This is a genomic window from Halpernia humi, from assembly GCF_900108025.1.
GTDB lineage: Bacteria > Bacteroidota > Bacteroidia > Flavobacteriales > Weeksellaceae > Halpernia > Halpernia humi.
The window spans coordinates 230,687-288,357 of sequence record NZ_FNUS01000003.1 but is presented as its reverse complement, the minus strand read 5'-3'; the positions used below and the strand labels follow the sequence as shown (position 1 = coordinate 288,357).

Sequence of the window (57,671 nt, the reverse complement as noted above, 5' to 3'; positions counted from 1 at the left end):
TAAAATTTCGTTCATCAGTTTGCTCACTTCTTCCGCTTTCCAAGGATTATCGATGATATATTTTGCAAAACGGTTGGTGATTTTTTGAATTATTTTATCAGAAAGTTGCATATCATCCACGTTCACATATTTGTGCTTGCGGTGAATTTGATGCATTTCATAATCCTCGATTTTTTTCAGTGACGCTTTAAATGAATGGATATTTGGGGCGAGTTTTCGCTTTTTCTCCCATTCTAAAAAATCTTTGGTCATCAGTTTTATAATTTCTTCTGCTTTCGGAATTTCCTTTTTACGCTGCGACATTGTTTGCTGGATCTGCGCTGCTAAATGATCGACGTTTACCAAACTCACATTTTTATTTTCCGTAATATTTTTTTCTACATTATTTGGTATGGATAAATCAATCACCAAAGTTTCTTTTCCGTTTGGGAAATGGGTTTTATTGATGATTGGTTTTTGTGCGCCAGTGGCCACAATTAGTATATCGGTTTGGTGTAATTCTTCTTCGAAATCTGCAAACGCTATGTGAGGAATTTGATATTTTTCCGCAATTTTTTCTGCTAATTCCGAACTTCGATTGGCAATTTTAATGCGCGGTTTGTATACGTGTTTTACTAAATTTTCTACGGTATTTTGCCCAATTTCACCCACACCTAAAAGCAAAATGTTTTTCTCTGAAAGTTGGCTTTGATGGTTTAAAATATAATGAACCGCCGCGTATGACATTGATGCCGCACCATTTGAAATACCCGTCTCGTTTTTTATTTTTTTAGAAATTTGAATGGCGCAATTAATGGCTCGTTCTAGATAAGGATTAGCGTTGGTTTTTTCTTTTTTAAACCGGTGATAGGCATTTTTTATCTGCCCAATTATCTCAAAATCTCCTAATATTTGACTTTCTAAGCCAGAAGCCACGCGAAATAAATGTTGAAGTGCTTCTTCTCTTTTGAGAATCGTTACAAAAGACATAAAGTCTGGCAAACTAACATTTATAGATTTGCAATAAAGTTCTGCAATTAATAAATAATTTGGAGTTGTTGTATAGATTTCGGTTCTGTTACAAGTAGAAACCACAAATGCATCACCAAGATTTTGCGCATGGATGTCGGCCACAAATACTTTGATATGGTCATCAAAAAAAGCAAATTTACTGCGGGTTTCCGCATCTGCTTTTTCATAACTTATGCTTAAAACGGCAAAGTTGCTAGTTTGATGAATTTGTGATTTTGAATCCATAAGAAATGCAAATTTAAGATTTTTATTCTTAATTAAATAAGAATCTATTAATGAAGCTTATGATTAAAATCAATATTCTCTTTGTTTAATTTACTCATTTTCAGATGTAAACCGATTGGTTTGATGTCGAAAAAATCGCTTGCTGCTGTGAAACCATTTTTTAAATAAAAATTTACAACTTTTTCTCTGGCATTTAACCAAATTACCTCTGCTTCATTTTTTAAATAATTTGAAGCAAATTGCAACAATTGGCTACCTATATTTTTGGCTTGATGAGATTGCGAAACCGCCATTCCGCGGAATTGCCAGATTTTTTCTTCGGTTTTCATGGCTGTTAAAATTCCGCCTAAAGTTTCATTTTCAAACCAGCCAAAATGGAGTGTTTTTTCATCATCGTCGCCTTTATAAATGTATTGATAATTGGGGATGTTTTCACCCAAAACAGATTTTCTAAGCGGATGAGTTTCTTCAGTTGAAATTAATTTTATCATTTAAAAATAATAAATTGATTAATAATGAGTTAGAACTTCAAAGATAATTAAGAATTTAATAAAAATTTAACCAAATTTCTTTTAATTTCAATTTTTAGAATGGTTCTAAATTTATATCTTTGTAAACTTAAATATACAAGAAAAAAATGGGATTATTTGATATGTTTACGCAAGAGATTGCGATAGACTTAGGCACTGCAAATACTTTAATAATTCACAATAATAAAATTGTGATCGATCAACCGTCGATAGTTGCTATCGAGCGCTCAACGGGAAAACCAATTGCAGTGGGAGAACAGGCAAAACATATGCAAGGTAAAACCCACGAAGATATTAGGACAGTGAGGCCGTTGAAGGATGGTGTAATCGCAGATTTCCATGCTTCTGAGCACATGATAAAGGAATTTATTAAAAAAATCCCTGGCATAAAAGGCAAATTATTTCAGCCTGCTTTACGTATTGTAATTTGTATTCCATCGGGAATTACTGAGGTTGAAAAACGTGCCGTTCGAGATTCTGCACAAAAAGTGAACGCCAAAGAAGTGCGATTAATTTATGAACCAATGGCAGCGGCAATCGGTGTGGGAATCGACGTTCAAAAGCCTGAAGGAAATATGATTATAGATATCGGCGGCGGAACTACAGAAATTGCGGTGGTTGCTCTTGGCGGTATTGTGTGCGATAAATCTGTAAAAATTGCGGGTGACGTTTTCACAAATGATATTGCTTATTACTTGAGAACGCACCACAATTTATACATAGGTGAAAGAACAGCGGAACGTGTAAAAATTGAAGTGGGTTCTGCAGTTGAAGAATTGGACATGCCTGTTGAAGACATCCCTGTGCAAGGGCGAGATCTAATTACGGGTAAGCCAAAAGAGATTATGGTAAATTATAAAGAAATTGCTAAAGCATTAGACAAATCAATTATCAGAATTGAAGATGCGGTGATGGAAACTTTATCGTTAACGCCTCCAGAATTATCTGCGGATATTTACAAAACTGGTATTTATCTTGCTGGTGGTGGCGCTCTTTTGCGTGGCTTGAGCGATAGATTGCACAAAAAAACTGGTCTTCCTGTTTTTGTAGCGGAAGATCCTTTGAGAGCGGTAGTTCGTGGAACGGGAATCGCTTTGAAAAATATGGATAAATTTAATTTCCTAATCAAATAATTAAATTCACTTTTTAGTTTTATCGGATGGCATTTTTGATGAGATTATTTTCGAAAAACGCAACATTCGTTTTTTTTATTTTCTTACAAATCATCGCATTGGTGTTAATGTTTACCAGAAATTCTATGCAGCAATCTTACATTGCGGCGCAAACGGCTGCGGTTAACTCTTGGGTTTCTGGCAATATAGACAAAGGAACATCTTATTTAAAATTAAACCAAGTAAACCAAGATCTTGTAAAACAGAATAAAATGCTGATGGAAGAGGTTTACGGAAAATCGGATAGCAAAACTCCAAATTTTGGAAAGGTGATAGACTCAGCGAAAGGCCACCAAATCTACACTTTCGTTGATGGCGATGTGGTTTTTAATAGTATCAATAGAAGAGATAATTATTTCACAATAAACAGAGGGAAAAACCAAGGTGTTTTCCCGAAAATGGGAGTGATTGCACCAAATGGAATTGCAGGAATTGTGATTAACACCACAGATAATTACGCATTAGTACAATCGGTATTAAGTGTTCACAAAATACGATTGAGCGCGTCGCTAAAAAATTCTGGCTACTTCGGAACTTTATCTTGGCAAGGAGAAGATTCTAGAACGATGCATCTTTCTGATGTGCCGAAATATGTACCCTTGCAAGTTGGTGACACCATCATAACAGACGGAAAATCTGCTATTTTTCCGGAAGGGATAATGATAGGGCGAATTGCAGGATATGAAGTGGATAGCAAAACCGGTTTCTGGGATATTTCTGTTGAACTTTCTGAAAAAATGGGAAAATTGAATAAAATTTTTGTCGTGAAAAATTTGAAAAAAATGGAAGTTCAGAAAATTACAGATACTTTAAATGCCGTAATGAAGAAAGATGATTAGCAGAAATATTTTTACAGACGTTTTATTAATTGCATTGCTTACTTCAGTGCAAGTTTTTTTGTTAAATAGAATTCCACTATTTGATAAATATATTCCTGTTTTATATCCTGTTTTTGTGATGTTTTATCCGTTTTATAGAAATAAATTCGTTTTTTTAGGCCTAAGTTTTCTATTAGGTTTAAGTGTGGATATCGTTCTTGGAACTTGGGGCATCAATGCATTTGCAACAGTAACAATTGCTTACTTCAGAACTTTAATTTTTCGAACAACCACTGAAACTTCCACAGATTTCTTTTCATTTTTGTCTTTAAACTGGTCACAATTTTTATTTTTTATTTTCATAAGTATTTTTATACATCAACTTTTGGTGCAATACTTAGAATTTTTTAAATTAAGCCGATTGTTGGATGTGTTTATAAATGTACTTGCGACGAGTGTAGTTTCCTTTGTTTTTATATTGGTTTATGCTGTTGCATTCAGAATAAAACAAAAAGTGTGAAGTCACAATATTTTAAAGTATCAATTGCGCTTAGCATTATTGCATTAATATTTATTGCAAGGCTCGCTTATTTGCAATTATTCACCGATCGATATGCCTTGAATGCAGCCAACACTTCCATTAAGAAAGAATACATCATTCCTCAACGCGGCGTAATTTTCGATAGAAATGGGAAAATTTTAGTGGGAAATCAGCCCTCCTACGAAATTTCTTTCACTGCTGCATTAATGAAACCAGATTTTGACACGATTGGATTTTGCAAATTGGTTAATATTACAAAACCTACTTTCATCCGAGCCATTACAGCTTTAAAAAAAGAAAAATATTATTCTAAATTAACGCCGGTTACTTTTATTAAAAATATTAGCCGGGAAGAAATTGCTAGAATACAAGAAATTATTTTTAAATATCCCGCATTTAATATTGTTTCCAGACCGCAGCGCCAATATGAAGTTTCTACCTCTGGCAATCTTTTGGGGTTTACAAATCAAGTAAATGATCGTTACATAAAAAGAGACTCCACTTATTATTTGCCAGGAGACATCGCAGGAATGAGCGGTATTGAAAAATCTTATGAAAAACAATTACGCGGAAAAAAAGGAATCAATTATATTCAAAAAGATATTCGTTTAAGAAATGTGGGGCCTTATAAAGAAGGAAAATTAGATGTTCCTGTAGAAACGGGGAAAGATTTAACATTAGCTATTGATTACGATTTACAAAAACTAGCTGAAGAAATGCTAGTTAATAAATTTGGCGCCATCGTAGCAATTGACCCCAAAACAGGTGAAATTTTAACTTTAGCAACAGGGCCAGATATTGATCCAAACCTCTTTGTTGGGCCAGAAAAAACAAGAAATTTATATAAACTACAAACCGACACGGCCTACAATAGGCTTCCTACGTTTGATCGATCCACGCAAGGCGCTTATCCGCCAGGATCTACTTTTAAATTATTAACGGCGCTCGCAGGAATGCAAATGGGCGTGATGACTCCCGACACAGTTTTCCCTTGTGGTCGTGGTTTTAATTATAAAGGCGTTAGAATAAAAAGTCATGGTGGTGCGGTATCATTAATTCCGGCAATTCAGGTTTCTAGCAACTGTTATTTTTCTTATGCTTATTTGGCAATTTTAAATAAATACCCCGGAAATCCGAGTAAAAGTATTGATGAGTGGGCAAAAATAATGCACAGTTTCGGTTTGGGAGATTATATGAATAACGATTTAGCCACGGGCAATAAAGGCTTAATTCCTGATAGTAAATTTTACGAAAAAAGATACGGTAAAAATTGGAAACCAATAAAAGCCGTTTTTAATGGAATGGGACAAGGCGATATTTTATTAACGCCACTTCAAATAGCAAATTTTACGGCGGCAATTGCCAATAAAGGCTATTATTATACGCCTCACATCGTGAAATATATTGATGGAAAACCAAACCCGGATCCAAGATTTAAAGTAAAACACCAAACTTTAGTCGATAAAAAATATTTTGATGCCGTTCTTAAAGGAATGGAGGCAGTAATGCTTCATGGAACCGGCGCTGGATTAAAATCATCGGAATTCACGCAATTGGCAAAAACCGGAACCGCGCAAGTTCCACAAGGGAAAGACAACTCAATTTTTACTTTAATTGCACCGGCGGAAAATCCTAAAATTGTAGTTTCTGCTGTGATGGATCATGCAGGATTTGGAGCAACTTGGGCAGGACCCGCATCTACTTTGATTGCAGAAAAATATTTAACAGGGACTATAAAACGAGATTATCTTTACAAAAAAATGATCAACGCCAGTTTTATGCCAGAATATAAGCGACAATGGATTGATCATCTTAAAAAAATTGGCAAATATGTGCCGCCAAAACCAGATTCTATACAACTTAAAAGAAAACAAGACAGCCTTAAAATAATTTTAGAAAAAAAATTGAAAAAAGGACTTGCTAAAAAAAGTGATTCTACAAAATCTAAAACCAAAGTAAAGTGAAAACAGAGGGTATAGATAAATTAGGATTGGGACTTTATGTGCTGCTGTGTCTTTTCGCCATCGCAAATATTTATAGTGTGGAACCTAAAAGTGGAGAAAAGCAACTCATGTGGTTTGGCATTTCTGTTTTTGTTGGGATTGTGATATTTATAATGCGCGCCAAATTTTTCGAAAACTTATCTGCTGTGTTTTATGTTTTAGGCGTTCTACTTTTAGTAGGGCTTTTTCCGTTCGGTAGTGAAGTTTTAGGACAAAAAAACTGGTATAAATTTGGCCCAATAAGTTTACAGCCAGTTGAATTTGTGAAATTAGCCATCACATTAATGTTGGCAAATTATATTTCTGGGCCAGATTTCGATATTAAAAAATCCAAATCTTTGTGGACGGCTTTAATAATAATTGGCATACCAGGTGTTTTGGTTTTAGCAATCCCAGATGTAGGATCGCTTCTTGTTTTTTTAGCCTTTATAATTGCACTGTATAGAGAAGGTTTAAGCGGCTGGTTTTTTGGCGTGATTGCTATTATTGCCGTTATTTTTTTAGTTGGTTTGGCGGTAAATCCTCTTTTTTTAGTAATCCCTATTTTGCTGATTAGCGGGTTTGTTTTATTTGTAAACAGCAGAAGAATTAATTGGAATGTGATAAGTACTTCCGTTATAATTTTGTGCATTGCTGCGATGTGCGGTCTGGCTTACGGAGCACCAAAAATTTTAGAAAAAATGCCAAAACACCAAAGAGAACGCATTGAAGTTTTGTACAAAGGCGAAAAGGCCTTTCGGGACACTTCTGGCTATAATCTTTTGTATTCTAAAACCGCCATAGGTTCTGGTGGATTTTTTGGGAAAGGCTACAGAGAAGGTTCGGTAACGCAAGGTAAATTTGTGCCTGAGCAAAGCACCGACTATATTTTTTGCACTGTAGGTGAAGAATGGGGCTTTTTCGGCAGCATGATGCTCATTTTAGTATATTGCTTATTTATAGGCAGAATTTACTATTTAGCAGAAAATCAAAAATCAACTTTTAATCGGGTTTTCGGCTATTGTTTTGCTTCAATTTTGCTCATGCACTTTGCCATTAATCTCGGGATGGTAATGGGGCTTTTCCCGACGGTAGGAATTCCTTTGCCGTTTTTCAGTTATGGTGGTAGTTCGCTTTTGGCTTTTTCTGTCATGACATTTATCTTTTTTAAATTAAATTACGCCGATCGGAATAGTTTGGTTTAGCGCTTTTTGGTTTAAAATACTTATATCGCTTTGTAAAGGTCTGCTTTCAGTTCTCTCTTAAATTTATTGAAACTTAATTGCAATTTTTTTGATAAATGCCTCAATAAGTTTATATAAATTATCGATATTAACGCTTTAATTTTAATTTAGAAAAATTCCTGAAATAGATTCCTCAAGAAAGTCTTTGCAATGAAGTAAGCAAATTTGCATTAACGTGATAAATTGCCTGAAAAACCATCATTTTCTAAAATAAACACGAATTTTCCTACCATTTCCTTTCAGTTTTTTTACTTTTGTCTAAAACAAGATAAAAAATGCATCAAAAAAAATTAGGAGAATGGTCGGCCACTGCGATTTGCGGGAATGATATTACCTCTTCTTGCCTCTACGTTTCTGCCCTCACAATAGTTGCCGCAGGACAATACGCATGGTTGGCTTTACTATTTGTGGCAGCCATTTTATTTCTATTTAGAAAAATCTATGGCGAAGTTGTAGGTGCACTTCCATTAAATGGTGGTGCTTATAACGTACTTCTAAATAGTTCTACAAAAAGCAATGCGGCGCTTGCAGCCTGCCTCACCATCCTGTCTTATATGGCAACAGCGGTAATTTCCGCCAGTACAGCGATGCATTATTTGCACGAAATTATTCCTGCAATTAATGTCAACATTGCTACGTTTTGTCTTTTATTATTTTTTCTTGGTTTAACGGTTTTAGGAATTACTGAAAGTTCAATTGTAGCTCTAGTAATTTTTGTATTTCACTTGAGTGTCATGTTATTACTCATTATTTTTTGCATCATTTTTATAGCAAACAATGGATTTTCAATATTGGTTGAAAATTTTTCGCTTCCTGTACGCGGAGGAAGTATAGGCACGGCATTATTTTTCGGGTTTGCTGCAGCGATGCTTGGTATTTCGGGTTTTGAAAGTTCTGCCAACTTCGTTGAAGAGCAAAAACACGGCGTTTTCCCAAAAACTTTAAGAAATATGTGGATTGCGGTTTCTGTTTTAAATCCACTAATTGCCTTTCTCGCTATTTGCATAATGCCAATGAGCGCGGTTGATTCTAAAGTAGATTATTTTTTAAGTTTTATGGGCACTTTAACAGGCGGAAAATGGTTGGCTTTGATTATTTCCATTAATGCTGTTACCGTTTTAAGCGGTGCTGTTTTAACCTCATTTGTGGGAGTAAATGGTTTAATTAAAAGGATGACTTTAGATAGAATTTTACCCCAGTTTTTCTTGAAAGAAAATAAAAGAGGAAGCACATATAGAATTTTGGGGCTCTTCTTTGCGCTTTGTATCTCGGTTTTGGTAGTAACTAAAGGAGAAATTTTACCACTGGCCGCGGTTTATACCTTATCATTTTTAACAGTAATGGCATTTTTTGCACTCGGGAATTTATTATTAAAAATCCGGCGTGCTCGTTTGCCTCGCCCTGAAACTGCGCCAACTGCACTTGTTGTTTTAGCACTTTTTGGCGTCATTATAGCGCTTTATGGTAATATAAAAGCAAATCCCGCCTATCTAGTTACTTTTTTACAATATTTCATACCTGCCATCTTAATTATTTCTGCAATGCTAGCTAGAAATGATATAATGGTGGTTATGGTAAAAACAATGCAATCTATCACTAAAAGTTTTCGAAAAATAGCGGTTACATCGCGCAAAAGCCTTCACAAATCTATGCATAATCTACGCAGCCAAGAATTTGTTTTTTTCTCTAAAGGTGATGATATTGCAACTTTAAATAAAGTAATGATTTACATTAGCCAAAACGAAGTAACCAATAAAGTAAAAATTGTAAGTGTTTTGAAAAATCACCAGCAGCCGAGTGAAAAGTTTCTTTCGGATTTTGATACTTTAGATCGCGCTTATCCTGAAATGGATATGGAATATATAATAATTGAAGGAAGTTTTACACCTGATTTGGTAGAAAAACTAAGCAACGAATGGAATATTCCTAAAAACTTTATGTTTATTTCTTCACCAGGCGAGAAATTCAGTTATCGCGTTGAAGAGTTGGGAGGTGTAAGATTGATATTGTAAAGGAATTTTCTTGTAAATTTTGAACCGCTTTCTTTTAGGAAGCGGTTTTTTAATATTGTTTGATTTTGCTTGATATTGTTCTATGTTGTTTGATAATAAACTACCGATATAATTTTGTCATTAAAATTACTTTAAAAGATTGAACTCCTAAGGAGTTCCTTTTCAATATTATTCATTTTTTCTACACAGATATTGCTCCTACGGAGCATTTTTATTTTTCGGAAAATTCTAAGATAAAATGGTATGAAACTATCACTTAGAAGAATAAATCAAATTTTGAATACCAAAATTTTGAATTTTTGTGCATAAAAAAAGCCACCTCCATGGCGACTTTAATTATATCAATTATAAAATATTTATCTACTAATTTTTGGCTACATCACTTTCTCCAAAAGCTTTGGTGATGATACGTTTAGCAAACCTAAATTTTGGCGTCCAATAACTGTCATTAAATAAAGAAGATATCATCACGCCTCTAGAAGTTGCGGCGTGTATAAATTTTACCTCTCCATCTGGCGTTACATCTTCCACAATCCCAACATGCGAAATTCTGCCATGTTTTCCGTGAGAAAAGAAAACCAAATCTCCTTTTTGTAAATTTTCTTTAGAAACAGTTTCTCCTTCTGTTGCTTGTGAAGCGGCTACTCTTGGAAGGTTTAAACCTGTGGCGGCACCAAAAACTGAAAGTACGAACGCGGAACAATCTATGCCATTTCTGGTCATTCCACCATATCTGTAGGGCGTTCCTAGATAAGATTCAGCTTCACTTAAAATACCATCAATTGTATTAGAATGTTTGATTGCTTTTGCAATTTCTTCATTCTTAAGAGCGTTATTTACTCTTGCAACCATCGCTGCAGGATTTTCTTTAAAACTGCTGATGAGTTCTTTTTTATCTTTTTCTAATTTTTGAGCGTCTATTGTGGCGAGATTGGCACTCGCTTTGTATTGTGCGGGGTAGAGTTTCGGAGCAGAAACCACGTAATTGGATACACAAGACTGCAAAGAAATAGTTGTAATGGCAATAGCCATATAAAACAAAATTCTTCTCTTCATATATTAATTAAGTGTATTAAAGGTATTTTTCTTTTTCGAACTTTACAAAAATAGGGAATAGCGAAAAAGAGAGTGCTAAAATAGTTTTGCACATTCACTATTTTAACATATTTTAACATTATTGGCCAGAATGTTAATGAATTTAAACGCCTCAGCCGCCTATTTACCGAGTTTTTAGTCTTTTTTAATTGTGAAACGTTAACATTTAGAAGGGTGTTTTTCCTGTATGCTGAACCAATTGCTCTAATATTTTTCACTTTCGGCATTTGATGATAAAAAAATACTCCCAAAATTGGAAGTATTTTTTTACATATTTCTACAAAAAATTATCTTGTGAAAAGCATTTCTCTGTATTTTGTTAATGGCCAAAGTTCATCATCCACCATCATTTCTAAATCATCTGCTGGTTTTCTTACTTTCTCGAACAATGTTTTCACATTATCGCAAAAATAGGTCGCGCGCTTTTGTCCATCTTCAATTCCGTGGGCAGTTTCTCTTGCTGCAAGCAATTCTTCAACGGCTAGTTTTATTGCAGACACATTTTCAGAAATGTTAGCAATTAAACTCATTTGCTCTTTTGCTAATTTTTTGAATTCTTTATCATCAAAAATATCTTTTAAACCTTTAACATTTTCGATTAAACGGTTTTGGTAATTTAAAGCACATGGAATGATATGATTTCTTGCAATATCTCCCAATACTCGCGCTTCAATATCAATAGTGGTAGAATATTTTTCTAATTTTATTTCATTTCTGGCCTCTACTTCCCGATGTGTGAAAACTTCTAATTCTTCGTATAAATCAACGAATTTTTTGTCCATTTCACGCTCCAACGCTTCTGGAGTTGTTTTTAGGTTGCTTAAGCCTCGTTTTTTTGCTTCATTCGCCCAATCTTCTGAATAGCCATCGCCTTCAAACATGATGTTTTTAGATTGTTTAATATATTCTCTCAAAACGTTAAAAATAGCTTCGTCTTTTTTCAATCCCTTTTCTACTAAAGCATCTACTTCGGCTTTAAAATCACGTAATTGTTTAGCAACAATAGAGTTCATAATCGTCATGGTTTCTGCACAGTTTGCAGAAGAACCTACAGCACGAATTTCAAATTTGTTTCCTGTAAAAGCAAACGGTGAGGTTCTGTTTCTATCTGTATTATCTAATAGAATTTCAGGGATTTTGCCAACAACATTTAGTTTTAAATCTGTTTTTTCATCGGGAGATAATTTTCCTTTGGTTACTTTCTCTAATTCTGATAAAACAGAATACAATTGAGAGCCAATAAATACTGAAATAATTGCAGGCGGCGCTTCATTTGCACCCAATCTGTGGTCGTTATTAGCAGAAGCAATTCCTGCTCTTAATAAATCTGAATATTCATTAACGGCTTTTATCGTATTGATAAAGAAAGTTAAAAATTGCAGGTTTTTCTTTGGATTTTTTCCTGGGCTTAAAAGATTTTCGCCTGTATCTGTGCCGAGAGACCAGTTATTGTGCTTTCCGCTTCCATTTACACCCGCGAAAGGCTTCTCGTGAAGAAGTGCATTAAAATGGTGTTTGTGAGCAATTCTCACCATCACATCCATCACTAAAGAATTGTGATCTACTGCCACATTTGCTTCTTCAAACATTGGTGCCATTTCAAACTGATTTGGCGCCACTTCATTATGGCGAGTAGTAACCGGAATACCGAGTTTCATACATTCAATTTCCAAATCTTTCATAAAATTCATGACTCTAGTTGGGATTGAACCAAAATAGTGATCATCTAATTGCTGTCCTTTTGCAGGAGCGTGGCCCAATAAAGTTTTTCCTGTTAAAACCAAATCTGGTCTAGATTTGTACAAAGCAGAATCAATCAAAAAATATTCTTGTTCCCAACCCAAAGTTGGAACTACTTTAGATACATTCTTATCAAAATATTGCATCACATCTGTTGCTGCTTTATCAACCGCGTGAAGGGAACGCAATAAAGGTGCTTTATAATCTAAAGTTTCACCAGTATAAGAAATAAAAATGGAAGGAATACAAAGTGTAGTGCCCATTATAAAAGCGGGTGATGTAGGATCCCAAGCGGTGTAACCTCTTGCTTCAAAAGTATTTCTAATGCCTCCATTTGGGAAAGATGATGCATCTGGCTCTTGCTGAATTAATAAATTTCCAGAAAATCTTTCTATTGCTTTTCCACCTTCAATTGGTGTAAAAAAGGAATCGTGCTTTTCTGCGGTTGAGCCTGTTAGCGGCTGAAACCAGTGCGTATAATGCGTTACACCTTTTGCCATTGCCCAATCTTTCATCGCCACCGCCACTTGATCTGCTACTGGACGTTGAATTTTACTGCCTTTTTTTATAGCATCCATTATTGAGTTGAAGGCTTCCTTTGTTAAATATTCTCGCATGGTGTCTTCTGAAAAAACATTGCTGCAATATAATTCTGAAAGTTTGGCCGGCACGGTAACTGCGTTTTCACTTCTAAAATTTTTAAATGAAAGTGTTTCTAATGCTTTGAATCTTAATGTTGACATCTTATAAATTTTTTTTACAAATTTAGATTATTTTTTAAAATAAATTGTATCCCACCCTACTTTTTTTAGGGGTAATAATGATTTTTCTATCTTTTTTAAGCAAATTTATAGGTTTTTTAACAGTTTATTTTGTACTAATTCATAGAAACATTCGCTTTCTATGATTTTAATTAAATAAAAAAATCTTTTTCTATTCCTTATCTTTGCGTGAAATTTTATTTATGGCAAAATCCAGAGCAAGAGAAACGACAGAATCTATCGAGCGTTTATATGTAACATTAAGACACTTATTTTATCGCGGTTTCTACAAACCCAGCGGTGTTTCAGGCGAAAGTTTAAGAAGTTTATTGCTAAACATTAACCCAGAAATCTACGGAACCATGGGCGTTTCAAACAAAATAGAACTCGATGGTTTAATGTACGTTTTAGACCGCCTTCCAGAAGGTATTGAAGAAACAGCTTTTGTGCATTTAACTTCAGATGAAGGTTTTGATAAGGGCAGTTTTGAACCAATTGTTCCTAAAAAAAGACGTAGAAATTGTTATAGAATTGATGAGCACCAGATGAACATTGAGGTTCTGCTCGGTCGTTCTGAAATTTATGATATTCTTACGCACCTTACCTTTTTATATATTGAAGCAGATAAAATCAGAAATCTTGGATTTTTGATGGACAAAGGCGGAAAACCAATCCGAACTTGGCGTATTATTGAAGAAGTGGCCTTGGGCGAAAAGAAATTTAGCCGAAAAGAAAAAGAAGTGGCACTCATTCATCTTTCTTCTTTACTAGGAAGAACTTTTGATGAAACTTTAAATGCTTATAACTCCTTTGGCGACGATCAAAATCCTGACAGGTTATTTAAAATTATCTACCATTTAGGTAAAGGCAGTTTAGACGACATTCTAGAAAAACGAGAGCGCGAAATTCATTTTAGCGCCATTTTGCGGGAAAGAGTTGGGCACCATTACTTCGGAGAAAAATGGGCAAACAATGTGAAAGAAATTTTGGCCCAAAATAATTTGCATAATAGACCGCTCCACATTATTTCGGCCAACATGCATTCTGTGAAAAATATGCTTTTTGCAAATGATGCTCTTGGTAAAAAACATAAAGGCGAAGTAGATTATAAACTGTACGAGGAAATCAGCAATAAAAAAGCACTTCAAGATAAAATATTAGACTATTCTTTGCAACAAGGTTTAATTTATATTGATGACCAAAGCGGAAGTAATATTGATGTGCAGATTATAGATTTAAGCAAAATTGATTTAAAAAACTCTCCTTTCGCACACACAAAATTCTCTGGCGATGATGTCGTTTTGGTTTTTGATTACGCTTTTGGCGAACAGGCTTTTGAAGTGATGGACGAACTTTTGCGCCCTTTCGATTTCAATAATGAAATCCACACCATGAAGGTGAAATCCATCAACATTATGGGAAAGGCCGGGATTTTAACTGGCGGGAAAGGCGATATAATGATTCCTACTTCGCATATTTTTGAAGGAACAGCCGATAATTACATCTTTGATAATATTTTAAAACTTGAAGATTTCATAGATGAAGATTTAAAAGCATTTGAAGGGCCGATGATCACCGTTTTGGGAACTTCACTTCAAAATAAAGATATTCTTACTTATTTTATGACCACTTCTTGGAAGGCAATTGGTTTAGAAATGGAAGGCGCACATTATCAGAAAGCGATACAAGTAGCGAGCAAAATTAGGAAACATATCTCTGAAGATTTATCTGTTTCTTACGCTTATTATGCGTCGGATAATCCTTTGGAAACAGGCTCTACACTTTCTTCAGGCGGTTTGGGATTAACAGGTGTGAAACCGACTTATCTTATAACACTTAGAATTTTGGAGCACATTTTTAAAGCGAAAACAAAAGAAGCGGTATAATTTAAATTTAAACTTTTTAAAGCCAATCAATACCAAAATTTTGACTGGCTTTTTCTATTAAAATTATTTTATCTAAAATTCTTATCTTTCCATTTCAAAACTATTTAAATATGACAAAATCCTTTTTCCTAATTCTACTATTTATTTGTGGATTATTTTCAGCGCAGCAAAACGCTTACTATCAGCAACACGCCAAGTATAAAATGGATATTGATGTAGATGCTGCAAACTATACTTACCAAGGAAAACAGTCTATAGAATACACCAATAATTCGCCGGATGAATTAAATGTGGTTTATTTTAATCTTTTTTGGAATGCTTTTAAACCCGGTTCTATGATGGATCAGCGCGTGCAAAATCGCGGTAAAACTGGCGATTCTCGGTTGAATGTGGATGGTGTTTCCCGTTTGGCTTCAATTCCAAAAGACCAAGAAGGTGCGCAAAACATCCATTGGATAAAGCAAAATGGTAAACTTTTGAAATATGAAATTCAAGAAACCATTATGAAGGTTTATTTAAATGAAAGTATCAAACCCAATTCGTCCACCAAATTTACGATGGAATGGGACGCCAATGTTCCGATGCAAATACGAAGAAGCGGCAGAAACAACCGCGAAGGAATTGATATGACCATGACGCAATGGTACCCGAAAATTTCTGAATACGATTACGATGGATGGGCAACTTTCGATTATGTTGGAAGAGAATTTCACGCACCTTTTGCTGATTTTGATGTCAATATTAAAATTGATAAAAACTACGTTATCGGCGCTGGTGGAACTTTAGAAAATCCTTCAGATGTAAAAGGTTACACAAGTTCCCCAACCATTAAAGCAGATAAAAATAATAAAGTAAACTGGCATTGGACGGCAAAAGATATTTTAGATTTCGCTTGGGCTGCTGACCCCGATTATACAGTGGATTCCTTTGCCGTTTTAAATGGCCCAAAAGTCTATTTGGTCTATCAAAAATCCGATAAAACAGCCGCTTGGGAAGAATCCATTCCTTACATTAAAAAATATTACCAATTGATGAACGCAGCGTTTGGCGACTACGTATATCCCACTTATTCTTTTATACAAGGCGGCGATGGCGGAATGGAATATGGTCGATGCACGATGATTCTGGGTGAAGCAAAATCTGTTCAAAGTTTGTGTGGCTTGATGTTTCACGAAGGTTCTCACTCTTGGTTTCAGCAGATGTTGGCAACCAATGAAGCGATGCGGCCATGGATGGACGAAGGCTTTACAAGCTACGCCGAAGATTATATTATGTACCAATTATTTCCACCTACAACGCCAGAAGCAAATCCTTTCATTAATTCTATAAATGCCTACATCAGATGGACAAAATCTGGTTTGGAAGAACCCGCAGTTTGGCTCGGCGACCATCACGATAACGGAACGGCTTATACTTTTGCCACATACGTAAAAGGCGAGACTTTTTTAGTGGAACTCGGTTACATAATGGGCGAAGAAAATTTGCAAAAAACCATGAAAGAATATTACAAGCAATGGCACTTGAAACACCCCACCGACCGAGATTTCATCCATATTGCGCAAAATATTTCTGGTATGGATTTAAAATGGTTTCACCATTATTGGATCAATACTACAAAAACGATTGATTACGGCATTACAAACGTGCAGTATGATGCCACTTCAACTACCATTACATTAACCAACAACGGGCAAGTTCCAATGCCGATAGATTTTGGTGTAATGTTGAAGGATAAATCTGTAATTAATTATCAAATCCCTTTAAATTTAACGCGCGTCTTTAAGACAAAAGACATTAATGGGACGTTCACAAGTTTGCCATATTGGCCGTGGACACAGAAAGAATATACATTTACAATTCCTTATTCTAAAGACCAATTATCTGTTTTGGGTATTGATTTTTCTCAAAGAATGGCAGATGTAAACCCGGCAGATAATTTTGTAGAAGTGAAATAATTTTTGTTAAACTAAATGGCACAAGGCTAATATTGGTCTAATTTTTCTTTAATTTTTTATATAATTAAATGAATACTATCGTAATAAATATTGGAAACACAAATATCCGCTTCGGACTGTTTAATGGAGATAACTGCGAAATAAGTTGGGTTATAAATACAAAACCATACCGTTCACAAGATGAATTGTATATTCAGTTTTTAAATATTTATCAAGCCTACAATGTTAATGTTGAAAGCATAGAAAAAGTGATTATTGGTTCTGTAGTGCCACAATTAACTTACGATATTTCTCGTGCTATTTCTAGAATTCATGGTGAAAAAGCGATAATTGTAGATAGAAATACGCCATCGGAAGTAGAAGCAAAATCCAAACAAATGGGAACCGATATTTATGCGAATCTCGTTGCCGCGCATCATCTTTATTCAAACAGAAAAAAAATAATTTTTGATTTTGGGACCGCACTTACGGCGAGTTGTGTAGATGAAAAAGGCGAAACATTAGGTGTTATTATTGCACCAGGAATTATTACGGCGCTAAATTCTTTAATTCACGACACAGCCCAATTGCCAGAAATAGAGTTAATTAAGCCAAAATCAGTTTTAGGTTTAGACACCGTTTCATGTATGCAAAGTGGAATGGTTTATGGCTATTTGGGCATGGTAGAAGGTTTTGTTGACAGAATAAACAAAGAAGTTGAAGACGATTGTTTTGTAATTGCAACGGGCGGTGTTTCCCACGTTTATAAACCTTTAACCGAAAAAATTCAGATTGCAGATAGATTGCACACTTTGAAGGGTTTGTATTTTTTGGGAAAGGATTTGTGATAAAATTCTTTATTTCCATTCATTAATTATCTCCGCTTTTTTTTGAAAATTAGACGAATAAGAATTAAATCTCGCCTTTACCAGCATTTTTCTACCAACTGCATTTTGGGTATAAAATAATTTTGCATTGCCCACTTTCTGCTGCCATTGGTTTAAAAAATATTCTGCTGTTTTTTTATTTTTTGCTAAAATATCAGGTAAAGGATTGTAATCTTGCTTCATGAGAAAAAATAAAAATTTTTCTTCTCTGACAATCAAATAGCGCGGCTTTTCAATTGGCGAAACAATTTCCTTTAAAGCATTTAAAAAAATACCATTTTCCTGCGTTGAAGCATTTTTTAAACAGCAAATCACGATACCATCTTTATCAGATTTACTCTCTACAACAATGTTTTTATTTTTTTTAATGCTGCCTTCAAACTGAAGACTTTCCAACAAAACCGTTCCTATTTTTAGAAAATCTTTACTGATGTTTTTATACCGTAAAAATATTTTAAAAGTTTTAAAAGTATAACCTCCAAAAATAAATAAACCTACAAATCCAAATAAACTTACAAAAGTTCCTAATTCATACAAAGAATGTATATTCTTGAGCCGGCTCAAAATGGACACCAAAGATTGACCGCCAAAACCCAAAACACCCGAAATCAAAGTTAAAACCGTTCTTTGCAATGTTTTATCGTAATAGAATTTTTTAGTTCTCATAAAAGACTCTCTTTCAGGAAAAGGAATTTTTATTTCCTCAATTAAACCGCTTCCTTTACTGATTGCAAAGTCCCATTTTTTACAAAGAAATTTTCGCTCTGAAGCAATTTTAAAAGTAGATAAATTGGTTCTTTGAATGTCACTATAATTAAATAAATTCATCTTCGGTTTAATCCTCTCAAATGAATTCTGAATGTGCGGCGATTTTGAATAATCAATACCAACAAAACTTTTGAAGCGCCTTTTCATCACTTTAAAATCTTCACCAAAATTTTCATCCACTGGATTCAAACATACCAAATGCCAAATGTTTGAAGTTTTTTCAGGATTTCCAAATTCGCTTCTGATCGCTCTGCCACGCATTTGGTTGGAAAGCACAAATGAACCAATGAAACTCGCTAGGATTAAAGAATTGATGCATGGCGCATCCCATCCTTCACCAAGCAAACTTTTTGTGCCAATAATAATTTCAATTTTTCCTTCACTAAAAATGTCGGTAATAAGAGAAACGATTTTATTATTTAAGATTTTATCTTGTTGAAACTGGAAATAATTTTCATCAAAACTAAGAAGAAAGATTTCCGGAACGTTGATATTGTAATTCTTTATTTTATCTAAAAACAATTTTTTGCATTCAATCGGTAAAATAATGACCGATCCTGTGAGAACTGCAATTTTCTTTTTTTTAAAATTTTTCCTACGAATTTTTTCAAAGATGGACATAACGCCAATTCTCATTAATTCGATATCATTTTCGGATGAAATACTCAAATATTCTTTTCGGATATAATCTGTGAGAATAACCATTCGCAAATTATTTCCTAAATTATTATATTCGAAATCAACAATTTCCGAGATAGAATTCAGTTTACTAATACTGTTAATTAGTTGACTGTTTATGTTTTCGTTACGTCCGAAACTAATGCTGTTGTTTTCTACAAGACCATTTCTGATTAATTTATTATACAGGTTTTCTTTGTACTCTTTTAAATCAAAAAAATATTTTCCGCCTTCAAATAAAATAAAATTCAGAAGCGTTTCTGCCCAATCTCTATTAAACGGTGGAATAATTTTTGTTTCTGTGCCAATTATTTCAAAATGCTTTTTAGAAATCTTAATTTTATGCTCGTTTAAAAAAATAAGAACGGAAGAATAAAAACCAATGTTTTCATAAATATCGCTTTCAAATTTTACAGGATCTAAAAAAAACGGCAGTTTCTTTAATTCCTGAACTAAAATCTGATCGTTTTTAATTTCCAGGAAAATTTTGTCAGATTTTTCTTTTTGTGTTTCGATGGCATCAAACTCTTCTGAACTCGGGAAACTGTAATGTACAAAATCTTGATGTGGACATAAATTTTTTTCCAAAACCAGATCCGGAACATATATTTCCGCATCAATTGGCCAATTTAAAGCAATATAATTTTTCCATTCTGCGTACTCTACGTCGTATGGTGGTGTTGCAGTTAAAGCAATTATTTTACAACTTAACTTTTCTTTAATTTTCATTAATGACTTCCACCACTCTCTTTTCAAATGATGTGCTTCATCAAAGACCAGGCATTGAATATTTTTCGTTTTAATTTTGTTTAAAATTTCTTTAAAATCTTCATCCGATTTAGTCGCTGAATTAAAAGACTGATACGTGACCACCGTTAAAAACTGAGGATTTTTAATATCGTTTGAGATCCAAGCCGGTACAATATCTGTGTTTAAAAAAAGTTTACAGAAACGACTAATCCATTGGGTTTTTATGGAAATAGTTGGTACAAAAATTAACGTTGGTTTGTTAATTTTCAGCATCACTTCCAAACCTAAGACTGTTTTTCCTGAACCTGGAGGCGCAATAATATGGAAGTGATCATTTTTAAGATGAAAATCCAGTCCTTCTAAAAGTTCTTTTTGGTATTTTCGCCAGGAAAATTTAAAGTGTATATTTTCTGGAAATTGATTCACAACTATCTTTTACCCTTAAAAAAATCCTTCACAATCTGCGAACAGTCATTTTCTAAAATTCCTGTTACTATTTCAGTCTTCGGGTGAAGTGATAAATTTTTATTGATAAAGCCGCGTTGTTCATCTCGCGCGCCGATTACAACTTTGGAAATCTGTGACCAATTTAAAGCACCGCAACACATGACGCAAGGTTCTAAAGTGACGTAAAGCGTACAATTTATCAAATATTTCCCGCCCAAAAAATTAGCGGCAGATGTGATGGCTTGCATTTCTGCGTGCGCTGTGACATCGTTTAAAGTTTCTGTGAGATTATGGGATTTTGCAATAATGCGGTTTTGGGACACAATGACGCAGCCAATCGGCACCTCATCTTTTTCTAAGGCTTCTTGTGCTTGTTGCAAAGCGATTTTCATAAAATACTCGTCGGTAAACATTGAATGTAGTTGAGAAATTAAAATAAAAAAAGGTTCAGTACAAAACTAAACCTTTTAATTAATATGTTTTGATGTTTAAAATCGGTATCCAATTCCAAGTATTCCTTTTCCTGTTACTTTATCGTAATTTCCTTCACCAAATCTACGTGCAACGCCACCGCTTACTTCGAAGATAATATTTTTGCGCGCCACCCATTTACCACCAAAACCGATACCAGCGCCAATAGTAGTATTATTTTTCTTATTATAGGAATAATCGTAAAATCCATTTTGATTAGTAAATATAATATTATCCGTGTCATAAGTAGTTGTGATTGGTACAAATGCTTCGACAAAAAATCCGGCAGCGTATTTTTTACCAAAATACATTCGGTAATAGGGCGATATCTGTGATTTTAAATTACTATTATCTTCATTATCGCTGAAAAGAAATACGCCATTTATCCCGATTCCGGAATCTTTATTTAATAGTCTTTCATAAGAAACATTCAGCGCGGGTCCTGCAATTAGTTCGATTGGGCTGAGCATGATGTCATTTTGGCGTGTTGAAGTTGAGTTTTCAGATTCCTGCGCTGAAAGAAATAAGGTGCTAATGATTGATAGCGAGAGGAAAACTTTTTTCATATTATTTTTAATTTTCTCAAAGATATATTTTTATTTCGAGTTATTTATGGGTAAAAATTAAGTTTTACTTAATTAATGTGTAAAGCATTAGTGAATTTACTGGTGAAATTTTGGAAGAAAAAATACTGGTGAAATATAGCCCCGATTGTAGTGAAAATCCTTTTATTTTTTGCAAAAAATAAAAGATTGTAACGGAAAGCGGGTAGAGTTTTCGAAAATAAAAAATATCGTCATGCTCCCAAAAAAAATCCCGCCCAAATGAATGGACGGGAATTTGTGATTTTTGAGAATACCTTATGCTTCTGCGTTTTCTGCCGCAGCCTCTCCACCTTCTGGCGTTGTGTTTTCTGCGCCTTCTTCTCCTTCAGTTTCTTCTTCATCATCTAAATCTGCACCTTTAATTGCAGTTCTTGCCATTCTTACGGCTGCAACTACGGCATTGTCTGGATGCATAAATGTGAAATTATCAGTTTTGATGTCTCCCACATAAAGTTTCATACCGATTCTTAAAGCGGTGATATCAACCACGATTTCATCTGGAAGATTTCCTGGAAGCGCTTTCACTTTCAGTTTACGGAATGGGTTTCTAAGAACACCACCGGCAACAACACCTCTTGAGCGACCTGTAAGTCTTACTGGAACTTCCATCATCACTGGTTTGTCATCACTTAATTGATAGAAATCTGCGTGAAGAATTTTATCTGTTAAAGGGTGAAATTGAATGTCTTGCAAAACTGCAGGAATTGTTTGCCCATCTACCTCTAAAGATACCGTGTGTGCTTCCGGAGTGTAAACTAAATCTTTAAAAGATTTCTCTTCTGTAGAAAAGTTTAGTGTTTCTTTACCTCCATAAACAACACAAGGAACTAATTCAGCATCACGTAAAGCTTTTGTCGACTTTTTGCCCACGTTTTCTCTTTTTGTACCTTGAATTGTAATTGATTTCATATAAAATATTTATTATTTTTTATCGGTTATATGTTATCGCCACCCTTTAACTGTGCTTATTTACTATGTTTGTAAACGGCGATTTCATTATATAATTTTAAAAATTTTTCTGCTTATATACTACCTAATGCACTGATAATGAATTAAATAATAAACTTATCGCTGATAGATTTGTGCTCGTGCACCATCTTCATAACATCAGCAAATAATGGGGCGCAAGATAGCACTTTTATTTTACTTGACAAATGATTTTTTATTGGAATTGAGTCAGTTACAATAACTTCTAAAAGTCTAGAGTTTTCTATATTTTCGTAAGCATTGCCGGAGAGTACGGGATGTGTTGCCATTGCTCTAACTGATTTTGCGCCTTTTTCCATGATGATTTCTGCAGCTTTACAAAGCGTTCCTGCTGTATCAATCATATCATCGATCAAAATTACATTTCTATCTTTTACCTCACCAATGAGAAACATATCTTCTATGGCGTTGGCTTTTTTTCGCTCTTTATAGGCAATTACAACTTCAGCGCCGAGATGCCCAGCATAATTTTTTGCTCTTTTAGCACCGCCCATATCGGGAGAAGCAATGGTAAGATCTAGTATATTATTTTTTAAAATATAGTCGATAAAAATAGTGGAGGCATAAAGGTGATCTACCGGAATTTCAAAAAACCCTTGTATCTGATCTGCATGCAAATCCATAGTCATTACTCGGGTTGCTCCAGCAGCAGTAAGAAGATTAGCAACTAGTTTTGCCCCAATTGGTGCTCTTGGCTGGTCTTTTCTATCTTGCCTTGCAAGGCCAAAATAGGGTAAGACTACCGTAACATTTTTCGCAGATGCTCTTTTTGCGGCATCAATCATTAGTAATAATTCTAACAAATTGTCTGCCGGTGGGAAGGTGGAGCCTATTAAAAAAACCCTTCCGCCGCGCACGGATTCGTCTAATATTGGTTCAAACTCTCCGTCTGAAAAAGTTTGGAAATTAATTTTTCCTAAACTTTGGCCATAATATTCTGCAATTTTATTGGAAAGAACAACGCTGGTTCTTGTAGAAAATAAATAACTGGCTTGGTGATTTTCGCTCATCTTGGTAGTATTGATTTCTTACTGGTGCAAATTTAAAAAAATAAAACCACCTGAAATCATTCAAGTGGTTTTATATTTATTTAATTTTAAATTAATGTTATGGGAATTTTACGCCAGAGTATTTATTAATATCTACCATTGGCAAAGTTGAGCCATATTTTGCATTAATTTGTTTCAAAAATTCATTTGCGATTAAGCCATAACCTCTTCCTGTAAGGTGAACGCCGTCTAAAGAAAAAGTTCCTCCTGTTACAAATGTCGGTGTATATTTTACTCCATTAAACATTATACCAGAAGCTCCTGCTAATTCAATCATTTTTGCGTTAGCATCCACAAAGGCTAAATTATTTGCATCTGCCGCTGCTTTAATAGTAGCATTAAAAGTTGCGGTTGCAGCTAATACCGCATCTACTTCGCTATCTGTTCCTGTTCCAAATTTTCCTCTTAAAACATGTTTATCTTCTAACGGAAAAGTAACTCCGTATTTATCAAAAGGAGCAACTGCATAAGGTGATGCAGGTTTAGACCCAATTACAGAACTTGTTGTTAACGGGATCAAATCGGCTTTTGTTGCGTGTCTAGCTTGTCCGAAAAGCAAACCTATTAATCCTGCTTGTTGCGCGGGAACACCTTGCGAAACTAATGCGCCTGTAATTTGCGCAGATAGATTTGTTAAACTTTCGTCCTTCAAAAGCAATGGGTTATTGGTTAATTTTAATAAATTCACTCTATCTCCTTGTCCGTAGGCTGTTAGTATTTGCTTTAGAGGTCCAAAAAGTTGTGTGTTTAAAGCAGTTACACTTGCTTGGTCTAAAGGAACCGGGTTGTAAGGCACCGTAGTAAAAAATGGCAAAGATGTTACATTTGGTATGTTTGCAACAACGCCTTTTGCACCTTGTGAAGTTAATGTTGAAACTAATGCACCGTATGCTTGATTAAAGGTTGCAGTTGGTGTGATTGGATCTGAATCATCACCGCCAGAAGTGGCATATCCCAAAACATCATTATTACCAATCCAAAGTGAGAAAAAAGTCGGTTTTTGAGACATCACATCGCCTATCACAGAAGCAGTTGTTGAAGATGAAAACCGCACAAAATAAGGGTTTGCCGTTCCTGTTGCTAAATTTGCAGCACTTCCATAGCCAGGAAATAATAAATGGAAGGATTTTGCACCAGGAACACCCATGTTTTGGTAGGGTCCACCAGATGTAACATTATCTAAAGCAGCGCCTGGTGCTGTAGGGACAGGTGCTAACGAACCATTTACTACGCTTAAAACCAATTTCCCAGAAAAACCGGGAAGGTTACTAAAACCACCAGAATTATTTGGCATTAAAGGCTGCTTAAAATCTCCGCCACCTGCAAGTTTCATTTGCCCAGCAATCATTGATGGAAAAGATTCGTTTTGCCCATCTATGTACAAAGCACCATTGCTATATCCGGAAGTAAGTGAGTTTCCGACCGCTACATATTTACTAAAATCTGCGTTACCTTTAGACACAACCACTTGGCTTACATCGGTATCAAAGTCTGTTTTACAACTTACCGTAAACAATAATGCCGAAACAGCTAAAGTTGAAATTAATATCTTTTTCATAATTATTTAAAAATTAAAATGCGTTATAATGAAGTCCTAAACCAAAGTAATAAGCTTTTGCTTTCGCCTGACCTATTAAATTATAATACGTGTTATTTACTTTTCTACTTTCTGGGAAGGCAATTCCTCCAGCTAAATCCACACCAAAACTTTTGCTAACATTTAGGCCAAGACCTGCTGTAAAAACACTAGAATTAAATGACGGTGTTTCTGCCTGAAAGTTTTTATCCGAATATGGAGATTCATCATAATAGTAACCTGCTCTTAGGGCAATCATATCTGAAACTTGGTACTGCGTTCCGAATCTAAATGTTTTGGTATTATGGAAATTTTTTGGACTTACTAAAACCGTCGGGTCATTTGGTTGATTTCCAATAGGTGCGTTTGCAAAATCTAAGGTCAACTTATTGTATCTGTCCCAACCAGAGTAATTAAAATCTGCAGAAACTAACCATTTTGGTGTTACTTTATAAGTTGCACCAAGTGTGAATTCGTCCACAAGTGGTAACGTTGCTGTGAAACTATCTTGCCCAGCCGCACTTAATCCTAAATTAGAATAGAGCGCAGGAGAAATATCAAAACTTACAACACCTTCTTTCGCTTTTACATCAACAGGTGAGCGGTATGCAACACTGATGTCCCATTTGGTATCAGGCTGAAAATAAAAGCCAAATCCATAACCACTGCCTTTCGCTTTGCTGTCATTTAAATTTAATGTACCGCCAATTTGCGTCGCTGCTTTATCCCAATCTACGCTTCCTTTTGCATAAATATAACTTGCTCCAAAAGAAGCCCAAGGGGCCAATTTCACAGAAACCATCGGTTGAAAATAATATGCTTTTAGTTCTAATTTCTGCACAATTTCTCTTCCTGCCCAATCATTTGGCCATTCTATTGTGCTACCAAAAGGCGTTGAAAAACTAAATCCTAGTGAAACATTTGGTAAAACTTTATAGGCAACTGCCGCATAAACTGGAGTTCCGATGGGACTCTGTGTTTTGTAAGACTCCAAAGTTGCTAAACTTTGAAAGGTTACTGTAGACTTTGCACCAAAGCCACCCGCTGCAATACTTAATTTTGCTGGGATAAAAGACATCCCCGCAGGATTGAAAAATGCAACACTTGCATCTTCTGCGTGTGCGCTTGTGTGCGCCATTGCTAACTGTCTTACGCCCTGTAGAGAAACTCTGAAGCCTCCCGCATAAGCCATAAAGCTAGACAATAAAACTGTAGAAATTAAGAATTTTTTCATAAACATCATATATTAAGACTCAAATATAAAATTTATTTGATTACCAATGTTAACATTTCTTAATATTTTTTAAACAACATTTAACACAAAGATCTTGTTTAATTAAATGTTTTTATTAACCTTCTGTTTTATATGCAGTTAAATACTAAAAATCACATAATATCTAATCTGTTTAATGTTAAACAAAATAATGCATACCATAACAAAAGCCAACTTTATCCTATTTTTAAGAATTAAACCTGCCAATAAATAGATAAAAAAGGCACAAAAATAACTTTTAAACAGTTTAATTTAAAATTATACTAAATTTGCAGTTAACATAAAAACAAAACATATGAGTTGTGGATGCAAAACATCCGGCGATTCTTCCCATTCATGCGGTACAAAAAGCGCAAATGGATGTGATAGTGTAGATACTTGCGGTAATAGTTATAAATTAAGTGTTTTTGATTGGCTCTCAGACATTCAATCGCCTTCTAAATCCCAAAATGATTGGGTAGAAGTAAGGTTTAAGAATGAAAGAAAGTGTTTTTTTAAAAATGCTAATGGTTTACCGCTGCATATAGGAAGCATTGTTACAGTAGAATCTAGCCCGGGTCACGATATAGGCGTAGTGAGCCTAACAGGAGAATTGGTGAATATCCAAATGAAGAAAAAACACCATCCTGAAAACGAGGTTTTAAAAGTTTACCGTTTAGCCACGCAAAAGGATATAGAAGTTTGGCAAGGTTTGCGAGAGAAAGAAGAAGATATAAAAATACAAGCTAGAAAAATCGCCTACTCTTTACAGTTAGAAATGAAAATTTCTGATGTAGAATTTCAAGGCGATGGCGCAAAACTTACCTTTTATTATACGGCGGATAACCGCGTGGATTTTCGACAATTAATAAAAGAATTTGCCAGTACTTTCCGTACAAAAATTGATATGAAGCAGATTGGTTACCGCCAAGAAGCGGCTAAAATTGGCGGTATTGGTTCTTGCGGCCGCGAATTGTGCTGTTCTACTTGGTTAACGGATTTCCGTTCTGTAAACACAAATGCAGCGCGGTACCAGCAATTGAGCATCAATCCTCAAAAATTAGCCGGACAGTGTGGGAAACTCAAATGCTGTCTTAATTACGAATTAGATTCTTACCTCGATACATTAAGCCACTTTCCATCGTCTAACACAACTTTAGATACCGAAAACGGCAAAGCATTTTGCATCAAAATAGATGTATTTAAAAGAAAAATGTGGTTTGCCTATGCCGACAAAGCGATGGCATGGTATGATTTGCATATAGACGACGTAAAAGAATTAATTGCGATGAATAAAAAAGGCCTAAAAGCGACGCCTTTAGAAGAAATTCGCGTTACAGAAATTGAAGAAAAAGCAGTAGATCTGATACAAGAAAACAACCTTGATCGCTTCAATAACAAAAAAAAATCATCACGAAATAAAAACAACCGCAGTAAAACAAACCACCAACATAAAGCCGCAGTTACTGCAAATGCAAAAACTGCATCGAACAACAACAATGTAAAAACTGCGCAGAATTCTAAGCCTACAAATAATAATCCGCAGAAAAAAAAGTTTAAGAAAAAATACCCGCCAAAACCGAATAATAATGCTTAAAAATGGGAGTTTCGTTTTTTTGATTTTAATACTTTTTTCTTGTTCTAAAGAGAATAGCCAAACGTATATAACGAATATAAATGGCAGTTGGAACAAAAAACAAACACAAAAAATTCAATTTAAAATTGATGATGCGCAAAATCCGAAAAATATTATATTTGTTGTAAGAAATAACGATGATTATCCTTACAGTAATCTACGTTTAATCGTTAATTTCGAGTCACCGAACAAGAAGAGTGTTACCGATACGCTGAATTATATTTTAGCGAAACCAAACGGAGAATGGCTCGGAACTGGCTTCGGCGAAACGAAAGAAATATTATTTCAATACAAAATGAATTATAAATTACCGGAAAATGGTTTATATAAAATAAGTGTAAAACAAGCGATGAGAAAAGACATTCTGCCCGGGATAGAAGATTTAGGTTTAAAAATAGAACAGGCAAAGCCATAAAATAATGGAAAAAACATCAGGTACACATAAAAAGCCAAATACAACATTTCCTTTACCGCCAAAAAAGAATAAAAACACCGGTTATAAAAAATGGGTGAAATTCATTTGGGTTTCGCTTATCGCAATAGTTCTAGGGGTTTTCGCTTTGTTTTTTGCAGTTTCACAAGGGTTTTTGGGTGAAATGCCTAATGTGCAAGAACTAGAAAACCCAGACATTTATGTCGCCTCACAAATTTGGTCTGCAGATGGCGTAATGTTGGGGAAATTTGAAAAAGAAAAAACACAACCCGTTACATATAAAGATTTACCGCCATTTTTAATTTATGCCTTGCAGGCCAAAGAAGATGAGCGCTTCAGAGAGCATTCTGGTATTGATTTAAAATCCTTCGCGCGCGCCATTTTTTTCGGAGGTAAACGTGGTGGTGGTTCTACAATCACACAGCAGTTGGCTAAATTATTAATCACCAAAAAAGCCTCACAAAATAAAATCGAAAGAATCTTTCAAAAATTAAAAGAATGGTCAGTTGCAGTTAGTTTAGAAAGAATTTATACCAAAGATGAAATTATCACTTTATACTTTAATAAATTTGATTTTCTCTTCAATGCAAACGGTATCGAAATGGCGTCGCGCGTTTATTTTAATAAAAAAACCAGCCAACTGACGCTTCCAGAAGCAGCAATGTTCGTCGCAATGCTTGAAAACCCTCGCCAAAATAACCCATACAGACATCCAGAAGCCGCAAAAAAAAGAAGAGACGTTGTTCTAAAACAAATGCTTGATACTGGATATCTAGACCAAGCCACTTACGAAAAGGCCATTTTAGAACCAATAAAAGTTGACTTTCACCCTATAAAATCTGTAGATCAAGGCTACTCTGCCTATTACAAATATTATCTGCGAAAAGAAATTGATGGCTATTTAAAAGATTATGAGAAAAAAACCGGTAAAGAATTAAATTTATACAAAGACGGCCTCAAAATATACGTAACGCTTGATTCTAAAATGCAAAAATATGCAGAAGAAGCGATAAAAGAACACCTTACAGATCTGCAGAAAAGATTTGATAATGAACAGCGCGGCAGAAAATTAGCGCCATTCTATTATTTAAATCAGAAACAAATCGATGCTTTAATGTTGCAAGCGATAAAAAGAACAGGCAGATACCGACAACTTAAAGCAGCAAACGTGCCCGAAGATTCTATAATGCTCGATTTCAAAACACCAACAAAAATGTCAAGATTTACATGGAATGGTGATGAAGAAGTAGAAATGACACCTTATGATTCTATTAAATACAGCAAGTCAATTGCGCAAGCCGGATTAATGTCTATGGAGCCCGCAACTGGCGATATAAAAGCATGGGTCGGCGGAATAGATTGGCAACATTACCAGTACGACCACGTGATACAAGGAAAAAGACAAGTAGGATCTACCTTTAAACCTTTTGTTTACGCTGCTGCAATCATTAATTTAGGAAAAACACCTTGTTCGATAGTTTCAAACGCGCCTTTCACGAAAGGAGGAAAAACTTGGTCAGAAAGAGGGCCGGCTTCTATGACGTATAAAGAAGCTTTAGCAAGATCACAAAACCCACCTGCAGTAAGAACTATGGATGAAGTGGGCGTAGATAATGTCATAAAATTAGCACGAGATATGGGCGTTACGAGCGACATGCAGAGAAATTTAACCACTGCATTGGGTTCATCCGACATTACGATTTACGAAATGCTTGGCGCTTATAACACATTCGCTCACTATGGAACATATATAAAACCGGAAATGATTTGGCGCATAGATGATTCTAATGGCCGGGTGATAAAAGAAGTAAGACCAGTAGAAAAAGAAGTAATGAACGAACTCTACGCCTATTCTATGATAGATATGATGAAAGGCGTAGCAGAATTTGGAACGGGAGCAGGAGAACTAGGCAGACGCGGCGTTCCAAAAAGCATAGAAATTGCCGCAAAAACAGGAACCACACAAAATAATTCTGATGGTTGGTTTATAGGTATGACGCCCAAATTAGCAACGGGCGTTTGGGTAGGCTGGGAAGACAGAGCAACCCATTTCTACGGAACTGGTGAAGGACAAGGTGCAAAAATGGCCCTCCCAATTTGGGCGATATTTATGAAAAAAGTTTGGGCCGATAAATCCCTCAATGTTTCACCTGATGATAAATTTCTAAAGCCTACAAGTTGGACTGGTAATTGCGACGATCTTCGAGGATTAACTGGTGGATATGGGGATGAAGGAGGCCTCCAAACTTTAGATGAAATTAAAAACCCAACGCCTGCGCCAGAAAAGAAAGCACCTCCTAAAAAAGAAGATAACGTCAATGAGAAAATCAATTCTTCCGATGATGTCGATTTTAACAAATAATCTTTAATTAAAAGTCTTTCATTTCTGAAAGACTTTTTTGTGTAATTATCCCGAAATTTGCTTAAATTATTCCAATGAACACATCTAAAATTTCCTCTCCCTTCTTAAAAAAATTTATAGGCGATTTTTCTGAAAATTTGCAACAAAGACAAACGCCAGGCGTTTTATTTTGCACGGTAAAACCTGCAGAATTTGAACATCCAGAATTAATTGATTTTAATGAAAAGTTAAGTGAAGAAATTGGTTTGGGCCATTTTGAAGCAAAAGATTTAGATTTTCTAGCAGGGAAAAACCTACCTGAAAACATTGAAACTTACGCCACCGCTTACGCCGGACATCAATTTGGAAACTGGGCAGGGCAATTAGGCGACGGGAGAGCCATTTATTTAGGAGAAATTTTAAATCAATTTAATAAAAAAACCGAACTTCAATACAAAGGCGCAGGCGCAACGCCATACTCCAGAACCGCCGATGGACGCGCCGTCTTGCGCTCCTCCGTGCGAGAATATTTGATGAGTGAGGCCATACATTTTTTAGGAATAAAAACAACGCGCGCATTAAGTTTAGTAAAAACCGGCGAAAATGTACTACGAGATGAAATGTACAACGGAAATCCGCAATATGAAAACGGCGCAGTTATTATTAGAACCGCAGAATCTTTTCTACGTTTTGGCCATTTCGAATTATTGTCTGCAAGAAAAGAATTTGATGTTTTACAGAATTTGGCAGATTTTACAATCGAGAATTATTTCCCCGAAATTGATAAAAATAAACACGAAAAATACGCACTATGGTTTCAAAACATTTCTGAAAAAACTGCCGATTTAATGGTAGAATGGTTTCGCGTAGGATTTGTTCACGGCGTGATGAACACGGATAATATGTCAATTTTAGGATCAACAATAGATTACGGCCCATTTTCTTTTTTAGACGAATATGATTTGAGTTTCACCCCAAATACCACAGATTTACCCGGCCGAAGATATGCATTCGGAAACCAAGGCAAAATCGCACAATGGAACCTTTGGCAACTCGCAAATGCACTTTTTCCCCTAATTAAAGATGAAAAGATCTTACAAGAAATCCTCAACAATTTCGGAAATTATTTTTGGCAAAAACACGATAAAATGCTCGCCAATAAATTTGGATTTGATGAAGTTTTAAGTGAAGATTTAGAGTTTTTCACGCAATGGCAAAGTATGATGCAAGATTTTAAAATAGATTACACGTTGTTTTTCAACAGGTTAGAGGAAGTTTCGGAAGACACGCAATTTGATTATTTTGATGATGCTTTCTATGAAATTTTGAATGGAGAATCCGCGCAAAAATTCAATCAGTTTCTAAAAGTTTACAGAGAAAGATTAACGAAAAATAAAATTTCGCGCGAAGAATCAAAAGCATTGATGGCGAAAAACAATCCAAAATTTGTACTTCGAAATTATTTGCTTTTTGAATGCATTTCGGAACTAAATGAGGGAAAAACCGATTTGTTTGATCAATTGAAAATGGCCCTAGAACAGCCCTACAAAGAAATCTACCCAGAATTTTCTGTTAAAAGACCTTCGAAATTTGATGATGTTATTGGCTGCACAAGTTTATCTTGCAGTTCTTAATTTTTTTAAAAACATAGGTTTAATTAAAAAAACTGTCACAAAAGTTTTAAAAGTTATCTATTTTCAAGTTTGATACGTGGAATTTTTTTGTTGCTTTTTACTAATTCTTTATAAGATTTGCGCTAAAAATGATGTTCTTTAAAAAACGTGATAAACATTAAAAAATGTAATTTTGCGAAAAATTTTTTACTGTGAATTTTAAACAAAAATCTAAAGATATTCTAAAAACTATTTTTCCCAGCCAATGGAATGAATTTTTTTTATTTGTTTTTTTTCTAACGATTTATGGCATTTTAGGTAGTTTTATCGCTTTGAATTTCAGAATTATTTTTGATAATAGAATTCCGTGGGATGCCTATTTTAGTTTTGATAATCGCGCAATAGTAATGACTGGCGGCGGTTTTGAGCGCCATCCTCTTTCTAATTATTTTTTCGATGGCATTAGAAATTTTGCCTTTTGGGTTTCTGGCGGTAAAATAGATGCTACTTTTCGCTTGGTTTTAGCGTGGTGCAGCAACTTTGCGGTGAGTTTGAGTTTAGTGCAAATTTTTAAATATTTAAAAAACATCATCAAACTTCCGCTAAAAATCTCCCTTTTAATTATTGCATTTTTTGCGCTTTTTTCTACTAATATTTTATTGTCTTTTACACCCGAAACTTACACTTACACTTTGTTTTTCTTGGTTTTATTTAATTACTATTCGGCCTTAAAATTAAGAAAAGACGGAAAAATTTCTGGTTCGGCAATGCTTTTATCAACCGTATTTTTGGGCGGATTAACCATAACAAACGCATCAAAAGTATTTATACCGGTCTTTTTTGAAAAAAAATTATTTTGGAATTGGAAGAAAATTTTAAATGCAATTCTACGCGCTGCTATTTCTGTGATTGTTTTCGCGTTGCTATATTTGAATCGTCTCAACTTTAATTATAGCAAAATTTTCGAAAAGACGGGCGCAGAATATGAAAAATTTTCAAAACCTAAAATTACACCGCTTTGGGATATGATTTCTTCTTGGTTTATGGGTGGCAACATGTTGTTTTCGAACTTTGTGATTCGGGATTATCACAGTTTGAAAGGCTTTAAATACAAAGCGCTTTTTATGGATGTTTATAGTTCTTGGGTTCCCTATATTTTCATCACCATTGTTTTCGCTTTACTTTTTTGGAGTTATGCTAAAAATTTTAAAAATAAGTTGGTGCAAATTTTAATGATTTCTTTGCTTGTAGATGTTGCAATACATTGTGTTTTAAAATTTGGCCTTCACACGGCTTATATTTACGGCGGTCATTTTGTTTTTGTGTATCCGCTTTTATTGGGCTGGCTATTTTTCGCCTACAAAAATTTGCCAAAAGTTCAGTCGTTGCTGTATATTTTGACTCTTGTTTTATTCATTTATTTGGGAATCAATAATTTTATGCGAATGGAAGAGTTTTTTGATTTTCTGAATGCGTATTATCGATAAATTTTTAATATAAATTTGTTATTAAAATTACTTTAAAAGATTGAACTCCTTCGGAGTTCCTTTTCAATATTATTCGTTTTTTTTACAAAGATATTGCTCCTACAGAGCATTTCTATTTTTCGGGAAAATTTAAAAATAAAATGGTATAAATTGAAGATAAAATTGATAATCGCGAGAATTTGCAGCCCGACCTGAGTGGAGCTCTTTTTGTGAGGAGGAACGACGAACAAAAAAGCGGGAACGGAGGGCGGAAAAGCTGCCCAAATAAAATAAAATGGGCGCTTTCGACGTAGTCAAATGTCTGCCATAAAAAATAAAAATTTTCTATTTCTTTTTCGTTCGTACTTTTTTCACTTGGTCTTTGATGAAGGGGTATTTTAATTGCATATCTTCGGCCAAATCTGCGTCTAAATCCATCGCTATTTTTAAACTTTCTCGGCCTTTTTCGTCTTCTTTTAAATGAAAGTGGCAGTTGCTTTTTTGGTAAAATAATTCGGCGCGATTGTGAATTTTTAGGGCTTTTTCTACTTCGATTAAGGCTTGTGAAAAATCTCCCAAAAGCATTAAAACTTCTGTGTAGGCGTACCAATTGTAAAATCTTGCCGGTTCGTGATCTAACAAAATTTTGATGCAAGCCAAACTTTCTTCAAAATTGCCAGCATCAATATGCAAAAACGCTAATCTTTTTTGATAATCTAGATTAAAATCATTTAAGGCGCTTGCTTCTTTTGCGAAATGCAAAGCCTCTTTCATTGCGCCCATTTCTTCATAAATGTAGGATTGCTCCATCATAGCAAGATAAAATTGCGGATCTTCTCGCAACGATTTTTGAAAATAATTGAGTGCCTGAATGGGCAATTTATCTTCTTTGTAACACAAACCAATTTTATAAAGCGTGAATGCTTTTGTGTATTCTAAATCCAGCATTTCTTCGTAAACGGCGATGGCTTTTTGCCATTCTTTCATGGCTTCAAAACAGGCGGCTTTATTGGCATAAACCCCGACAGATTGAGAGTTTATGGCTAAAAGAAAATCAAAACCTTTGATGGCTTCTTCGTAGTTTTTTTTATTAAAATAAAATTGGCCATATTCGTACCAAGCGGTTTCTGAAAAAGGGAAATCGTCTAAATATTTATTTAAAAAATCAATCGCTTCTTCGCCGCGGTTCATTTCATTGTAGCAAACCATTGCGTTTTCTAAAGAATAATCGTCTTGCGAATCAAATAGCAAAGCCATTTTATAATGCTTCAGAGCATTAAAAGGGTCGCCCAAATTGTGGTATTCATCTGCAATAAAATTATGAAGAAAATTTTCTTCTTCTTCAAGTTTTAAGGCTTTTTCACAATATTCTATAGATTTTCTTGGGTTGCCTAAATTAGAGTAATATTTTGCGCAACAAACTAAGAAATCGGTGTTTTCTTGCGCGCTTTCTTTTATTTCGTTGAGTAATTCTTTGGCTTTGGAATACTTCTCTAAATCTAGAAAAACCTCTAGTTGCTTTATTTTAATTTGTAAGGAATTTGGGTGCAATTTTAAGGCAAAATTGGTGGCCAACTCTGCAAAATTAATGTCTCCCATTTCCAAATAATAGATAATAATTTCCTCGTATTCTTCGGTATCGAAGTAGAGTTCTTCATTATTTTCTACCATGTCTTCGAACTTTTTTACCAGTTCATTTTCAAAAAATTCTTCCAATATATTTTTTAGATTTTAGACTAATCTTTGTAAGCCTAATTTATATTTAATTTTAACTAAAATTAGTTTTCGGGATTTTTATTTTTTTAAATTAATTTGAAAATTTTTAATAAATTTAAATCAAATATTTTAAATATTAAAATTCTAAACTAAACTCTTAATTTTTTCAATCATTTTATCACCCAAATCATCGGCTTCTTCTTGCGAAAAGGCTTCTGTATAAATTCTGATAATTGGTTCTGTGTTTGATTTTCTTAAATGCACCCAATTTTTTTCAAAATCGATTTTTACGCCATCCACTGTAGAAACTTCTTCGTTTTGATACTCTTTTTCCATTTTTGTTAAAAGTGCATCTACATCTATTTCTGGCGTTAGTTGAATTTTCTTTTTACCCATAAAATAACTCGGATAACTTGATCTCAATTCTGAAACGCTTTTGTTTTCTTTCGCTAAATGTGTCAAAAACAAAGCAACGCCAACCAAAGAATCTCTGCCGAAATGCAAATCCGGGTAAATAATTCCACCGTTTCCTTCACCGCCGATTACCGCATTTTTTTCTTTCATTAAATTTACGACGTTCACTTCGCCAACCGCGCTTGCAAAATATTCTGAACCGTGGTTTTTTGCAATATCTCTCAAAGCACGGCTAGAGCTTAAATTAGAAATTGCCACGCCTTTTTTGTTTTTCAATAAATAATCTGCAACCGCAACCAATGTGTATTCTTCGCCAAATAAATCGCCATTTTCATCAACCAAAGCTAAGCGATCGACATCTGGATCTACCACAATTCCTAAATCTGCTTTTTCGGATTTTACCAAAGCGCAAATATCGCCCAAATGTTCTTTCAAAGGTTCTGGATTGTGCGGAAATTGCCCGTTTGGTTCGCAATATAATTTTATGGTTTCGCATCCTAATTTTTCCAAAAGCATGGGAATTGCGATTCCGCCGGTAGAATTTACAGCATCTAAAACGATTTTATAATTTTTTGCTTTTATGGCTTTTACATCCACCATTGGCAAATTTAAAATCTGCTGAATGTGAATGTCAAATGCATCATTTCTTTCTTCGTAAGTTCCTAAATCATCAACTTCGGCGAAACTAAAACTTTCGTCTTCGGCTAATTTTAAAACATCTGCGCCATTTTCAGAATTGATGAATTCTCCTTTTTCATTTAATAATTTTAAGGCGTTCCACTCTTTTGGATTGTGTGATGCTGTTAAAATAATTCCGCCATCTGCGTTTAATTCTGGAACCATTATTTCTACAGTTGGCGTGGTAGAAAGTCCCAAATCAATCACATTTATTCCCAAACCTTGTAAAGTTGCACAAACTAAGGAATTCACCATTTTACCGGAAATTCTAGCGTCACGACCAACAACAATGGTCAGATTTTTTTTATTTTTATTGGTTTGAAGCCAAGTTCCAAAAGCGGCTGAAAATTTTACAATATCTAAAGGTGTGAGATTTTCATCTACTTTTCCACCGATTGTTCCGCGGATTCCGGAGATACTTTTTATTAATGACATAGAGTGTTTTATTAAATAAATAATTGTTGCAAAAATACGGAAATTAGAATTCGAATTCTAAATTTTAGATTGAAAAGAGATTACGAGCAACCGCAATCTTTATCACAATGTGTTCTTTTGCTATCAAATTTTTTTTTCGTAAAGTTTTTACTGATGGTTTTAAAAAGAGTATAACTCGCAAAAATAAATACGAGCGCGAGCAAAATGTATTGAAACGTTAAAGAGTTCATAATCTTAAAGTTACGAATTATTAATGGTTTACTTAAAAAACTGATAGACCAAAAGTGAGGCCAAATAAGCCAAACCCGACATCCCGACAAGTTGCACTAAAGTCCAACGCCAAGATTTTGTTTCTTTGTAAACCACCGCAATTGTGGAAACGCATTGCATTGCAAAAGCGTAAAAAATTAAAATAGAAAGTCCGGTTGCAAAATTGAAGACTTTTTCACCGTTTGGCTTTGTGTCATTTCGCATTTTATCTATAATTCTTGTATCTGGCGCATCATTATCTAAAGAATAAAGCGTGCTCATTGTTCCTACGAAAACTTCACGCGCTACGAAACTTGTGAGAATTCCAACGCCCATTTTCCAATCGTATCCAAGCGGCGCAATGGCCGGTTCTATGGATTTTCCCATTTTAGCCAAATAAGAGTTTTCTAATTTTACATCTGTAGAAACGAAATCTTTGGTCTGTTTTGGCGGTCCAAAATAACTGAAAACCCAAACAATAATACTTACGATAAAAATTATTTTTCCTGCGCCTGTTATAAATTCCCAAACCTTACCTAAAGTCAATTTAAAATTATAACGCCAAAGCGGCATCTTATACGCTGGCAAATCCATAACCAAAAAACTTCTAGACGTGTCTTTTATGACTTTTTTCAAAATTAATGATGCCAAAAGCGCCATAAAAAACCCTAGAAAATACATGAACATCAACATTAAGGCTTTGTACTGAATGCCAAAAAACGTTTGATCTGAAATCACCAATGCGATGATGATGCTATATACTGGAAGTCTTGCAGAACAGGTCATAAAAGGCGTTACCAAAATGGTAATCAATCTTTCTTTTACATTTTCAATATTTCTGGTGGACATTATCGCAGGAATTGCGCACGCCGTCCCAGAAACTAATGGAACAATACTTTTTCCGTTTAAGCCAAAAGGTTTTAGAAATCTGTCCATTAAGAAAATTACTCTCGCCATATAGCCAGAATCTTCTAATAAATAAAGAAAATATAATAAAATCCCAATTTGTGGTGCAAAAACCATAATGCCGCCAATTCCCGGTATAATTCCATTTGAAATTAAAGAATTAATCGGGCCGGCAGGAAGGTGTGTGGCTGTAAAATCAGAAAAAAGAAGGAAAAATTCCTCAATCCATTTCATTGGATATTCTGCTAGAAAGAAGACACTTTGAAAAATCACGAGTAAAACCAAAGCGAAAATGATGTAACCAAAAATTGGGTGCACTAAAAGTTTGTCTAATTTCTCCGTTAAAAGTTCTTTGAACTGTGGTTTTTTAGTTAAAACTTTAGAAACAATTCCGTCAATTTTTTGATAACGCCGAACCGTTTCTTGGGCTTGCAAGCGTTTCGGAACTAGGCATTTAACATCATTTTGAGTGATTTGGTCATTCACCGTTTCAAGTTTCCGCAGATGGGTGTCTGAAGGCAAAAGCGTCCAAACTTTATACTGATTGCTTTCGTGAATGTTTTCTAAAATTTTGAAAACCAAGCCCTTTTGCTCCATTGGGATTTCAAAAGAAACCTCTGAAGAAACTGAAAATTTTTGGTGGAAAACGGCTTCTCGAATATCATCAATGCCAATATTTGCTTTAGCATTGGTTTTAATAATATTTACTTTTAAAAGTTTTGAAAGTAAATCTAAATCTAAATTTATACCGCGTCTTTCTGCTTGATCGATTTGATTTACCACCAAAAGAACGGGAATTCCTAAATCTTGAATTTGCTGAAAAAGCAATAAGCCTCTTTTTATACTTAACGCTTCTAAAACATAGACAACGCCTGCATAATTTGGCTGTTCATCTATTAAAAATTTTGTGAAAATCGCTTCATCTTCAGAACCAGGATAAACGCTGTAAGAACCCGGTAAATCTATCACTTCTACTTCTTGGCCATTGTAACTGTAAATCCCAGATTGGCTTGCAACCGTTACACCTGCGTAATTACCGGTTTTTTGTTTTTTATTACAAAGCCAATTAAAAATAGTAGATTTCCCCACATTTGGGTTTCCTACTAAAATTATTTCTTGTTTTTTTTGGGACATTTACTTAGAAATTAGATTTTAGACATTAGATGTTAGACTAAAATCTAAACTTTAAAATTGATTAGAAATCTTCATTAATTATAAAAAAATTAAATTGTAGCTTTCACAAATATGTACTGCGCTTCTTCTTCGCGCAAGGCAATTCTACTTTTTTCTTCACCAAACTCAATATAAAGTGGTCCTTTAAAAGGGGCTTGGTAAAGTATTCTGAAAGTGGTTTCGGGCAAAAGCCCCATTTCAATAATTTTCGTGGGCATTTTGAGGTTATCGTTATCATAACCTTCAATTTTTCCCAATTTATTTTTTGGGAAGCAACACAACTTATTAGAAATATCTCCTTTCAATTTTTTAATTTGAACTGCAAATATACTTATTTAAATTTAATCTAAATAAGGAATTTTCGAATAAAAGACATAAATCATAAAAACCCAAAAACCTAATGGCTTTTGGGTTTTAAACAATTTAATTTGAAATTAATATTCAACTCTATATGGGCCTGAAACTTCTATCGGATTATTGTTTGCGTCATAAAAATCGCGCGTCATTTTTTCTTGTTTTTTTATCATTTCACCAACTGTCATCTCAGAGCCGGGCATTTTTCTGTCCATAATTTCTTTTGTAAGCATCGGTCTCATTGTTGCAAACGGATCTTTTTTGTATTGTGCCATTGTTTTTTCGAATTTTTCTCTTGGCACGATGGTTAATTTACCACCACCACCAGGTGATATTTTCTCTGCATAAGATAATTCTTCAAAATTTTCAATTTTTTTGTTCCCTTTTAAAACCCAAGAATAATTCTTGTCTTTATCTTCAATTTTAACAATCAAGCCCGGCAAACCTTTAAATTTGTACGGTCCATCTTGAAACGGAATGTTTGTTGAAAACCAAGCTGTCCACTGTCTTCCGCCGTATTCTGTAGTTGCTTTTTGGGTGTCATAATCTCCTATTTTTTCTTTTTCTGGCGAAATCTTCCAGTTAAAATTGGGTTCTTCATTATACCCTATTTGCACGGGTGTAAATCCGCTAGAAATTCTATCTAAATAGGTTTCTTTCATGCCTGGATATTCCTTTTCTATTTTAAAAGCGAACTTCGGCATCGTAATCATTTTTGACATATCTTTAAAGACGCCTGATTTCTGCATTTCCTCTACGGCAACTTTAACGATTGAATCTTGCGCCACCATAGTATAATCGCGATAAAGTGACTTATCTTTCGTAATGTCTAAAATCGTCATCACTTTTTCCGTTTTTGCGGAATCTTTCTTTGGTTTAAAGGTTAATTCGTAAAAAAATCGATTGGCCGATATTTGTGCGTTTGCGACAAAGGCAATCATCAATAGAATGATTGTAAACTGTTTTTTCATTTTAATGTTATTTGAATAATTAGTAGGCTTTTTAAAAATTTGTTACATAATTTAGATTTACTTTCTAAAAAAACCCACTCATAGAAGTGGGTTTTTGCTTTTTATGCTTTAAGTTTTTATTTAAAATTAAATTTTACTGTAAACATGACTTGGCTTGGGCGAAGTTGTAGCCTTGTGTACGATTGTGTGATGGCATCGTTGCTAAATCTTTCAAATACTTTTCTGTTGGTAATATTTAGCCATTTTAGTTCAAAATCTATTTTCTTTTTTGCCCAAGTGTATTGGTAGGCCACATCATAAAAGGCGTTGTGATATACATTTGGTCCTTGCGCAGAATTTATCTGATCCCAATTAAACGTCACGGTATTATTTTCTAAAGGATAGAATGCCGCCGTCAAATTATGTGTGTATGAGTTACTTTTAATTTGGTTTAATATATTGTCTTGCTTGTTCCAAGATTTGGTGAAGTTATAGTCTAAACTCATCCAAGAAAAATAGGCGTTATTAAACTTAAATCCAAAAGATTGCCCATTAGATTTATTTTGAAAATCTACGCCATCTTGCGAAGAAACAGATTCGTTTACAGTATTGCTTCCACTAATGGATGCGTTTGTTTTAAATTTAGGGAAATACTTTCCTACTTCTACGCTTTCTCTATTGCTAACACTTGTGTTGTCTGACACTTTATAATTAATAATCGTGGAGCCAAAATCATCAAAAGAGGGCGATGCTAATAGGTTGTTTTTGCTATGAGAATAGTTATACCGAACATTAAAAAATAAATTATTCAGAGGGTTTCTATATTCTATTCTAGGGCCAAAACCTTTTGATATTGTTTCTGAAATTGGCGTGTTTGCGGCGATAGAGCCCAAATTAGTCGCCGTGCTTAAAATATTTCCTGCATAAGCGTTATTGATGTCGCCGTAATTATAATTAATACTTCCATAGAAACTTGCTTTCCAAAAAGAGGCGAAAGAATATTGTGCAAAAGCGTTTGGCTCAAATGTCACTTTATTAAGCGTTTTTGAAACATTTCTGAATGGGTCTTCGGCTTTTATGTTGTTAAATTTAACAGGGAAATTAGAATATAACTGCCAAGAATCATTTTTATAATTAATGCCTAATTGTGCGTAAGGTGTAGTTGTTGTAAATTTTAAATCATTTACATAGTTATCAATATTAAAATTTGGAAGAGTTGTGTTTAAACCTAATAAATTTGTATTTAATTTATTATAAGTGTAATCTAAGCCAGTTTCTGGTGTGAAAGTCCAGTTTTTTGCGCTAAAACCTACATTTACAGACTGGGAGGCTTCAAAAGTTTTTAATTTTAAATTCTGATTTACAAACTCTTGGTTGACATCAAATAATTTATCGCCAGTTGTCTTGTTTGCAAAACTTAAATAATCCACAGGTCTTACAAGCAAAGACTGATTATCATCTTGATAATTAATGTAAGACATTAAGTTTACCATTTTCTCTTTCCAAGGAATAATGGTACTCAATGAATTTTGAAAAGAAGTTGTTGGTGAGTTTACACTTTGCCCCGCATCTACGTTATTTCTTGTAACATCTGCTCTATTTCCATTCCAAAATTGCGAAAAAGTAGTGGTGTTTTTAAAAAATCCTTTTTTTGCGTTTTTAGTAAATATAAGCTCTCCTTTTACTTTATCTGTATATAATTTATTTCTAAGGCTGGTTTCTGTGGTGAATACTTGATTGGTTGCTAGGTTTGTTCTGCTCACCAAATTGTAAGATTCTCTTGTAACCGCGTTGTTGGTATAGCTTGCGTTGGCTTTAAGTTCCCACTCTTTTTTATCATCAATATTGGTTAAAAAATTGGCGGCGAGGTAATGCACACTATTAAATAAATAGCGTTTTTCTGGCAAATTTGGCGTAGAAGCTTGCTCTACATTTAGCCAACTATTTTGCGAAACATTGCCTCTTCTACCTTCAAAGCGATTTCCGAAAGACAACAAATTCCCTTCATTTTCCACAGAGTCTCCGTTGTTATTGGTTTTATAATTCACCACCCACTGCGTTTTTTGCCCGAAAAACATAGGGGTGAGTTTCACATTCCATAGAAAAGGATCTGCGCCAATTCCCACTTCGCCACGGCCCGTCATAGTAACCGATTTTTTTAATTTTACATTTAAGGCTGCGCTTTGCGAGGGCACTTTTCCTTGAAGCATTTTAATCGGTTGATGATTTTCCATCACTTCTACCTTTTGCACTGCATCTTTTGGCAAAGCGTTGTTGATGCTTCCGTACGCGCCTTCCATTAAATCTTTCCCATTGACGTAAAATTTATTGATGGCCTCGCCTTGGTATAAAATAGAACCGTCTGGGTTGACTTCTATTCCTGGTATTTTTTTCAAAACATCGGCTAGTGAACGGTCGCTTTTGCTTTCAAAGGCTTTCAAATCGTACGAAATAGTATCACCGCGTTTGGTGATCATTTTGGTTTTAATTTTAACTTCCTTTATTTCTGTGGCTTGGGATTCTAATTTAAAATTAGAAGTCTGCGTAGAATTTGAAACCGATTTTAAAAAGGGTTTTTGGTTAAAGGCTTTTATTTTTAAATCTACATTGGGCGAAGTCGTGGTGAATGTCACTTTATATTCACCTTTAGAATTGGTGATAGAATACGCAATGATGGCGTCTTTGCCCGGTTCCTCGATAGTAACAGAAGCACTTGGAACAGCATGCCCATCAGAATCTGTAATTTTGCCAGAAATAGTGTGTTGCGAAAATAAAACTCCAGACAAGGAGAGAAATAAAAAGAATAAAAGTTTTTTCATTATAAAAGTTATGCGTTATTAGTCAATAAACCATTCATCTTGTTACAGATTTAGTAAAAATTTTAGAACAATGGCTTGCTTTTGAAAACTTCAAAGAAATAAGATTATTAAAAGAATATTTGGTTAAATTTACTTTAAAAAAAATCTATTAATATTTTTTAATAAATTTGCTGATTAACACAAAATTATGCCGCTTCATTTAAAACCAATCGATATTGTTGAGGATATTTCTAAAGAAGATTTCTACAACAACTATTTGAAACCAAGAAAACCCGTTGTTCTAAAAAATATGGCAAAAAAATGGCCGGCTTTTCAAAAATGGACGATGGAATATATGAAAGAAACTGTTGGCGACGTAGAAGTACCGCTTTATGATAGTTCAAAAGCAGATCCTGCTGCGCCAATTAATTCATCTGCAATGAAAATGAAATTTGCAGATTATATAGATTTAATACAAAGAGAACCTACAGATTTACGAATATTTTTGTTTGACCCCATAAAATCTGCGCCAAAATTATTAGAAGATTACATCGCTCCAAAAGATTTGATGGGCGGATTTCTTGATAAACACCCAGCAATGTTCTTTGGCGGAGAAGGTTCAGAAACCTTCCTGCATTTTGATATTGATATGCCACACATTTTCCATACCCATTTTAATGGTCGGAAACACGTGCTTTTATTTGAATATAAATGGAAAGAACGATTATATAAACTTCCATTTGCAACTTACGCTTTAGAAGATTATACTATTGCAAACCCGGATTTTGAAAAATTTCCTGCATTAAATGGTATTGAAGGAATTGAATGTTTTCTAGAACATGGCGACACCCTTTTTATGCCCACAGGATGGTGGCATTATATGAAATATTTAGACGGAAGTTTTTCTATTTCGCAACGCGCTTGGGACAAATCTTGGGCGGTAAAGGCGCATTCTCTTTACAATTTAATTATTCAGCGTAATTTTGATAATATCATGAAACGCAAATACAAATCGCGCTACATGGATTGGAAGGAAAAAAAATCTGTACAAATTGCAAAACGCGCTTTAGCAAAGGGGCTGCCTAAATAATAAAAACGCTTTCAAAATTTGAAAGCGTTTTCTGTATGCTTTTATTCGAAACTAAATTTCGGGAACCATTGTGCTCCAACTCGAGTGGAAATCCCCGCTACGTCGTGCTTGGGAATGGAAGACGGAAAAGGCATCCAAAAAATCTTAATCATTCAATTTCAAAACCGCCATAAATGCAGATTGCGGCACTTCTACTCTACCAATTTGCTTCATCTTCTTTTTACCTTCTTTCTGCTTTTCGAGTAATTTTCTTTTTCGCGAAATATCGCCTCCATAACATTTTGCAGTTACATCTTTTCTTAATGCTTTGATGGTTTCTCGGGCAATTACTTTTGCGCCTAAAGCTGCCTGAACAGCGATATCAAATTGTTGACGAGGAATTAACTGGCGCAGTTTTTCGCACATTTTTTTACCAATATTATAAGCATTGGAATCGTGAATTAATGATGAAAGCGCATCTACCATGTCGCCATTAATTAAAATATCCATTTTAACCAATTTAGACGCTCGCATCCCAATTGGATGATAATCAAACGAGGCATAACCTTTTGAAATGGATTTTAAACGATCATAAAAATCAAAAACAACTTCGGCTAAAGGCATATTGAAAACCAATTCTACGCGGTCTGAAGTAAGATAAGATTGGTTCACAATTTCACCGCGTTTCTCTATGCACAAAGTCATTACCGAACCCACGAAATCAGATTTTGTGATAATTGAGGCTTTAATAAATGGTTCTTCTACACGGTCTAAAATTGTAGGATCCATCATCTCGGACGGATTATTAATTAAAATCGGTGTTTCCGGATCTCTTTTAGAATACCCGAAATAAGAAACGTTGGGAACGGTTGTAATAACGTCCATATTAAATTCTCGATCTAATCTTTCTTGCACAATTTCCATGTGAAGCATTCCTAAAAATCCACATCGAAAACCAAAACCAAGCGCGGCAGAACTTTCTGGTTCAAAAACCAAAGAGGCATCGTTCAATCTTAATTTTTCTAATGAAAATCTTAATTCTTCAAAATCTTCCGATTCTATAGGATAAATCCCTGCAAAAACCATTGGTTTTACTTCTTCAAATCCGTCTATTGGTTTATCTGCAGGATTTACAACGCTTGTTATGGTGTCTCCTACTTTTACTTCGCGCGCATCTTTTATCCCAGAAATAATGTATCCCACATCACCACATAAAATTTCTTTTTTTGGCGATTGTTTAAGTTTTAGGGTTCCGACCTCATCGGCTTCATAGGTTTTTTCGGTAGCGAAAAATTTAATTTTTTCCCCTTTTGTAATTTTACCGTTTACCACTTTAAAGTAGGCTTCAATCCCACGAAACGGATTATAAACTGAATCGAAAATTAGGGCTTGCAATGGTGCGTTTGGGTCGCCAACTGGCGCAGGAATTCGGGTAACAATTTGCTCTAAAAGTTCACGAACGCCTTCTCCTGTTTTGCCAGAAACGCGCAAAACATCTTCATATTCGCAGCCAATAAGACCCATTATTTCGTCGGTTACTTCTTCAGGATTTGCGGATGGAAGATCAATTTTATTTAAAACAGGAATAATCGTTAAATCATTCTCTAAAGCCAAATATAAATTGCTTATTGTTTGAGCCTGAATGCTTTGCGCGGCATCTACAATAAGAAGCGCACCTTCACAAGCGGCGATGGAACGGGAAACTTCGTATGAAAAATCAACGTGTCCTGGAGTATCAATTAAATTAAAGATATATTTTTCACCATTAAGTTCATAGTCCATTTGTATGGCGTGAGATTTTATGGTAATGCCGCGTTCCTTTTCCAAATCCATATCATCCAAGGTTTGAGATTGTAATTCTCTTTGGGTGACGGTGTTTGTGTATTCTAAAAGTCGGTCTGCTAAAGTCGATTTGCCGTGATCAATATGCGCAATGATGCAGAAATTTCTGATGTTCTTCATTAAAATGTATAATTTGCAAAGATAATGAAAGTGAGTAGAAGTTAGCGACTTAATATTTAGGGTGAAATTTTATTTTACAAAGCTATATTCTCCGTTAAGATAATCGATATAAATTTTATATTTTTCGCCTTCAAGTGCTTTTTTATACTTAATATAAAATTGTACACTCGCTGCAATGCCACCAATAGCGCCAAAAAGGAAAAATGCGGAAGAAGTATTAATTTCTTCAGGAAACAAAATGTATTTATTTGCGATTACATAAAATCCATTTTCATCTTTTTGCAACTGTAAAAACCCGGCTTGTGTATTTTTAAAAGCCTTTCCGTTTTCAACATAAATGTATATTTTTCTTCTTGGAATTTTATCCTCTTAAGCATTTGTTGCCTTCAAAACTTCATCTTTGCTGTTTTTAATAAGTTTATAATTTTCCAAAGGCGTTTGAGTAAAAAAACTTTTTGAATCTAGATAAACTCCGTCTTTCAAATCGTTTTTAGAAAAAGCGGCGTAGTTGCTTTTTAAAATTTCATCGTAATTATTTAAGTCCTTTTCAGGAATCGCAATTTCTAAAGGATTTGCGCGATAGGTTTCAAACATTAAATTCTGAAGAACTTTCTGTGTGTTTTCAGCGAAAGTATTTGGAATTCCTGCTTCTTCTTTTGAGTTTAAACTAATTACGTTATCATATCTTTTTAAAAAATAATAGTTCTGATCTTTTTTCAGAAAAGTACTTACTTTCATATCTAAAACACAAAAAATCTGGTTGTTTCGGTTTTCATTAAAAATGTTTAAATCTTCCACAAGCATCACAATTTCATTTGTTGCTTTATCTCTTTTTTTGTTGTTTTCTTCAAACCAATTTTCAATATCTTTAGATAAATTATTTGTTGGGAAACTGAAAGAATAGGTGTTTCCTCTGTAAAATATATCCTTAATTTCTTTATTTTTTCGGACATCAATAACTTCTAAACTTTTGGTAGTTCTTGTGTAATCTTTCAAGGGAAATTTTAGCTTGAAAACTTCTTTCTTCTGTGCGAAAATAAGGAGTGGAAAAAGAAAAAGAATTAGCGCGTTTTTCATAAGTAGATATTTATTGAATTTAAAGGTCATGTGCAATCGCTCAATCTTCATATGTGTTTGCGTTTGTAAATCATAGTGATTTCATAAAATTTTATTTTTCTGGGTAAAAATAAGATTTTTTTAAAGTAAAAATTTAATAAAGTAATCTTGTGAAACTAATTCTCATTTCCATATAAAAACACCTGCTTTTCGCAGGTGTCTATTTAAAAATTATATTTGAGTTTATTTTTTGATGAATTTCACCCTTTTTATAACCGCATTATCTGTTTGAATCTCTAAGAAATAAACGCCTCTGGCAAGTTTGCCCACATTAATCTTATTGCTATTTTTAAGAATGGAAATTAGTTTTCCATCTATCGAGATAATTTTAATTGTTTTAATGTTAGATAATCCTGAAATGTTCACATATTCGGTTGCAGGATTTGGATAAACCGTAATTTTTGTGCTATCAAATTCATTTACAGCTAAAGTGGTCGTTCTCACATCTCCTGTAAAGGTAGAGTTTGTATCCGTTAAATCTCCACCACAAGCGCCGGTTGTGACAGCTGTATTTTCTACCCAAGTTCCAATGGAAGCGTTTGGCGGGTTATCCGCAGAAGTATTTTGGGTGGTGCTGTAATAAATTAGAAAAGGATCTACAAAGTCTCCATTCCCTTTATCTGCTAGAAACTCCCATCGCCCTGCTGTATCATTCCACTGTAATTTAAATTCGCATGTTCCAATACCACCACAGGGTTGATCCCCATTTACTGGGGTTGTAACATAGATTTTCTTTCCGAAAGAATCTGTGCTTGTTTGGTTTAGAGTGAACATTTGATCATCAAATAATGGGATGCAACCCTTAAAATTTATTGTTTGAGAAAATATCAACGTGCCGATACAAATTGCTGAAAAAATAAATGCTTTTTTCATAATTAATTTCTTGATGGAAAAATACCTTGTGTAGCAATAATACATTTCAAAACCAAGTACGGCGGTCTATTCTCATGTGCTTGATTTCCTCCTGCTGGAGCCACCATATTAGCGTTCATGGTTGTATCTCCTGCAGAATTAGAATATTCTGGGTCTAAAGTTTTGGTATTGGCTGGTAAACTACCTGTTGCTACTGAACTATTTCCGTCTGCAAGAACGGCATTTACTGTATGAGAATGCGACGGCATTTGGTTAACGGTTAATGTAACGCTTTCTTGCCCTCCTATTTGTCCTTGGGAATAAGCTGAAAGTCCAGGCCCTTGTCCATTAGAAAGAATAACACGACCTCTCATATCTGGAAGTGCAAAAGTGGTTCTGCCATCACCTCCATACTGTGTTCCCAACAACGCAAATAACGCTGAATATTGACTTATTGGCAGAATTGCACCGTTACATTCTGCCCAACCTCGTGGTGCAAAATTAAATGCAACAAAAGCAATTTGCCCGAGAAAAGGTTCGGTCGCTTGCGCTTTTACCTCAATGTTGCCAAAACTAGAAGCAAATAGACATAATAAAATTAACTTTTTCATAATAATATTTTTTTTAAAGTTACTAAATTATTTTAATAATTCATTACTAATTTGATACTTTTTTGAGGCTTAGCGTAATTTTTTTGACTATTTGTATACATTTTGCTAATTTTACTTGTTTGATTTAGTACAATAATAATATTAGATTTTGTAGCAAAAAGCGACCTCCACAATAAATTTGTGGAGGTCGCCCAACATTAAAAAAATAAACTACTATGGTGTCACAAAACCTGCATTCACAGATTATTTTTTTCGCGGCATTTGGTGTTTCATCATCTTATTTCGCATCATGCCTTCTGTTTGAAACAATTGAAGCACTTTTTGAGGCTTAATAACTTGGTTGAATTTTTCAGCATATTTTCTTCTTAAATCTAATAATTGCTGACCTATTTCAAAACTATTTTCCAACTCGGCATTCGCCTCGTCGTCTGTCATATTTGCAAAATCTTTAGTTGGTTTAAATTTATTTTTTATTTCTCTCTGTTTTGCCTGATATTCATTGTACAATTGTAAAAATTCATCTTTTTGGCCTTCTGGAATTTGCAGTTCCGATAAAACCAAATCTTCTTTAAATTGCTTCAGTGCTTCATACTTTTCTTTTGGAGACATCTTTTTTATTTCTGCTCTTCTTTCTTGAAACCCCATTTTTAATAATGACGTATTCTGCGCAGACATGCAATTTATCGCAAAAAGCAAAATTAAACTGCTAAAAAATATTTTTGTTTTCATTTTTTTAAAATTAATTATACAAATCTAAATAAACATCTTGTTCAGAATTATTACTTAAAGACGCAATTTCAGCGGAAGAAAATCCATTTAAAACTTCATCAATCTGCGCTTCAGTTGGTGGCATAATTGTAGTCTTTGTTTTAGATGTATTCGCTTTTACTGCTACCAAATCTGCGCTTTTTACTGATTTTGAATTTTCGTTTTTTGCAAGTTGATGGTTTGCAGTGTGATGCGAAATAGGAGTAGAAGTTAAATTTGCTTTTTCAGTTTTTTCAACTGCTGGCTTTTCCGTTGTTTGTGCGAAAGATTGCACTTCGCTATTTTCTTGCGGAACTACAACATTTTTACTGGCCATTTTAACGTTTTGTGATCCATCATTTTTATTAAAATTAATCAAAAAATTTGCGCTCACAATTAATAATATTACTGCGGCGGCAGCATAAATCCATTTCAGACTAAAAATAGGTGTTTCTTTTTTAATCTCTACCTTGTCAAAAACATTCCTTTGGATTTCCGCAAATGTATTTTCGGGTAAATCGTAAGGTGTTTTTCGGTCTAATTTTTCTATATCAAAATTTTTCATCAATCAATTTCTTCGGCGTTTGTTTTTATATACTCTTCAATTTTTTGCTTGGCATAATGGTAATTGGTTTTGCAAGTCCCAACCGACATCTCCAAAATATTCGAAATTTCTTCGTAAGGCAATTCATCATAATAGCGCAATGTGAAAACCAATTTCTGTTTGTCTGGCAACGTATGAATGGCTTTCTGCAAAATTATTTCTATCTCTTCGCCTGTCGCACTTGCGTTTTCGGCCGTCAAGTTTTGCAAATGGTATTCTGCATCTTCATCTGTTTTTTGCATTTTTTTCATCTTGTTTAGTTGCTGAAGTGCTTCATTAGTAGCAATCCTATAAAGCCAAGTGTACAATTTGCTTTCTTTTTTAAACTGATGAAAGTTTTGAAACGCTTTTATAAATGTATCTTGCAAAACATCTTGCGCAAGAGAATGATCTACAATCAATCTTCTTATATGCCAATAAAGCCTGCTTTGATGGGTATCCATTAAAGCCCGAAGTCCCTTTTCTTGGCTTCTTGGATGCGACATCCATTCTATAATTTCTTTTTCTGTAACCTTCATCGGGACGTGTACATGGTTTTGATTGTAATATTACTAAAAAGTTAAATGGATTTTTAATTATTTCCAAAAAAGACTAATATCAAAGTTTAGACCACGAATTTAGAAAGTATTTTTAAATTCTTCTAAGAAAACCTCCATCTGCATAATTTTATCCGCAACAGAAATTTTTTGAGGCGTGAAAATGGTTTTTTAACTAAAAATAGAAACTCGCTCATTTCTGATTTCTTTATCTTTGCTTAATGAAAATAGTAATCATCGGTTCTGGAAACGTGGCTTATCATTTAGCAAAAGCCTTTACACAAGGTGGAATTCCTGTTGCGCAAATTTTCGGTAGAAATGAAAAAGATTTGAAAGTAATTTCTAATGAATTGCAGATTCCGTTTTCTACAAGCGAAATAGCAGATGCAGACTTCTATATTATCGCTGTTAAAGATGATTCTATTGCAGATGTTTCAAAACTTATTACTAAAACAAATTGTTTGGTTGCGCATACTTCTGGCTCTCTAGAAAAGGAAAAATTAAACGGAAATTACAGAAAGGCTTGTTTTTATCCTTTACAAACTTTTTCTAAAACTAAAGATTTAGTTTATAGCGAGATTCCATTTTTTTTGGAAGCCGAAAATGAGGCAGATTTTAATTTAATGAATAGCATTGCGCAGAAAATTTCTAAAAAAGTTTTAAATTCCAATTTCGAACAGCGAAAATACATCCATTTAACCGCGGTTTTTGCGTGTAATTTTACCAATCACCTTTTTGCCAAAGCGAAAGAAATTTCAGACTCCCAAGAGATTCCGTTCGAGTATTTTCTACCATTAATAAAAGAAACGGTAGATAAAATTTACAAAATTGAACCCAAATTAGCACAAACCGGTCCTGCGTTTCGTGGCGATGAAAAAATTATAGAATCTCACGAAAAATTAATTAAAGATAAAGACGCAAAAGCAATTTATAAAACAATGAATATTTCCATAAAAGACATGTATAAAAATGAGTTATAAAAATAAATTAAAAGATATAACCGCCTTCGTTTTTGATGTAGATGGCGTTTTTACCGACGGAAGCGTTTATCTTTTGCCAGAAGGAAATATGGCGCGAGTCATGAATGTTCTGGATGGTTTAGCCGTGGTGAAAGCTGTGAAAGCCAACTACAAAATTGGCGTGATCACCGGCGGAAATGATGCGATGGTAAAAAACCGTTTAGAATATTTGGGGATTGAAGATTACTACCCAAAATCTCCCAATAAACTTGCTGATTATCAAAATTTTAAATCTAAACACCATCTTAATGATGACGAAATATTGATAATGGGAGACGATGTTCCAGATGTTGGTATGATGAAATTGGCGGCCATTTCGGCTTGTTCGAAAAATGCCGTTCCGGATGTAAAGCAAATTTCAGATTATATTTCACCCATTGAAGGTGGAAAAGGCGCCGTTCGAGACGTGATAGAACAAGTGATGAAAGTGCAGGGAAAATGGCACGAAGACGATACACAATCTACTTAAAATGAAAGTATTATTAGGTTCTGAATCGCCACGCAGAAAAGAATTATTAGATAAACTCGGCTATTCTTTTGAAACGGTTAAAATAAACTGTGAAGAAATCTATCCCCAAAATTTAAAGCCAGAAAATGTTGCTGCTTATTTATCTGAATTAAAATCCGGAAGTTTTCGGGTTTTAAAAGAAGATGAAATTTTAATAACCGCAGACACCGTTGTGGTGATCAACGGAGAAATTTTAGGAAAACCAAATTCAAAAGAAGATGCGGTTTTGATGTTAAAAAAATTGTCGGGTAAGTCACACCTGGTTTTCACCGCAATTACGATTAAAACATCAAAAAAATTAATTACAAAAAGCGATGTTGCGAAAGTTTATTTTGATGAAATAAATAATGCTGAAATCGATCATTACATTAATAATTATCAAGTTTTAGACAAAGCTGGGAGTTACGGCGTTCAGGATTGGCTTGGAATGGCGAAAATAAAAAAAATTGAAGGCAATTTCTACACAATTATGGGTTTTCCGACGCATTTGGTTTATGAAATGCTCGAAAATATAATGGCGGGATAAAATTAAAACCCTTTTTAACAATACAAAGAATTTGAATTCAATTTGCTTACAAAATCACGTTCTTCTTTTTAAAATCAAAAAAAATTTAGAATATACAGCGTTTCTTTCCTATGCATTTTAAGCCAACTCGAATTATCTCGATTCATAATTTAATTCAAACAAAAATTTGCTATTTTTACAGAAATTCTGACTAAAATTATACTAAAAACGGCTTTCTGTTGTTATATTTCTATTTATGAAACCGCTAACTTCAATCTTCAAAACAAACACCCACGACGTTTCTAGGCGATTATATTTGTCTTTAGAAAACAATAAATAACTTCAAATGAAAAAACTATTATTTTTTCTTATTTCAATATTAATCCTTGCTTCTTGCTCCACGCGAAAGAAAAAGAGTGATTCTACTTTTATGAAAGGCTTTTTCACCTATTACAACACGCTTTTTAATAGCAAATCTGCGCTGGAAACGGAATTAAAAAACAGAACAACAGCACACAAAGACAACTTTTATGCACCATACATTCAACTGCTTACTTATGAAGATGATACTTCAATTTTAAATGGTTTAAATGAAAATAATCCTGAAGAAAACGCACCACAATTTTCAGTAGGGCGCAGCGGTCCGCCGTCACAAATTGATAATGATAACCTTAACAATGGCGGCAGCAAGGGCGTTTCAATTTTACAAATTTCAGAAGCCAAAGCTTTAAAAGCAATTGAAAAATATTCTGTGCTAAAAAACGGTGTAGAAAAAAACAAAAAAATGTTTGATGCGCATTTGATTTTGGCTCAAGCGCGCATTTATGATAACAAAGCTTTAGAAAGTTTAGATGCATTAAATTACATTTTTGTCCACATGAAAAAAGACAAAAGAATTCCTTTAGCAAGGGTTTACGAAGCGCTTGCTTATTCTAAAATGGGAAATTATTACCGCTCGAACGAACTATTTTTAGACTTAAAAAAGGATAAAATCAAAAAAAAATATCGCAAACTGGCCAGCCTTTATTATTCTGAAATGCTACTAAAATCTGGTAAAAAAGATGAAGCCATCAATGAACTTTCAAACGCTTACGCCTTAAATAAAAACAGAAAAATCCGCAGTAGAATTGCATTTTTACGCGGGCAAATTCTAGCAAGTTTGGGCAAAAATGAAGATGCGAGAGAAAGTTTTGTAACGGCTTATAAAAACGCCAACGATTTTGAATTTGAAGTGAAAGCACAAGTAGAAATCGCGAAAACCTTTAACGGGAAAGAGGACGATTATGATGGCGCGAAAACTTATTTGGAAAAAATTAGCAAAAAAGGAACTTATGAAAGTCGGAAAAACGAGTTTTATTATGCTTTGGGATTAATGGCAAATAAAGCGGGGAAAAAAGATGAAGCGCAAGAGTATTTTGCAAAATCTTTGAAGGAAAAAATATCGGATCCGCAAATTCGTGGTTTGGATTTTTATGAAATCGGAAAATCTTATTTTGAAAAAGACGATTATCTCTCTGCAGGTGCTTATTACGATTCTGCTTTGGCTGTGATGAATTATCAACCCACCAAAATTTTGCTCGCAGAGCAATCTAAAAACATTAAAAAACTTACGGCGAATTATTATTTAATTAAAAAAAATGACAGCATTTTAAATTTGGCTAAAATGACAGAGCCAGAAAAAGTGGCCTACTTTAATAAATATATCGCTACTCTAAAAGCAAAAGAAGACGCAGAACTGGCGCAGCAAAAACGCGACGAACGCAGCAAAGGTTTTGATACGGGTGACTACAATGCTAATTCAGTTTTTAATACATCGGGCGGAAATAATTTTCAAGATTTTGGAAGCGGTTCAGGCTCAAAAGGTTTTTATTTTGCGAATCAAAATGCCATTTCAAAAGGTGAGTCTGATTTTAAACGCGTTTGGGGCGACCGAACATTAATTGATAATTGGCGAACTTCTGCCCGCACAACTAGCATTCAAGATCTTAAAAATGAGGCTTTGGGCGTAACTTCAACAAAAGATCCGCGGCGATTGGAACCAGAATTTTATATTGAAAAAATACCAACCGATGGCGCAGAAATTTTAGCCTTAAAAAAAGCGCGAGACACGGCAAGTTTAGGCCTAGGAAGAATGTTTGATGCCTATTTTGGAAATACAAAATTAGCCACCAAAACCTTATATGATTTGGTAGATAATAAACCCGAAGATGATGTAAAATTGCAGGCTTTGTACCAAATATTTGCGATGAATTATGAAAAAAATCCTGCCGCAGCAGAGCGCGCTAAACAAATTATTTTGAGCGACTTCCCATACAGTTCGTATGCTGAATATGTGAAAAACCCGAAAAATAATACCTTCTCGCAATCTTCAGCCGATGTAGAAAAAACGTATTCGAAAGCTTTTGATTTATATGAAAAAGAGAAATTTGAAGAATCGAAAGCCGTGATAGATTCTGCCTTGTCAAAATATCCGAAAGATGGTTTGGTGCCAAAATTTGCCTTGCTGAATGCCTTCAATGCGGGGAAAACTTCGGGCAAAGAAATTATGATTTTACAATTAGAACAAATTGCTTTAAATTATGCTAAAACGCCAGAAGGTGAAAAAGCCAAAGAAATGTTGAAATATTTAAAAAGTGATATTTCTGTGGAAATGACTAATGAAAATGGCCAGAAAATACCTGGAAATGTAAACGATAACAGGCAAAATACAAATGGGCCTGGCAAACCAATTGAAAATAGAGCCATTCCCGAAAAGCGAAGAATTGATGATTCTAGAAACCCCAACAATCCACAAGGCATCAATACCAATGGCAGTGGTGAAAGTGGCCCGCCGAGAAAAAGAATTAAACCGTCAGAAAATCCTCCTTATTAAAAATTAATTTATCACTCTTTTTTTCGCTTTTATCCCCTGAAAATCTTTGAGATAAAAAGGCTCGAAATATGCGATGTCTTCAAAATCTTTATTGTTAAATTTTTCTACCGCTTTTTTAATTAAAAATTGCGCTGAAGGATAAATTTGAGCCTTAAAATCTGAATCTTCAAAACCCCCTGAATTTAGTAAAATTTCTTTAGTTTTCGCAGCGCCATCTCCTACGAACAGTGTTTTTTTATCTTTAAAGGTTTCAAAAGAATTTTCTGCTAAAATTAATGCTTCTGTGTTTGAAATCATTTCGCCGGTTTTGTTATAAACTGCCGCATAAACTTCCATTCTTCTCGCATCAATGAGCGGAATTATAAATTCAAATTTTTCATTAAAAAATGGCTCAACCATAGAATGCATGGATTCTACCGAAACTAGTGGAATATTTAAACCAAAGCAAAAGCCTTTTGCGGCAGCGGCACCAATTCTCAATCCTGTGTAAGAACCTGGCCCTTTGCCGAGGCAAACCGCGTCTAAATCTTGCAGTTTTATTTCAGCGCCTTCCAAAGCCCATTCTACAAAAGTGTGCAAATTTTCGGATTGTTTATAATTTTCTGAAACTTCTTCGCAAAGACACAGCAATTCTTCGCCATCAGAAATAGCGACAGAACAATTTTTGGAGGAAGTTTCGAGGTGGAGGATTTTCATTTTTTTTAATCTAACAAATTAACAATGTAACGGTTTAACAATTGGGTTTTGTTATAAATATTTCTTTAAAATCAGGATTTCAGTTTCGGAATTTCTGCAATTTCTTTTCTATTAGATTTTCAAGTTCTTCTATAAATAGTTCTTGGTTCCGCCTGCGCTGTGGGAAAAATGGAAACATTTGCGATTGAAACGTGCTTTGGTGCGTTGATAATATAAGCGATTAAATCTGCAATATCTTCCGCTTTTAAGGCTTCGTAACCGTCATAAACTTTTGCGGCGCGTTCTTCATCGCCTTTAAATCTTATGTTAGAAAATTCAGTTTCTACCGCTCCTGGCTGAACATTGGAAACTTTTATATTAAATTCTGTAAGTTCCAAACGCATCCCTTCAGATATAACATCTACGGCCTTTTTTGAGGCGCAATATACCACGCCATTCGCATAAGTTTGAAGCGCCGCAACGGAAGAAATATTCACAATATGGCCAGAATTTCTCCTTTTCATCTGTGGCATCACTTCTTTCGAAACGTATAAAAGTCCTTTTACATTTCCATCAATCATCGTGTCCCAATCTTCTACGTTGCCCTCTGACATTGGTTCTAAACCGTGTGCATTTCCGGCGTTATTAATTAAAACATCAATTTCTTGCCATTCTTTCGGAAGCGTTTTAAATGCATCGGAAACTTCTGCGTTTGAGCGCACATCAAAGTTTAAACTAAAAACCTCAGTATAATTAGAAAGTTCCGTGGTTAATTCTTCTAAGGCTTCTTTTCTTCTTCCGCAGAGAATTAGCCTATAATTTTGTGCTGCTAAAAGTTTGGCTGTTGCTTTGCCTATTCCGGAAGTTGCGCCGGTAATTAATGCTGTTCTCATTATTAAAATTAAATATATTTATTATTTTTAATTGCCATCAATACTCAAAAAAGCATTGATAATATGGGTGATTTCTAATTTATTTTGCTCGTCTGGAAGTATCGTGATGACATCAAATC

At 34.5% G+C, this 57,671-nt stretch carries 47 protein-coding genes (2 of these 47 running past the window's edge); 19 read left to right on the top strand and 28 right to left on the bottom strand.

The genetic code is table 11. The annotated features are described in order from the left end of the window. On the bottom strand, window positions 1-1,236 hold the 5' portion of the coding sequence (hemA, locus tag C4S29_RS08330; RefSeq protein ID WP_103913681.1) for a glutamyl-tRNA reductase. Its footprint begins 39 nt before the window's first position; 1,236 of the gene's 1,275 nt are visible here — the first part of the coding sequence; its start codon is at window positions 1,234-1,236; its stop codon lies off the left edge, out of view. 47 nt (window positions 1,237-1,283) lie between these two features. Continuing rightward, entirely contained in the window at window positions 1,284-1,727 is a 444-nt protein-coding gene (locus tag C4S29_RS08325; protein WP_103913680.1) for a GNAT family N-acetyltransferase, read from the bottom strand. 146 nt (window positions 1,728-1,873) lie between these two features. On the opposite strand from C4S29_RS08325, the gene C4S29_RS08320 reads away from it, so the two are divergent. From C4S29_RS08320 to C4S29_RS08295, 6 genes are all read left to right on the top strand, one after another. Next, window positions 1,874-2,899, top strand: coding sequence for a rod shape-determining protein (locus tag C4S29_RS08320; protein ID WP_103913679.1), 1,026 nt, complete (start codon window positions 1,874-1,876; stop codon window positions 2,897-2,899). Window positions 2,900-2,925: 26 nt separating this feature from the next. Further along, a complete protein-coding gene (mreC, locus tag C4S29_RS08315) occupies window positions 2,926-3,777 on the top strand; it encodes a rod shape-determining protein MreC (protein ID WP_103913678.1) in 852 nt (283 codons plus the stop codon). Continuing rightward, window positions 3,770-4,276 carry a rod shape-determining protein MreD gene (locus C4S29_RS08310; protein WP_103913677.1) on the top strand — a complete coding sequence of 169 codons (507 nt, stop codon included), beginning with the start codon at window positions 3,770-3,772 and terminating at the stop codon, window positions 4,274-4,276. The genes mreC and C4S29_RS08310 overlap by 8 nt, the downstream gene beginning before the upstream one ends. Then, window positions 4,273-6,261 (top strand): peptidoglycan D,D-transpeptidase FtsI family protein, encoded by a 1,989-nt coding sequence (locus tag C4S29_RS08305; protein WP_103913676.1) that lies wholly within the window; start codon window positions 4,273-4,275, stop codon window positions 6,259-6,261. Before C4S29_RS08310 ends, C4S29_RS08305 begins: the two co-directional genes overlap by 4 nt. Continuing rightward, entirely contained in the window at window positions 6,258-7,484 is a 1,227-nt protein-coding gene (gene rodA, locus C4S29_RS08300) for a rod shape-determining protein RodA (RefSeq protein ID WP_103913675.1), read from the top strand. The genes C4S29_RS08305 and rodA overlap by 4 nt, the downstream gene beginning before the upstream one ends. Before the next feature lie 314 nt (window positions 7,485-7,798). Beyond that, on the top strand, window positions 7,799-9,535 hold the full coding sequence (locus C4S29_RS08295) for an APC family permease (RefSeq protein ID WP_103913674.1): 1,737 nt from the start codon (window positions 7,799-7,801) through the stop codon (window positions 9,533-9,535). A 363-nt stretch (window positions 9,536-9,898) separates the two neighbouring features. On the opposite strand, the gene C4S29_RS08290 is transcribed toward C4S29_RS08295, so the two are convergent. Continuing rightward, window positions 9,899-10,591: a C40 family peptidase gene (locus C4S29_RS08290; RefSeq protein ID WP_103913673.1), complete on the bottom strand. Its 693-nt coding sequence runs from the start codon at window positions 10,589-10,591 to the stop codon at window positions 9,899-9,901. A gap of 326 nt (window positions 10,592-10,917) precedes the next feature. After that, complete coding sequence (locus tag C4S29_RS08285; protein ID WP_103913672.1) at window positions 10,918-13,113, bottom strand: glutamine synthetase III family protein; 2,196 nt, start codon at window positions 13,111-13,113, stop codon at window positions 10,918-10,920. A 221-nt stretch (window positions 13,114-13,334) separates the two neighbouring features. Between C4S29_RS08285 and C4S29_RS08280 the strand changes: the two genes are divergently transcribed. From C4S29_RS08280 to C4S29_RS08270, 3 genes are all read left to right on the top strand, one after another. Next, a complete protein-coding gene (locus tag C4S29_RS08280; RefSeq protein WP_103913671.1) occupies window positions 13,335-15,017 on the top strand; it encodes a DUF6909 family protein in 1,683 nt (560 codons plus the stop codon). A 110-nt stretch (window positions 15,018-15,127) separates the two neighbouring features. Beyond that, entirely contained in the window at window positions 15,128-16,972 is a 1,845-nt protein-coding gene (locus C4S29_RS08275) for a M1 family metallopeptidase (protein ID WP_103913670.1), read from the top strand. Window positions 16,973-17,040: 68 nt separating this feature from the next. Next, window positions 17,041-17,799: a type III pantothenate kinase gene (locus tag C4S29_RS08270; RefSeq protein ID WP_103913669.1), complete on the top strand. Its 759-nt coding sequence runs from the start codon at window positions 17,041-17,043 to the stop codon at window positions 17,797-17,799. Between the two features lie 9 nt (window positions 17,800-17,808). Here the strand turns inward: C4S29_RS08270 and C4S29_RS08265 are convergent, their stop codons facing one another. The 7 genes from C4S29_RS08265 to C4S29_RS08235 all read right to left on the bottom strand — a co-directional run bounded on the left by C4S29_RS08265 (window position 17,809) and on the right by C4S29_RS08235 (window position 26,403). After that, on the bottom strand, window positions 17,809-20,460 hold the full coding sequence (locus tag C4S29_RS08265; protein WP_159969835.1) for a DEAD/DEAH box helicase family protein: 2,652 nt from the start codon (window positions 20,458-20,460) through the stop codon (window positions 17,809-17,811). 2 nt (window positions 20,461-20,462) lie between these two features. Next, entirely contained in the window at window positions 20,463-20,894 is a 432-nt protein-coding gene (locus C4S29_RS08260; protein ID WP_103913667.1) for a nucleoside deaminase, read from the bottom strand. A 75-nt stretch (window positions 20,895-20,969) separates the two neighbouring features. Then, complete coding sequence (locus tag C4S29_RS08255) at window positions 20,970-21,518, bottom strand: DUF3575 domain-containing protein (protein WP_103913666.1); 549 nt, start codon at window positions 21,516-21,518, stop codon at window positions 20,970-20,972. A gap of 294 nt (window positions 21,519-21,812) precedes the next feature. Then, window positions 21,813-22,466: a 50S ribosomal protein L25/general stress protein Ctc gene (locus C4S29_RS08250; protein ID WP_103913665.1), complete on the bottom strand. Its 654-nt coding sequence runs from the start codon at window positions 22,464-22,466 to the stop codon at window positions 21,813-21,815. A 143-nt stretch (window positions 22,467-22,609) separates the two neighbouring features. Beyond that, a complete protein-coding gene (locus C4S29_RS08245; RefSeq protein WP_103913664.1) occupies window positions 22,610-23,554 on the bottom strand; it encodes a ribose-phosphate pyrophosphokinase in 945 nt (314 codons plus the stop codon). Window positions 23,555-23,651: 97 nt separating this feature from the next. Next, window positions 23,652-25,151, bottom strand: a complete 1,500-nt coding sequence (locus C4S29_RS08240) for an SGNH/GDSL hydrolase family protein (RefSeq protein ID WP_103913663.1) — start codon at window positions 25,149-25,151, stop codon at window positions 23,652-23,654. A gap of 13 nt (window positions 25,152-25,164) precedes the next feature. Beyond that, a complete protein-coding gene (locus C4S29_RS08235; protein WP_103913662.1) occupies window positions 25,165-26,403 on the bottom strand; it encodes an OmpP1/FadL family transporter in 1,239 nt (412 codons plus the stop codon). A 334-nt stretch (window positions 26,404-26,737) separates the two neighbouring features. Between C4S29_RS08235 and C4S29_RS08230 the strand changes: the two genes are divergently transcribed. The 5 genes from C4S29_RS08230 (at window position 26,738) to C4S29_RS08210 (ending at window position 33,931) form a co-directional block, all read left to right on the top strand. Further along, window positions 26,738-28,018, top strand: a complete 1,281-nt coding sequence (locus C4S29_RS08230) for a PSP1 domain-containing protein (RefSeq protein ID WP_103913661.1) — start codon at window positions 26,738-26,740, stop codon at window positions 28,016-28,018. Next, the gene (locus tag C4S29_RS08225) at window positions 28,011-28,472 is read left to right on the top strand and encodes a gliding motility lipoprotein GldH (RefSeq protein ID WP_103913660.1); all 462 of its coding nucleotides are present in this window, start codon (window positions 28,011-28,013) and stop codon (window positions 28,470-28,472) included. Before C4S29_RS08230 ends, C4S29_RS08225 begins: the two co-directional genes overlap by 8 nt. A 4-nt stretch (window positions 28,473-28,476) precedes the next feature. Further along, window positions 28,477-30,852: a penicillin-binding protein 1A gene (locus C4S29_RS08220; protein WP_103913659.1), complete on the top strand. Its 2,376-nt coding sequence runs from the start codon at window positions 28,477-28,479 to the stop codon at window positions 30,850-30,852. A 74-nt stretch (window positions 30,853-30,926) separates the two neighbouring features. Next, window positions 30,927-32,465: a protein adenylyltransferase SelO gene (locus C4S29_RS08215; RefSeq protein ID WP_103913658.1), complete on the top strand. Its 1,539-nt coding sequence runs from the start codon at window positions 30,927-30,929 to the stop codon at window positions 32,463-32,465. A 191-nt stretch (window positions 32,466-32,656) separates the two neighbouring features. Continuing rightward, on the top strand, window positions 32,657-33,931 hold the full coding sequence (locus tag C4S29_RS08210) for a DUF6080 domain-containing protein (RefSeq protein ID WP_221405525.1): 1,275 nt from the start codon (window positions 32,657-32,659) through the stop codon (window positions 33,929-33,931). A gap of 324 nt (window positions 33,932-34,255) precedes the next feature. Here C4S29_RS08210 and C4S29_RS08205 read toward each other — a convergent pair whose 3' ends face one another. The 6 genes from C4S29_RS08205 to C4S29_RS08180 all read right to left on the bottom strand — a co-directional run bounded on the left by C4S29_RS08205 (window position 34,256) and on the right by C4S29_RS08180 (window position 43,604). After that, complete coding sequence (locus C4S29_RS08205) at window positions 34,256-35,626, bottom strand: tetratricopeptide repeat protein (protein ID WP_103913657.1); 1,371 nt, start codon at window positions 35,624-35,626, stop codon at window positions 34,256-34,258. Window positions 35,627-35,770: 144 nt separating this feature from the next. Beyond that, complete coding sequence (gene glmM, locus C4S29_RS08200) at window positions 35,771-37,153, bottom strand: phosphoglucosamine mutase (protein ID WP_103913656.1); 1,383 nt, start codon at window positions 37,151-37,153, stop codon at window positions 35,771-35,773. A 258-nt stretch (window positions 37,154-37,411) separates the two neighbouring features. Continuing rightward, the gene (gene feoB, locus C4S29_RS08195) at window positions 37,412-39,442 is read right to left on the bottom strand and encodes a ferrous iron transport protein B (protein WP_103913655.1); all 2,031 of its coding nucleotides are present in this window, start codon (window positions 39,440-39,442) and stop codon (window positions 37,412-37,414) included. An 89-nt stretch (window positions 39,443-39,531) separates the two neighbouring features. Continuing rightward, window positions 39,532-39,786, bottom strand: coding sequence for a FeoA family protein (locus tag C4S29_RS08190; RefSeq protein WP_394338665.1), 255 nt, complete (start codon window positions 39,784-39,786; stop codon window positions 39,532-39,534). 129 nt (window positions 39,787-39,915) lie between these two features. Continuing rightward, on the bottom strand, window positions 39,916-40,806 hold the full coding sequence (locus C4S29_RS08185; RefSeq protein WP_103913654.1) for a GLPGLI family protein: 891 nt from the start codon (window positions 40,804-40,806) through the stop codon (window positions 39,916-39,918). Between the two features lie 116 nt (window positions 40,807-40,922). Next, window positions 40,923-43,604 carry a carboxypeptidase-like regulatory domain-containing protein gene (locus C4S29_RS08180; RefSeq protein ID WP_103913653.1) on the bottom strand — a complete coding sequence of 894 codons (2,682 nt, stop codon included), beginning with the start codon at window positions 43,602-43,604 and terminating at the stop codon, window positions 40,923-40,925. Between the two features lie 187 nt (window positions 43,605-43,791). Here C4S29_RS08180 and C4S29_RS08175 point away from each other — a divergent pair, with 187 nt between their 5' ends. Next, entirely contained in the window at window positions 43,792-44,673 is an 882-nt protein-coding gene (locus C4S29_RS08175) for a cupin-like domain-containing protein (RefSeq protein ID WP_103913652.1), read from the top strand. 144 nt (window positions 44,674-44,817) lie between these two features. Here C4S29_RS08175 and lepA read toward each other — a convergent pair whose 3' ends face one another. The 8 genes from lepA to C4S29_RS08135 all read right to left on the bottom strand — a co-directional run bounded on the left by lepA (window position 44,818) and on the right by C4S29_RS08135 (window position 51,062). Then, the gene (gene lepA, locus C4S29_RS08170; protein WP_103913651.1) at window positions 44,818-46,614 is read right to left on the bottom strand and encodes a translation elongation factor 4; all 1,797 of its coding nucleotides are present in this window, start codon (window positions 46,612-46,614) and stop codon (window positions 44,818-44,820) included. Window positions 46,615-46,683: 69 nt separating this feature from the next. Beyond that, complete coding sequence (locus C4S29_RS08165; RefSeq protein ID WP_103913650.1) at window positions 46,684-46,899, bottom strand: hypothetical protein; 216 nt, start codon at window positions 46,897-46,899, stop codon at window positions 46,684-46,686. Between the two features lie 84 nt (window positions 46,900-46,983). After that, the gene (locus C4S29_RS08160) at window positions 46,984-47,691 is read right to left on the bottom strand and encodes a hypothetical protein (RefSeq protein WP_103913649.1); all 708 of its coding nucleotides are present in this window, start codon (window positions 47,689-47,691) and stop codon (window positions 46,984-46,986) included. A 222-nt stretch (window positions 47,692-47,913) separates the two neighbouring features. Beyond that, window positions 47,914-48,603: a T9SS type A sorting domain-containing protein gene (locus C4S29_RS08155; protein ID WP_103913648.1), complete on the bottom strand. Its 690-nt coding sequence runs from the start codon at window positions 48,601-48,603 to the stop codon at window positions 47,914-47,916. A gap of 2 nt (window positions 48,604-48,605) precedes the next feature. Beyond that, window positions 48,606-49,193: a phage tail protein gene (locus C4S29_RS08150; protein WP_103913647.1), complete on the bottom strand. Its 588-nt coding sequence runs from the start codon at window positions 49,191-49,193 to the stop codon at window positions 48,606-48,608. 243 nt (window positions 49,194-49,436) lie between these two features. Continuing rightward, the gene (locus C4S29_RS08145; RefSeq protein ID WP_146063286.1) at window positions 49,437-49,922 is read right to left on the bottom strand and encodes a hypothetical protein; all 486 of its coding nucleotides are present in this window, start codon (window positions 49,920-49,922) and stop codon (window positions 49,437-49,439) included. A 10-nt stretch (window positions 49,923-49,932) separates the two neighbouring features. Next, window positions 49,933-50,505: a hypothetical protein gene (locus tag C4S29_RS08140; RefSeq protein WP_103913645.1), complete on the bottom strand. Its 573-nt coding sequence runs from the start codon at window positions 50,503-50,505 to the stop codon at window positions 49,933-49,935. Beyond that, the gene (locus C4S29_RS08135) at window positions 50,505-51,062 is read right to left on the bottom strand and encodes an RNA polymerase sigma factor (RefSeq protein ID WP_103913644.1); all 558 of its coding nucleotides are present in this window, start codon (window positions 51,060-51,062) and stop codon (window positions 50,505-50,507) included. Before C4S29_RS08135 ends, C4S29_RS08140 begins: the two co-directional genes overlap by 1 nt. Window positions 51,063-51,301: 239 nt before the next feature. On the opposite strand from C4S29_RS08135, the gene C4S29_RS08130 reads away from it, so the two are divergent. From C4S29_RS08130 to porW, 4 genes are all read left to right on the top strand, one after another. Beyond that, complete coding sequence (locus C4S29_RS08130; RefSeq protein ID WP_103913643.1) at window positions 51,302-52,060, top strand: Rossmann-like and DUF2520 domain-containing protein; 759 nt, start codon at window positions 51,302-51,304, stop codon at window positions 52,058-52,060. Beyond that, on the top strand, window positions 52,050-52,568 hold the full coding sequence (locus C4S29_RS08125) for a KdsC family phosphatase (protein ID WP_103913642.1): 519 nt from the start codon (window positions 52,050-52,052) through the stop codon (window positions 52,566-52,568). Before C4S29_RS08130 ends, C4S29_RS08125 begins: the two co-directional genes overlap by 11 nt. A 1-nt stretch (window position 52,569) precedes the next feature. Further along, window positions 52,570-53,133, top strand: a complete 564-nt coding sequence (locus C4S29_RS08120; protein ID WP_103913641.1) for a Maf family protein — start codon at window positions 52,570-52,572, stop codon at window positions 53,131-53,133. A gap of 325 nt (window positions 53,134-53,458) precedes the next feature. Continuing rightward, window positions 53,459-55,984: a type IX secretion system periplasmic lipoprotein PorW/SprE gene (gene porW / locus C4S29_RS08115; protein WP_146063285.1), complete on the top strand. Its 2,526-nt coding sequence runs from the start codon at window positions 53,459-53,461 to the stop codon at window positions 55,982-55,984. A gap of 3 nt (window positions 55,985-55,987) precedes the next feature. Here porW and tsaB read toward each other — a convergent pair whose 3' ends face one another. The 3 genes from tsaB to C4S29_RS08100 all read right to left on the bottom strand — a co-directional run. Then, the gene (gene tsaB, locus C4S29_RS08110) at window positions 55,988-56,680 is read right to left on the bottom strand and encodes a tRNA (adenosine(37)-N6)-threonylcarbamoyltransferase complex dimerization subunit type 1 TsaB (RefSeq protein ID WP_103913640.1); all 693 of its coding nucleotides are present in this window, start codon (window positions 56,678-56,680) and stop codon (window positions 55,988-55,990) included. A gap of 119 nt (window positions 56,681-56,799) precedes the next feature. Then, window positions 56,800-57,552, bottom strand: a complete 753-nt coding sequence (locus C4S29_RS08105; RefSeq protein ID WP_103913639.1) for an SDR family NAD(P)-dependent oxidoreductase — start codon at window positions 57,550-57,552, stop codon at window positions 56,800-56,802. A gap of 27 nt (window positions 57,553-57,579) precedes the next feature. Beyond that, window positions 57,580-57,671 carry the 3' end of a YraN family protein gene (locus C4S29_RS08100; RefSeq protein WP_103913638.1) on the bottom strand. The gene runs 280 nt beyond the window's last position, so the window shows 92 of its 372 coding nt (coding positions 281-372); the start codon falls outside the window, past its right edge — the gene reads right to left on this strand; it ends in the stop codon at window positions 57,580-57,582.

Bases quoted from the DNA above. Each gene is read 5' to 3' on its own strand.
- C4S29_RS08325 (WP_103913680.1), bottom strand. From the start codon at position 1,727: ATGATAAAATTAATTTCAACTGAAGAAACTCATCCGCTTAGAAAATCT.
- C4S29_RS08320 (WP_103913679.1), top strand. From the start codon at position 1,874: ATGGGATTATTTGATATGTTTACGCAAGAGATTGCGATAGACTTAGGC.
- mreC (WP_103913678.1), top strand. From the start codon at position 2,926: ATGGCATTTTTGATGAGATTATTTTCGAAAAACGCAACATTCGTTTTT.
- C4S29_RS08310 (WP_103913677.1), top strand. From the start codon at position 3,770: ATGATTAGCAGAAATATTTTTACAGACGTTTTATTAATTGCATTGCTT.
- C4S29_RS08295 (WP_103913674.1), top strand. From the start codon at position 7,799: ATGCATCAAAAAAAATTAGGAGAATGGTCGGCCACTGCGATTTGCGGG.
- C4S29_RS08290 (WP_103913673.1), bottom strand. From the start codon at position 10,591: ATGAAGAGAAGAATTTTGTTTTATATGGCTATTGCCATTACAACTATT.
- C4S29_RS08285 (WP_103913672.1), bottom strand. From the start codon at position 13,113: ATGTCAACATTAAGATTCAAAGCATTAGAAACACTTTCATTTAAAAAT.
- C4S29_RS08280 (WP_103913671.1), top strand. From the start codon at position 13,335: ATGGCAAAATCCAGAGCAAGAGAAACGACAGAATCTATCGAGCGTTTA.
- C4S29_RS08275 (WP_103913670.1), top strand. From the start codon at position 15,128: ATGACAAAATCCTTTTTCCTAATTCTACTATTTATTTGTGGATTATTT.
- C4S29_RS08270 (WP_103913669.1), top strand. From the start codon at position 17,041: ATGAATACTATCGTAATAAATATTGGAAACACAAATATCCGCTTCGGA.
- C4S29_RS08260 (WP_103913667.1), bottom strand. From the start codon at position 20,894: ATGTTTACCGACGAGTATTTTATGAAAATCGCTTTGCAACAAGCACAA.
- C4S29_RS08255 (WP_103913666.1), bottom strand. From the start codon at position 21,518: ATGAAAAAAGTTTTCCTCTCGCTATCAATCATTAGCACCTTATTTCTT.
- C4S29_RS08250 (WP_103913665.1), bottom strand. From the start codon at position 22,466: ATGAAATCAATTACAATTCAAGGTACAAAAAGAGAAAACGTGGGCAAA.
- C4S29_RS08245 (WP_103913664.1), bottom strand. From the start codon at position 23,554: ATGAGCGAAAATCACCAAGCCAGTTATTTATTTTCTACAAGAACCAGC.
- C4S29_RS08240 (WP_103913663.1), bottom strand. From the start codon at position 25,151: ATGAAAAAGATATTAATTTCAACTTTAGCTGTTTCGGCATTATTGTTT.
- C4S29_RS08235 (WP_103913662.1), bottom strand. From the start codon at position 26,403: ATGAAAAAATTCTTAATTTCTACAGTTTTATTGTCTAGCTTTATGGCT.
- C4S29_RS08230 (WP_103913661.1), top strand. From the start codon at position 26,738: ATGAGTTGTGGATGCAAAACATCCGGCGATTCTTCCCATTCATGCGGT.
- C4S29_RS08225 (WP_103913660.1), top strand. From the start codon at position 28,011: ATGCTTAAAAATGGGAGTTTCGTTTTTTTGATTTTAATACTTTTTTCT.
- C4S29_RS08220 (WP_103913659.1), top strand. From the start codon at position 28,477: ATGGAAAAAACATCAGGTACACATAAAAAGCCAAATACAACATTTCCT.
- C4S29_RS08215 (WP_103913658.1), top strand. From the start codon at position 30,927: ATGAACACATCTAAAATTTCCTCTCCCTTCTTAAAAAAATTTATAGGC.
- glmM (WP_103913656.1), bottom strand. From the start codon at position 37,153: ATGTCATTAATAAAAAGTATCTCCGGAATCCGCGGAACAATCGGTGGA.
- feoB (WP_103913655.1), bottom strand. From the start codon at position 39,442: ATGTCCCAAAAAAAACAAGAAATAATTTTAGTAGGAAACCCAAATGTG.
- C4S29_RS08185 (WP_103913654.1), bottom strand. From the start codon at position 40,806: ATGAAAAAACAGTTTACAATCATTCTATTGATGATTGCCTTTGTCGCA.
- C4S29_RS08180 (WP_103913653.1), bottom strand. From the start codon at position 43,604: ATGAAAAAACTTTTATTCTTTTTATTTCTCTCCTTGTCTGGAGTTTTA.
- C4S29_RS08175 (WP_103913652.1), top strand. From the start codon at position 43,792: ATGCCGCTTCATTTAAAACCAATCGATATTGTTGAGGATATTTCTAAA.
- lepA (WP_103913651.1), bottom strand. From the start codon at position 46,614: ATGAAGAACATCAGAAATTTCTGCATCATTGCGCATATTGATCACGGC.
- C4S29_RS08160 (WP_103913649.1), bottom strand. From the start codon at position 47,691: ATGAAAAACGCGCTAATTCTTTTTCTTTTTCCACTCCTTATTTTCGCA.
- C4S29_RS08155 (WP_103913648.1), bottom strand. From the start codon at position 48,603: ATGAAAAAAGCATTTATTTTTTCAGCAATTTGTATCGGCACGTTGATA.
- C4S29_RS08150 (WP_103913647.1), bottom strand. From the start codon at position 49,193: ATGAAAAAGTTAATTTTATTATGTCTATTTGCTTCTAGTTTTGGCAAC.
- C4S29_RS08145 (WP_146063286.1), bottom strand. From the start codon at position 49,922: ATGAAAACAAAAATATTTTTTAGCAGTTTAATTTTGCTTTTTGCGATA.
- C4S29_RS08140 (WP_103913645.1), bottom strand. From the start codon at position 50,505: ATGAAAAATTTTGATATAGAAAAATTAGACCGAAAAACACCTTACGAT.
- C4S29_RS08135 (WP_103913644.1), bottom strand. From the start codon at position 51,062: ATGAAGGTTACAGAAAAAGAAATTATAGAATGGATGTCGCATCCAAGA.
- C4S29_RS08130 (WP_103913643.1), top strand. From the start codon at position 51,302: ATGAAAATAGTAATCATCGGTTCTGGAAACGTGGCTTATCATTTAGCA.
- C4S29_RS08125 (WP_103913642.1), top strand. From the start codon at position 52,050: ATGAGTTATAAAAATAAATTAAAAGATATAACCGCCTTCGTTTTTGAT.
- C4S29_RS08120 (WP_103913641.1), top strand. From the start codon at position 52,570: ATGAAAGTATTATTAGGTTCTGAATCGCCACGCAGAAAAGAATTATTA.
- porW (WP_146063285.1), top strand. From the start codon at position 53,459: ATGAAAAAACTATTATTTTTTCTTATTTCAATATTAATCCTTGCTTCT.
- tsaB (WP_103913640.1), bottom strand. From the start codon at position 56,680: ATGAAAATCCTCCACCTCGAAACTTCCTCCAAAAATTGTTCTGTCGCT.
- C4S29_RS08105 (WP_103913639.1), bottom strand. From the start codon at position 57,552: ATGAGAACAGCATTAATTACCGGCGCAACTTCCGGAATAGGCAAAGCA.